Below are 54592 nucleotides of genomic sequence, written 5' to 3' on the forward strand. Positions count from 1 at the left end.
CGGCGTCTTCGACTCCGTCGCGCCGAAGTACGACCTGATGAACGACCTGATGTCGCTCGGCCTGCACCGGGCGTGGAAGGCGTACACGGTCGCGGTGGCCGACGTGCGCGAGGGTCAGCAGGTGCTCGACATCGCCGGCGGCACCGGCGACCTCGCGCGCGCGTTCGCGCGCAAGGTCGGCGCCAGCGGCTGCGTCGTGCACACCGACATCAACCTCGCGATGCTGACCACCGGGCGCGACCGCCTGCTCGACGAGGGCCTGGCGCTGCCCACCGTCGTCTGCGACGCCGAGCGGCTGCCGTTTCCCAGCGACCGCTTCGACGTCGTCAGCGTCGCGTTCGGGCTGCGCAACATGACGCACAAGGAGCTCGCGCTCGCGGAGATGGCGCGCGTGCTCAAGCCGGGCGGGCGGCTGCTGGTGCTCGAGTTCTCGAAGGTCGCCAAGCCGCTCGAGAAGGTCTACGACTGGTACTCGTTCAACGTGCTGCCGCGGCTCGGCCAGTGGATCGCCGGCGACGCCGACAGCTACCGCTACCTCGCCGAGTCGATCCGCATGCACCCCGACCAGGCGACGCTCAAGGCGATGATGAAGGCCGCCGGCTTCGGCCACGTCGACGTGCACAACCTCACCGGCGGCGTCGTCGCGCTGCACGTGGGCATCAAATGCTGACGCCGCGCGCGGTGGCCGCGCTGCTCGCGGCGGCCGCGCTGCTGGCCGCCTGCGGCGACCCGACGAAGAAGGAACGCGCCGCCCAGCCGGTGGCTGCGCGCGTCAACGGCGAGGCGATCACGGTGCCGCAGATCGACCTCGTGCTGCAGCAGCAGCCCGGCCTGCGGCCGCAGCAGACCGACGCCGCGGCGCGCGTCGTGCTCGAGCGGCTGATCCACCAGCAGCTCGCGGTGCAGCGCGCCGCCGAGCTCAAGCTCGAGCGCGACCCGCGCGTGCAGCTGCAGCTCGACGCCGCGCGGCGCGAGGTGCTCGCGCGCGCCTACGCCGAGCACGTCGGCGCGGCCGCCGCCAAGCCCACCGACGACGAGATCCGCCGCTACCACGACGAGCACCCGTGGCTGTTCGCGCAGCGGCGCATCTACCAGCTGCAGGAGTTCGCCGTCGAGGCGCGACCCGATCAGCTCGACGCGCTGCGCGCGCAGCTCGAGGCCACGCGTCAGACGGGCGAGTTCGTCGAGTGGCTGCGCGCCAACGGCTACCGCTTCGTCGCGACGCAGGCCGTGCGCCCGGCCGAGCAGCTGCCACCGGCGGTGGCGAAGGCGATCGCGGCGCTCGACGACGGGCAGGCCCTCTTCAACGTCGCACCCGGCGGCGTGCAGATCGTCGTGCGCGCCGGCTCGCGCGAGCAGCCCGTCGACTTCGACACGGCGCGCCCGGCGATCGAGCAGCGCATGCTCGCCGAGCGGCGCCGTGCGCTGGTGCGCGACGACCTGGTCGCGCAGCGGCAGAAAGCCCGGGTCGAGTACGTCGGTGCGTTCGCCGCGTCGCCGCCGCCGGCGGTCGACCCGGCGGCCAGCGACGTGCTGCCCGAGGCGTCGTCGCCGGCGCGCTGACCGCGCGTGCCCGGCGCCTCAGCGGCGGCCGTAGGTGTCTTCGAAGCGCACGATGTCGTCTTCGCCGAGGTAGCTGCCCGACTGCACCTCGACGATTTCGAGCGGCACCTTGCCCGGGTTGGCCAGGCGGTGCACCTCGCCGAGCGGGATGTAGGTGCTCTGGTTCTCGGTCAGCAGGATCTTCTTGTCGCCGACGGTGACCTCGGCGGTGCCCTTGACGACGATCCAATGCTCGGCGCGGTGGTGGTGCATCTGCAGGCTCAGGCTCGCGCCGGGCTTGACCATGATGCGCTTGACCTGGAAGCGCGGGCCGTCGTCGATGCTGTCGTACCAGCCCCACGGCCGGTGCACCTTGCGGTGCAGCGCCTGCTCGCCGCGCTGCTCGGCGCCCAGGCGCTCGACGACCTTCTTGACGTCCTGGCTGCGCGCGCGGCTGGCCACGAGCACGGCGTCGGCCGTTTCGACGACGACGACGTCGTCGACGCCGATCACGCTGACGAGCCGGCTGCTCGCGTGCACCAGCGTGTTGCGGCTGTCGGTGACGATCGCGTCGCCGACCGTCGCGTTGCCGGCCGCGTCCTTCGGCAGCACCTGCCACACCGCGTCCCACGCGCCGAGGTCGTTCCAGCCGGCGTCGAGCGTGACCATGCGGATCGCGGTGCCGCTGCCCGGGCAGCGCTCCATCACCGCGTAGTCGACCGACTCGGCCGGCACCGCGGCGAACTCGGCCGCACCCGGGCGCACGAAGCGGTCGTCGCGCCGGCGCGCGTCCCACGCGGCGCGTGTGGCCGCGGCGATGTCGGGGCGGAAGCGCTCGAGCGCGGCGAGCCACGCGCTCGCGCGCAGCACGAACATGCCGGCGTTCCAGAAGTAGCCGCCCTCGGCCAGGTAGCGGCGCGCGGTCTCGGCGTCGGGTTTCTCGACGAAGGCGGCGACGTCGAACGCGCCGCCGTCGCCGGCCGGCGCGCCGGCGCGGATGTAACCGTAGCCGGTCTCGGGGCGCGTCGGCGCGACGCCGAGGATCACGATGTCGCCCGCGGCCGCGCGCTGCGCCGCGGCGCGCAGCGCGCGCGTGAAGGCAGCGTCGTCGGTGACGGTCTGGTCGGCCGGTGTCACGACGAGCACCGGGTCGGCGCCGCCGTCGAGGGCGGCCAGCGCGGCCAGCGTGAGCGCCGGCGCCGTGTTGCGCCCGGCCGGCTCGAGCAGCACGGCGCCGGGCTCGAGCCGGCATTCGCGCAGCTGGTCGAGCACGAGGAAGCGGTGCTCCTCGTTGCCGACCACCAGCGGCGGCGCCACCGCGACGCCGTCGCCGGCCAGCGCGGCGAGGCGCCTGGCGGCCTGCTGGAACAGGCTGTCGTTGCCGGCGAGCACGAGGAACTGCTTCGGGTAACCGGCGCGCGACAGCGGCCACAGCCGCGTGCCGGAGCCGCCGGCCATCACGACGGGCTGGACGGGGATCGTGTTCATGGGGTCGAGGCGTAGCCGTTCGGGTTGCGCTGCTGCCAGCGCCAGCTGTCGGCGCACATGCGCGCGAGGTCGTGCCTGGCGCGCCAGCCGAGCAGTTCGGCGGCCAGCGTCGGGTCGGCCCAGCACGCGGCGACGTCGCCCGGGCGGCGCGCGACGATCTCGTACGGGATGGTGCGGCCGCTGGCGCGCTCGTAGGCGTGCACGACCTCGAGCACGCTGTGCCCGCGGCCGGTGCCGAGGTTGACGGTGAACGAGCCCGGCGCGTCGAGCAGGCGCTGCAGCGCCGCGACGTGGCCTGCGGCGAGGTCGACGACGTGGATGTAGTCGCGCACGCCGGTGCCGTCGGGCGTCGGGTAGTCGTTGCCGAAGACCTGCAGCTTTGCGCGCCGGCCCACCGCGACCTGCGCGACGTAGGGCATCAGGTTGTTCGGCGTGTCGCGCGGGTCCTCGCCGATCAGCCCCGACTCGTGCGCGCCGACCGGGTTGAAGTAGCGCAGGCACGCGGTCTGCCACGCCGGCTCGGCGCGGCCGAGGTCGCGCAGCACCTGCTCGCCGATCAGCTTGGTCTGGCCGTAGGGGTTGGTCACGGCGAGCGGGAAATCCTCGCGGATCGGCAGCGTGGCCGGCTCGCCGTAGACGGTGGCGCTCGAGCTGAACACGAAGCGCCGCACGCCGTGGCGCAGCATCGCCTGGCACGTCGTGACCAGCCCGCCGACGTTGTTCGCGTAGTAGTCCAGCGGCCGTGCCACCGACTCGCCCACCGCCTTGTGCGCGGCGAAGTGCACGACGGCGTCGATGCGGTGGCGGGCGAACACGCCGTCGAGCGCGGCGGCATCGCACACGCTGACCTGCTCGAACTCGCAGCGCGCGCCGGTCAGCCGCTGCAGCCGCGCGAGCACCTCGGGCGAGCTGTTGGCGAAGTTGTCGACGCCGACGACGGCAAAGCCCGCCGCGTGCAGCGCGAGCCAGGTGTGCGAGGCGATATAGCCGGTGGCACCGGTCAGCAGGATCGTCGTCATGGGGGAAGTGGTCGGCGCCGCGCTCGGTGGGCGCCGCCGCATTGTCCACAACGGGCGGCCCCGTCGAGACGACCGGATGCGGGGTGGGCGCTGCCTACAATCCGTGCATGCTTCACGCGCTCGCCTCGCTCGTCGCCCCGGCCATGATGGAGCGGCTGACGCTGGCCATCAACCACGTGCTCGCCGCCGAGCCGGCGGCCACGCAGCGGCTGGCCGCGCACCGCGGGCGCACGGTGCACGTCGACCTCGAGCGCTGGCCGTCGCTGCTGCCGCCACCGCCGCGTCTGGCGTTCGCCGTCACGCCCGCAGGGCTCGTCGAATGGCAGGCCGAGGGCCTCGCCGAGCCGGACCTGCACGTGCGCGTCGATGCGTCGAACCCGGCGCTGCTCGGCGCGCGCGTGCTGCTCGGCGACACGCCGGACGTCGAGATCGCCGGCGACGCGGCGCTCGCCGCCGACGTGCACTGGGTCATCGACAACGTGCGCTGGGACGCCGAGGCCGACCTCGAGCGCGTGTTCGGTGCGCGCGTCGCGCACGACCTGGCGCGTGCCGGCTCGGCACTGGCGCGCGCGCTGCGCACGGCCGTGCGCACCGGCGTCGACCTGGCCACGCGCCTGAAGCCCGGCGGCGCCGAGCGCGGCGGCCCATGAGGCAGTTCGCGCGACTGGTCTTCATCGTCTTCACCGTCCTGCGCTTCGGGCTGGACGACATCGCGCTGTCGGGGTTCCGCCAGCGCTGGGTGCGGCTGCTGGCGCGCGTGATCACGATCGGCCGCCGGCTCGACGAGCCGCGCGGCGTGCGGCTGCGGCGCGCGCTCGAGCGGCTGGGGCCGATCTTCGTCAAGTTCGGCCAGGTGCTGAGCACGCGCCGCGACCTGCTGCCGCCCGACATCGCCGACGAGCTCGCGCGGCTGCAGGACCGCGTGCCGCCGTTTCCGAGCGCGCAGTCGCGCGCGCTCGTCGAGCGCGCGTTCGGCCGCCCGATCGAGCAGGTGTTCGCTCGCTTCGACGCCGAGCCGGTGGCCAGCGCGTCGATCGCGCAGGTGCACTTCGCGCAGCTGCTCGACGGGCGCGAGGTCGCGGTCAAGGTGCTGCGCCCGGGCATGCTCGCCGTGATCGACGACGACCTCGCGCTGCTGCACCGGCTGGCGCGCTGGGTCGAGCGCGTCTCGGTCGACGGGCGGCGGCTGAAGCCGCGCGAGGTGGTGGCCGAGTTCGACGGCTACCTGCACGACGAGCTCGACCTCGTGCGCGAGGCGGCCAACGCCGCGCAGCTGCGGCGCAACATGCAGGGGCTGAACCTGGTGCTGATCCCCGAGATGATCTGGGAGCTGTGCACGCCGGGCGTGATCGTGATGGAGCGCATGAACGGCATCCCGATCAACCAGGTGCAGCGCCTGCGCGACGCCGGCGTCGACTTCAAGAAGCTCGCGCGCGACGGCGTGACGATCTTCTTCACCCAGGTGTTCCGCGACGGCTTCTTCCACGCCGACATGCACCCGGGCAACATCCAGGTCTCGGTCGCGCCGGCCACGTTCGGGCGCTACATCGCGCTGGACTTCGGCATCGTCGGCACGCTGACCGACTTCGACAAGGACTACCTGGCGCAGAACTTCATCGCGTTCTTCCGCCGCGACTACAAGCGCGTGGCCGAACTGCACGTCGAGTCGGGATGGGTGCCGCCGTCGACGCGCGTCGACGCGCTCGAGTCGGCGATCCGTGCCGTGTGCGAGCCGTACTTCGACCGCCCGCTCAAGGAGATCTCGCTGGGCAACGTGCTGATGCGGCTGTTCCAGACCTCGCGGCGCTTCAACGTCGAGATCCAGCCGCAGCTCGTGCTGCTGCAAAAGACGCTGCTCAACATCGAGGGCCTCGGGCGCGAGCTCGACCCGGACCTGGACCTGTGGAGCACGGCCAAACCGTTCCTCGAGCGCTGGATGGACGAGCAGGTCGGCTGGCGCGGCTTCCTCGCGCGCCTGGGCAACGAGGCGCCGCGCTACGCGCACCTGCTGCCCGAGCTGCCGCGGCTGGTGCACCAGTCGCTGCAGCAGCGCGCCGGCGACCCGGTGCCGCTGCTGCGCGAGCTGCTCGCCGAGCAGCGGCGCACACGCCGGCTGGTGCAATCGGTGGTGCTGGCCGTCGCCGGCTTCGTCACCGGCGCGGTGCTGACGCAGGCCTGGCTGCACTGGCTGCGCGGCTGAGCGCGGCCGCGCCGGCGCGGCGCGGGGCCGGGCAGGGGGGTTGAAACCGGCGGCGGGGCCTCGAAATGTAGAATTCAAGGTTTTTCAGCCGTGCCGCTGCCGCCCGCGGTGGCGGGCGCTGAACGGCCCGAGAGTCCCCCTCACCCCAACCCCGGTGCGCGAGCGCCGGCAGGAGTTGCATCATGCCCATCTACGCCTACCGCTGCTCGTCCTGCGGCCACGCGAAGGACGTGCTGCAGAAGATCTCCGACCCCGTGCTGACCACCTGCCCGTCCTGCGGCGCCGAGACCTTCGCCAAGCAGGTGACGGCCGCCGGCTTCCAGCTCAAGGGTTCGGGCTGGTACGTGACCGACTTTCGCGGTGGCAGTGGCGGCGCGTCGGCCAAGCCCGCCGACGGCGCGCCCGCCAGCGAATCCAAGCCGGCCACCGCCACGAGCGACGCCGGCGCGCCGTCCGGCGGCTGCGGCGCCTCGTGCGGCTGCGCCTGAACGCGGCGCGGCCCGGCACCGACGCGGCCTGCCGCACCGCCTGCCCGCACCCCCCGACCGCCCGCTGAAGGCCCGACGTGAAGCGGTTTCTCGTCGCCGGCGTGCTCGTGTGGCTGCCGCTGGCCATCACGGTGTACGTGCTGCTGTGGCTCGTCGGCCTGATGGACGGCGTGTTCGGCGCGCTGCTGTCGGCAGTGGCGGCCATCGCGCCGGCGAGCGCGCAGTCGGGCATCGAGCGGCTGCGCGACTGGCCTGGGCTCGGCGTCGTCGTCGTGTTCGTGCTGCTGCTGGCCACCGGCGTGTTCGCGACCAACTTCTTCGGCCAGTGGTGGTTGCGCCAGTGGGACCGGCTCGTCGGCAAGATTCCGATCGTCAAGTCGATCTACAGCTCGGTCAAGCAGGTCTCGGACACGCTGTTCTCGAGCAGCGGGCAGGCGTTTCGCGAGGCGGTGCTGGTGCAGTACCCGCGCGCCGGCGCGTGGACGATCGCCTTCGTGACCGGCAAGCCCGGCGGTGAGGTCGCCGAGCACCTGCAGGGCGACTACCTGAGCATCTACGTGCCGACGACGCCGAACCCGACGTCGGGCTTCTTCCTGATGCTGCCGCGCGCCGACGTGATCGAACTCGACATGAGCGTCGACGCGGCGCTGAAGTACATCATCTCGATGGGCGTCGTCGTGCCGGCCGCCGCGCCGGGCGCGCCGCCCAAGCTGCCACTGGCACGAAACCCCGCCGGCTGAGCGTGCGCCGCAGCGCCCGGCCCGTCGCGAAGCCGCGTGCCACGCCTGCCGTCACCGTCCCGACCCCCAGCACATCGCGACCCGGAGTCAAAACCCCATGAGAACCACTTACTGCGGCCTCGTCAGCGACGCCCTGATGGGCCAGACCGTGACCCTGATGGGCTGGGCGCACCGCCGGCGCGACCACGGCGGCGTGATCTTCATCGACCTGCGTGACCGCGAAGGCATCGTGCAGGTCGTCTGCGACCCTGACCGGCCGCAGACGTTCGCCACCGCCGAAGGCGTACGCAACGAGTTCTGCCTGAAGGTCGTCGGCGTCGTGCGCGCGCGGCCGGCCGGCACCGAGAACGCCAACCTCGTCAGCGGCAAGGTCGAGGTGCTCGCGCACGAGCTCGAGGTGCTCAACCCGAGCGTGACGCCGCCGTTCCAGCTCGACGACGACAACCTCAGCGAGACGGTGCGCCTGACGCACCGCGTGCTCGACCTGCGCCGCCCGCAGATGCAGAAGAACCTGATGCTGCGCTACCGCGTCGCGATGGAGGCGCGCAAGTTCCTCGACGAGCACGGCTTCATCGACATCGAGACGCCGATGCTGACCAAGAGCACGCCCGAGGGCGCGCGCGACTACCTCGTGCCCAGCCGCGTGCACGACGGCATGTTCTTCGCGCTGCCGCAGTCGCCGCAGCTGTTCAAGCAGCTGCTGATGGTTGCCGGCTTCGACCGCTACTACCAGATCACGAAGTGCTTCCGCGACGAGGACCTGCGCGCCGACCGCCAGCCCGAGTTCACGCAGATCGACATCGAGACCTCGTTCCTCGGTGAGGACGAGATCCGCGCGCTGTTCGAGGGCATGATCCGCCGCGTGTTCCAGCGCGCGCTCGGCGTCGAGCTGCCGGCGTACCCGGTGATGACCTACGCCGAGGCGATGCACCGCTTCGGCAGCGACAAGCCCGACCTGCGCGTGAAGCTCGAGTTCACCGAGCTGACCGACGTGATGGCCGACGTCGAGTTCAAGGTCTTCTCCGGGCCGGCCACGACCCCGGGTGGACGCGTGGCCGCGCTGCGCGTGCCCGGCGGCGGCGAGATGAGCCGCGGCGAGATCGACGGCTACACCGAGTTCGTCAAGATCTACGGCGCCAAGGGGCTGGCGTGGATCAAGGTCAACGACCTCGCGAAGGGCCGCGAGGGGCTGCAAAGCCCGATCGTCAAGAACCTGCACGACGCGGCGATCGCCGCGGTCCTGCAGCGCACCGGCGCGGCCAACGGCGACCTGATCTTCTTCGGCGCCGACAAGGCCAAGGTCGTCAACGACGCGCTCGGCGCGCTGCGCACGAAGATCGGCCACAGCGAGTTCGGCCGCGCGAAGGGCCTGTTCGAAGACCGCTGGGCGCCGCTGTGGGTCGTCGACTTCCCGATGTTCGAGTACGACGAGGACGAGGGCCGCTGGAACGCGATGCACCACCCCTTCACGTCGCCGAAGGACGGCCACGAGGACCTGATGGACAGCGACCCCGGCGCCTGCCTGGCCAAGGCCTACGACATGGTGCTCAACGGCTGGGAGCTCGGCGGCGGCTCGGTGCGCATCCACCGCGCCGACGTGCAGCGCAAGGTGTTCAAGGCACTGAACATCAGCGACGAGGAGGCGCGGGCGAAGTTCGGCTTCCTGCTCGACGCGCTGCAGTACGGCGCGCCGCCGCACGGCGGGCTCGCGTTCGGGCTGGACCGGCTCGTCACGCTGATGACGCGCGCCGAGTCGATCCGCGACGTGATCGCGTTCCCGAAGACGCAGCGCGCGCAGTGCCTGCTGACCGGCGCGCCGAGCCCGGTCGACGAGAAGCAGCTGCGCGAGCTGCACATCCGGCTGCGCAATCCGCGCACCTGAGCGCGGCACACGGCCGGTGGGGTCGCCGCCCGCGCGCTGGCGCGGCGGCGGTGTACGATCGATGGCCAGATTAGCTAACGGGCTGCCTGCCATGCCGACGAGCGTCACCGCCACCGAAGCCAAGAACCGTCTCGGGCAGGTGCTCGAACGTTCGCAGCGTGAGCCGGTGTTCATCGAGAAGGCCGGGCGGCCGTACAGCGTCGTGATCTCGAGCGAGCGCTACGCGCAGCTGCTGCGCGCCGAGCAGCGGCCGGCTGCCTCGGGCCACGACGCCGGTGCCGCGTTCTACGAGAAGTACAAGGACTGGGTCGACGAGCAGAACCGCCTGGTCGATCGCTTCGGCATCCCTGGCGAAGAATTCCGCCCTTGGTGACGGGCATGGCGCAATTCGACGTCTACGCCAATCCGTCGCCGGCTCAGCGCGAGGCGTTCCCGTATCTCGTCGTGATCCAGAGCGACCAACTCGACCGTTTCGCGACGCGGCTGGTGATGCCGCTCGCGCGCATGTCGGTGCCCGCGGGGGCGATGCCGCGGCGGCTCTCGCAGCCGGTCGACATTGGCGGTGAAAGGCTGTATCCGGCGGCGCAGCTGTGTGCACCGCTGCCGGCACGACTGCTGCGCGAGCCGGTGGCCTCGCTGCGGCATGCATCGGCGTCGCTGGTCGACGCCCTCGACGCGGTGGTCAGCGGTGTCTGAGTCCGCGGCCGGCCGCCGTCCCAAGATCCCCGAGTCGGTGCTGGTCGTGATCCACACGCCGCAGCGCGAGGTGCTGCTGATCGAGCGCGCCGACCGGCCCGGCTACTGGCAAAGCGTCACCGGCTCGAAGGACGACACCGACGAGCCGCTCGTGCGCACCTGCGTGCGCGAGGTCGCCGAGGAGACCGGCATCGCGATCGGCGACGGCGGCGACGTGCCGCTGTCGGCGCTGCGCGACTGGGGCCTGGCCAACGTCTACGAGATCTACCCGGTGTGGCGCCACCGCTACGCGAGCGGCGTGACGCACAACACCGAGCACGTGTTCGGCCTGACGGTGCCGCGCGGCATCGCGGTCACGCTGAACCCGCGCGAGCATCTGCGGTTCGAATGGCTGCCCTGGCGCGAGGCGGCCGACCGCTGCTTCTCGCCGAGCAACGCCGAGGCCATCCTGCAACTGCCGCACTTCCTGCCGGACCCGCCGCCCGAGGACCGCCGACCGTGATCCGCCAGCACCTGAGGCAACTCAACCCGCTGCAGTCGACGCTGCTGCCGCCGTTCGACGGCGCGGGGGAGGTGCTGCGCGTGGCCACTTACAACATCCACAAGGGCGTGCGCGGTGTCGGCCCGAGGAAGCGCCTGGAGATCCACAACCTCGGGCTGGGCATCGAGGCGCTCGACGCCGACCTCGTGTTCCTGCAGGAGGTGCGGCTGTTCCATGCGCGCGAGGCGCGCCAGTTCGAGCGCACCTGGTTCGGCTGGCCGCAGCAGGGGCAGGCCGAGTTCCTCGCGCCCGAGGGCTACGACGTCGCCTACCGCACCAACGCCGTCACGCGTCATGGCGAGCACGGCAACGCGCTGCTGTCGCGCTGGCCGATCGGCGAGCCCGGCCACTACGACGTGTCGGACCACCCGTTCGAGCAGCGCGGCCTGCTGCACGTGCCGGTGCAGTGGCAGGGGCTGACGGTCCACGCCGTCGTCGCGCACTTCGGGCTGATCCACGCCAGCCGTGTGCGCCAGGTGCAGCGGCTCGCGCAGTACCTCGACGCGAACGTGCCGCGCGGCGAGCCGCTGCTGGTGGCCGGCGACTTCAACGACTGGGGCGAGAAGCTCGATGGCCCGATGGCCGAGATTGGCCTCACGCGCGCGCGCGCCGAGCACCTGCCGGCGTCGCACCGGCTGACGTTCCCGTCGCGCGTGCCGGTGTTCGCGCTCGACCGCGTCTACATGCGCGGGCTCGTGTGCCGCTCGACCTTCGTGCCCCGCGGCGGCGCGTGGGCCCGCATGTCGGACCACCTGCCGCTGGTGGCCGAGCTCGAACTCGCGTGACCGAGGGTCCGTTGCCGCCGGCGCCGGCGGTGGCTCCAGCGCCCGCGGCGGCCCCGACGCTGCCGCCCGCCGAGGCCCCGCCGGACCCCGGCCACCACGACCTGCGCTGGTACCTGCACCCGCGGGCGCTGTTCACCGGCGGCAACCGCGTGCGCCTGCTGCGCGGCGGCGACGAGATGTTCCCGGCGATGTGCGACGCGATCGAGCGCTCGCGCGACGAGGTGTGGCTCGCCACCTACATCTTCCACCACGACGCCGCCGCCAAGCGCGTCGCCGATGCACTGGCCGCCGCGGCGCGGCGCGGCGTGCGCGTGCATGTCGTCGTCGACGGCTTCGGCTCGATGTCGGCGCTGCCGACGCTGCAGCGCTGGTGGGCCGGCAGCGGCGTGCGGCTGACGGTGTTCCGGCCGGTGACGAACTGGCGTGCGCTGCTGCAGCCCGAGCACCTGCGGCGGCTGCACCAGAAGCTGTGCGTCGTCGACGCCGAGGTCGCTTACGTCGGCGGCATCAACATCATCGACGACCGCCACGACCTGCGCCACGGTCCCACCGCCGAGCCGCGGCTGGACTTCGCCGTCGAGGTGCGCGGCCCCGTCGTCGCGCCGGTGCTGCAGACGACGCAGGCGATGTGGCACCGTGCGTCGTTCGGCGAGGACTGGCCCGACCAGATGCGCGCGCTCGCGCGCGCGGCCGACCCGCTGGCGCGCGTGCGCGCGCTGCTGCGCGAGGTGCGCATCGTCGCCGGCGACAGCGTGCTCGCCGAGACGGCCGACGCGCCGATGCTGGCCGCCTTCGTCGTGCGCGACAACCTGCGCCAGCGCCGCGCGATCGAGCGCGCCTACATCGATGCGTTCCGCCGCGCGCGCACGCGCATCGACCTCGCGAGCCCGTACTTCTACCCCGGGCGCCAGTTCCGCCGCACGCTGCGCGACGCCGTCCAGCGCGGCGTGCGCGTGCGCCTGCTGCTGCAGGGCAAGCTCGACTACCGCATCGCCGGCTTCGCGGCGCGCTCGCTGTACACCGAGCTGCTGTCGCGCGGCGTGCACATCCACGAATACCAGGCCGCGTTCCTGCACGCCAAGGTCGCGCTCGTCGACGACGACTGGGCCACGGTGGGCAGCTCCAACATCGACCCGATGTCGCTGCTGCTCAACCTCGAGGCCAACGTCGTCGTGCGCGACCCCGACTTCACGCGCGAGCTGGCCGCCGAGTTCGACCGCGCGATCGCGCAGTCGCGCGAGGTCACGCGCCCCGGCCTCGCGCAGGGCCCGTGGGCCGTGCTGCAGCGCGCCGTGATGGCGTGGCTCGCGCGGCTGTACCTGCGCGTGGCCGGCGTCGGCGGGCGGTACTGACGGCGGCGCGTCGCCGCGTCGCGCTCAGCCGGGCGGCGGCGCGCCGACGACACCGAACTCGACTTCGGTGCGCACGTAGAACAGGTTGGCCTGCTCGGCCTCGAGGCGGCGAAACAGCGCGTCGCACTGCTCGGGCGTCAGCGCGACGACGACCTCGACCGGCTGGTCGGCGAGCTCGAAGAAGTGCGCTGCGTGCAGCCTGCCGTTGCGCCCGATGCCCTCGGCCGCGACCACCGTCGTGACGCCCTGCACGCCGACCTCGCGGCACACGCCGAGCAGCCAGTCGTGCACCGTCTGGCGGCCGTGGCGGCGGCCCTGCGGCGTGATGAACGTGACCTGGTAGCCCTTCATGATTCAGCCTCCGAGCGACGAAGGTGCGCGCGCGAACGCGACGGTGGCGATGCCCAGCAGCGTCATCGCGACGCTGCCCAGCAGGTGTGCCGCCGCGGTGGCCAGCGCCCAGCCGGGGCGGCCGGCCTGCAGCTGGGCGACGACCTCGGCCGAGAAGGTCGAGAACGTCGTCAGCCCGCCGAGGAAGCCGGTGACGATGAACAGCCGCCATTCGGGCGCGAGGCCGGGATGGCTGCCGAACCAGGCCACCGCGACGCCGATCAGGTAGCCGCCGACGAGGTTGGCCACCAGCGTGCCCGGCGGCAGCATCGGAAACAGGGCATTGAGCTGGGTGCCCAGCACCCAGCGCAGCAGCGCGCCGAGCGAGGCGCCAGCGCTGATCGCGACAATCGAGGCGAGCACGCGGTCCGTCCTTGTTGCGGGTGGGCCGCCGCGGGCGGAAGCGATGCGGCGCTACGCGACCGCCCGGCGGGCCGGTTCGCAGGCGTCATCGGCCCCGCGCTGGCCGGGCGGTTCGAGGAGGCATGCCATCTCCTGGCGCGCATCGTAGCGCAAGCCGCGGCGCGCGGCGCTGCGCGAGTCAGCGCACGGCGAGCGGGTCGTCGCCGTAGCGGTTGGGGCCGGGCGTGCCGCGCAGGAAGCCGTTTTCGATCAGCAGCCACAGCCCGCCGATGACCGGGATCAGCCCGACGAGCACCCACCACGCCGACTTGTCGCGGTCGTGCCAGCGCTTGATCGAGATCGCCAGCGACGGCCACAGCAGCACCAGCGACGCGACGGCGGTGGCCGTGTCCTCGTCGGCGCCGGCGATGCGCAGCAGCGCCGTCAGCAGCAGCCCGAGGCCGAGGATCGCCGCAACGCCGTACAGCCACCACGTGCGCCGCGAGATGCGCCCGTGCGCGCTGAAGAAGATCTGCGCCGGCTCCATCGGCGCGGAGCGGCGGGTGGCGGCGTCGGGTGCGTTCACGGCGAGGCGGTGCGTGGCGAGGCCGCGAGCATACGCGGGCGCCGCGACGCCGTGCGCCTTGCGTCTACGATCGCGCGGTGGCCGTGACATCCGACACCGTGGCGCTGTGCGCCGCGGCCGACCTCGTCGTCGAGCGCCCCGAGGGGCTGTACTGCCCGCCGGGCGACTTCTTCATCGACCCGTGGCGGCCGGTCGGGCGCGCCGTCATCACGCACGCCCACGCCGACCACGCGCGCCGCGGTCACGCGCACTACCTCGCCTCGGCAGCGAGCGCCGGCGTGCTGCGCGCGCGGCTCGGCGACGACATCGCGCTGCAGACACTGGACTGGGGCGAGGCGGTCGAGCACCGCGGCGTGCGCGTGAGCCTGCACCCGGCCGGCCACGTGCTCGGCGCGGCGCAGGTGCGGCTCGAGCGCGCGGGGCGCGTGTGGGTCGTCTCGGGCGACTACTACCTCAGCGCGCACGACGAGACCCAGCCGACCTGCATGCCGTTCGAGCCGCTGCGCTGCGACGTCTTCGTCACCGAGAGCACGTTTGGGCTGCCGGTGTACCGCTGGCGGCCGCAGGCCGAGGTGTTCGCCGAGATCGACGCGTGGTGGGCCGCCAACGCCGCGGCCGGGCGCGCGAGCCTGCTGATGGGCTACAGCTTCGGCAAGGCGCAGCGGCTGCTGGCGGGTGTGGACGCGTCGATCGGACCGATCGTCGTGCACGGCGCCGTCGAGACCGTCAACGCCGCGTACCGTGCCGCCGGCATCGCGCTGCCGGCCACGCACCGCGCGCACGAACTGGGCCGCGACGACCTGAAGCGCGCGCTCGTCGTCGCGCCGCCGTCGGTGCAGGGCAGCGCGTGGCTCAAGCGCTTCGGCGACTGCAGCGACGCGTTCGCCAGCGGCTGGATGCAGCTGCGCGGCGCGCGCCGCCGCCGCGGCGTCGACCGCGGCTTCGTGCTGTCGGACCACGCCGACTGGCCCGGGCTGCAGCGCGCCATCCGCGCCACCGGGGCAGCGCGCGTCATCGTCACGCACGGCCACGAGGCCGTGATGGTGCGCTGGCTGCGCGAGCAGGGGCTCGACGCGGCGTCGTTTCGCACCGAGTATGGTGACGACGTGCTCGACGACGATGCGGCGCCGGCGGCGGGCGCCGATCAGCCTTGAGGCCGCCAGCGGCGCGCGCCCGCTGCGCCGCCCAGCGCCAGCGCCACGAGCACCCATGTCGCCGGTTCGGGCACGCGCTGGATCCAGATCAGCTGATCCTGCTTGCCCGGCTGTCCCACCGAGCGCAGCACGTACAGGTCCTGCGTGACGGGCGTCCCGACGGAGGCGGCCAGCAGCGAGTTGGCGTAGGCCGCATGGCTGCTCGCATCGTTGAACGTGCCGCCGGTGAGCGAGACGTCGGTGTCGTAGATCGTGTTCCAGATCGCCAGCTGCATCGACGTCGACTCCTGCGAGGTGTCGACCCAGGTCGGCGTGCCTTCGACCAGGCTGACCAGCCGCGCCAGCCGGTCGACGACGGCGGTGGAGAACAGGGCGCTGGCCGGCATCAGCGTGAAGACCGCCGTGCCAGGTTCGCCGGCCATCTTCACTGAATACGTGCGGCCGGGCGAGGTGTCGAGGCTCTCGGCCAGATCGACGCAGTACATCTCGACCAGGGCGTTGTTGAACCGCGTGTCGCTCAGCCCGCTCAATGTCCCCTTGAAGCCGCCGGCCAGGCCTCGGTACGTGGGAGCGGAGACATTCACGGTGTGGCCGCTGCCGAACAGCCAGCCGTTCATCGTCAGTGTGGCCGCATGGGTGCTGGCCACCCAGGGCAGCAGGGCCATCGTGGCCAGCAGGCGGTGCAGGGTTTTCATGGGCATCGGGTCGGTGGGCTGCAAGGTCGGCCGCTGGCCTCGAGATGAGCCACGACGCTATCGCCCGGTGGTCCGACGCGCATCCCGCGACCCCGGGGTGAAGGGCTGAACCGATGCGCACTGACCCGCATCTCGGGGGGTATGCTGGAGCGTCGTCGCCGAAGCGGGAGGACGTGTTGCACTGGCGTGTTGCTCGGCGGCGCTCGCCGTCGTCGCACCGGCGCTTCCTGGCGCCGCGGTTGGCGATGGCGCTCGCGGGCATGCTGACGGCCGGCTGCGCCGGCCTGGAAGGACTGGCCCAGTTGGGCGCAAGCACGCTGTGGGCCGCGACGGCGCCGGTGCCGGCGTATTCGCTGTCGGTGGCGGCCATGCGCCTGCGCCGACCGCGCCCTGGCGCGGCGACGAGGCGCTCGCTCGCGACGGCTTGTGCCTGCGGCGTGTCGACGGCCTCGACCGCCTGCAGCGCGTCGCCGGCGCCAGGCTGCGCGACGGGCACGCCGAGCACGTCGCGCAGGCCCTCGCGCAGGCGCTGCGCGAGGCCGGACTGCCGTGTCGCGACGCACCGACGTCCGGCTTCGCACTGCACGCCGAGCTGCGCGCCCATCCCATCACGGGCCGTTGGGGCCAGACGGTGACGCTCACGATCGCCTATCGCCTATCGGCTGCTGCGGCTGCAGGATGACGTCGTGGTGTTCGCGCACGACATCGAGACCCGCGGCCACGCCCCGTTCGGGCGCGACCAGTGGCGCTACGCGGACCTCGTCGGCCGGGCGACCGAAGACGCGGTGCGGTCGAACGTGGCCGCGTTGCTCGAGCTGCTGGCGACGGTGCGCGTGGGCTCGCCCGAAGCAGGATTTCCAAGCGTCTTTGGCAAGACCCGGTCACCGGGGACGACGCCGGGTCTGCGGCGGGATGCCTTCCGTCGAATTGGGTGTCTCCACGCGCGCGGCGCACGCCGCCATCGCGGCTCGCGTCTGCGGCCCCACGAGGGCGACCGCAGGTTCACACGTGGTTGCGCGAGGAATCTTCGTCGATGACTGGCCGCTTCAGGGTGGCGGCGATGAGCGCGGTCAGCAGATCCGTTCCAGGCAGATTACCTGGCGCGAGGCCCAGCGCAAGTCTTGTCCGTGGGGTGGCTGCTCATGCCATGCTGCATCGACCTTCAGCGGTCAGACCGCAACCGCAATGAGCCCCCGAAGCCGTCATTCGGGTTGCGTTGCGCTATGCGGCCTGAAGCAAGAACTCGACCCTGACGGCGTCGAATGGGAACTCGACCTTCCCTTCCGGTGTGCGACTCAATACCCCCGCATCGAGCAAAGCCGTGATGTCACTGTGAACCGCTTTGACATCGCGGCCCGCCTTGCGGGCTGCCTCGCGTATCGACATCGGTCCCGCTCGGCACATGACCTTGAGAAGTTCCCACCGCTTGGCGGTCAGGACTTGCCAGAGCAACTCTGGCGTCGCGAACGCGATGCGTGCCTCACGCTCGCCTCGGCCCGTTCTCATTGCGTGGGCGGCATCGGCCAGAGTCTGCGCCAGAGAGCGAACTTCAAGTACGACCGTGTTCACGATTCCACCTCTTCACTTCCGACTCGAAGTCGACCATGAGTTGTTCCGGCGTCGTGAAGGCATAGGCCGATTCCACGTTGCCGATATGACGGTGACCGCCCTTGCCCCTTTCGCTGTCGTACCGCAGGACGCACTGCCCGCGCACCACATAGGCCAGCCTGTACTTGAACGGGTGCGCTGCTGGTGGGACCGGCTTACGCACCCGCCAAACGACGACCTCGACAAACGCGTCTGCCGCCATCACGACCCGCCGACGGATCAATGGTGAGGCCATCATTGATAGAAATGATGCCAACACGCACAAGTGTTGGCAATCGATCCAACATTCGACGCCCTTCGAACCTGTGATGCCCAAGAGGCGCGTCCATGCCAGCCGCGCGAAGGCGCACGGCACGGCGGCACTGTCTCATATGACTGCAAAACCGTCTTTGTGCGGTCGCAGCCTGCATGCGCAGGGTCGCGGCCGGGCGCGCCGGAGCGTCCTCCTAAAATGACAACGAGGACTCTCCTCACTGTCGTTACCAGTCATACAAGTAAGCCGGGAGCGGCCTTGAACGCAGACCTGCAAAGGCTGGCGAGCCTGTATCGAACGATGGCGCGGATTCGCGCCTTCGAAAACGCCGCCGAGGCCGCGAGCCAGGGCGGCGTCAGCGCCTACGGCAAGGCGGCTGACGGCACTGCCAAGGTGCGCGGACCGCTGCACCTGTCGACCGGGCAGGAGGCTGTGGCCGCCGGCGTGTGTGCCCACCTGCGGCGCGACGACTACCTCACCTCCACGCACCGTGGCCATGGCCATACGCTTGCCAAGGGCGCCGACTTGGGCCGCATGATGGCCGAGCTGTTCGGCAAGGCCACGGGCTTCAACGGCGGCAAGGGTGGATCGATGCACATCGCCGATTTCTCGGTCGGAATGCTGGGCGCCAATGGCGTAGTGGCCGCAGGCCTGCCGATCGCGGTGGGCGCCGCGCATGCGCAGAAGCTGCAGCGGCGCGACGCCATCACGGCCTGCTTCTTCGGCGACGGAGCCATCAACCGCGGGCCCTTTCTCGAAGCGCTCAACTGGGCGCGCGTCTTCCAGCTGCCGGTGCTCTTCGTGTGTGAGGACAACCGCTGGAGCGCCACCACCGCCAGTGGCCCGATGACTGCCGGCGAGGGTGCCAGCGTGCGTGCCGCGGCGCTGGACATCGCCTCTGAGCGTGTGGACGGCAACGACGTGCTGGCCGTGTATGCCGCTGCCGGCCGGCTGGTGGACGCTGTACGCAGCGGGGCCGGGCCGCGTCTGCTGCACGCCGTCACCTACCGCGTCAAGGGTCATGTGTCGGTTGACCCGGCCGCCTACCGCGACCCAGCCGAGCTGGCTGCCGCGTTGAAGACCGACCCGATTGCCCGCGCCCGCGCCGCCTACCTGGCGCTGCCCGGCGCGCAGATGGCGACGTTGGACACCATAGACGCCGAGGTCGCCGCCGAGGTGCAGGCCGCGCTGGACGCCGCCGAGGCCGCGCCCTGGCCCGACCCGGCCGCTGCCTTCACCGACGTGCAAACCACCGGTGCGGGGGTGTGGGAGTGATGACTACCATGACCTACGCCGAGGCCGCTGTGGCCGCGGTGTCGCACGAGATGGAAGCCGACCCGAACGTGGTCGTGCTGGGCGAGGACGTCGGCCGTGGCGGCATCTTCGGCCAGTACAAGGGCTTGCTGCAACGCTTCGGGGCCGAGCGCGTCATCGATACGCCGATCAGCGAGGCCGCCATCCTGGGTGCTGGCGTCGGCATGGCACTGGCCGGGCTGCGGCCGGTGGTCGAGATGCGGGTGGTCGACTTTGCCCTCTGCGGCATGGACGAGCTGGTCAACCAGGCGGCCAAGAACCGCTACATGTTCGGCGGCCAGGGTCGCGTGCCGATGGTGGTGCGCATGCCGAACGGCATCTGGGACGCCTCGGCGGCGCAGCATTCGCAGAGCCTGGAGGCGTGGTTTGCGCACCTGCCCGGCGTCGTCGTCGTCGCACCTGCCACGCCGCAGGACAACTATTCGCTACTGCGCGCTGCGCTGGCCTGCGGCGACCCGGTGGTCTACCTCGAACACAAGACCCTGTGGGGCAGCGCTGGCGAGGTCGATGTCACGCAGACCGCCACGCTCGGGCGCGCGCGTGTGCTGCGGCCGGGCCGACACCTCACACTGGTGAGCTGGAGCCGCCAGCTCCAGGCCTGCGCTCAGGCTTGTGACGTCCTGGCTGCCGACGGGGTGGAGGTCGAGCTGATCGACCTGGCCACCATCTGGCCTTGGGACCGCGAGACGGTGCTTTCGTCGTGCGCCCGCAGCGGCCGCTTGCTGGTGGTGCACGAGGCGGTACAGGTCGCTGGCTTCGGTGCCGAGATCGCCGCCACCGCCGCCGAACACGTAGGCTGCAAGGTGCGCCGTCTGGGCGCGCCCCGCATCCCAGTGGGCTATTCGCCGGTGCTGGAGGCCCAGTCCCGCATCGGCGTACCCGACATCCTGGCCGCTGCGCGGTCCGCGCTGGCCTGATCGTTCCGCACCCGCTGCGACCATGCCAGTGCCCAAAGAACAACAGGAAGACCCCGCCAGCCCCGATGCACAGAGCCGCGTGCCGCTGGCGCTGGAGGATTGGCTTACCGTCATCGTGATGGCCGCGCTGGCGCTCATCACCTTCGCCAACGTCGTGGTGCGCTACCTCACGAACCAGTCGTTCGCGTGGACCGAGGAGATCTCTGTCTTTTTGATGATCGTGCTGGCGCTGGTGGCCGGCTCGGCAGCGGTGGCGCGCAACCGGCACATCCGCATCGAAGCTTTTGCCGACAGCGGCAGCGCCGTCCGGCGGCGCATGCTGGCGCGCTTCGGGGCGCTGATGGTGGCGCTCCTCTTCGGTGTCATGGCCCTGCTCAGCGCCAGGCTGGTGTGGGACCATATTAGGTGGGAGGAGACCTCGCCCGGGATCGGCGTGCCGCAGTGGTGGTATTCCGTCTGGCTGCCGGTGCTCAGCGTTGCCATCGCCGCACGCGCGCTCGGCCTGTTCGCGCGTGTCGGGCGCAAGCGAGCTGCCCGGCCGCACAAGGTGAACTCTGCTGACGGCTGGACGGAGCCGCCGCAGTGATCGGTGCCCTGCTGTTCGCAGTTTTCGTCGCGCTGATGGTGGCCGGCGTGCCCATTGGCGCCGCGCTGGGTCTGGCTGGTACCGCCGCCATCGCGCTAGCCAATGCCGGCACGCAATGGTTCGGCCTACTGGCCGTGCCACAGAACTTCTACGCCGGCTTGGGCAAATACCCGCTGCTGGCGATCCCGATGTTCGTGCTCGTGGGCACCATCTTCGAGCGCTCGGGCGTGGCGTTGCGCCTGGTCAATTTCGCCACCGCCATCGTCGGCCGAAGGCCCGGCATGCTGCCGCTGGTGGCCATTGCGGTGGCCATGTTCCTGGGCGGCATCTCGGGGTCGGGTCCGGCCACCGCGGCTGCCGTGGGCAGCGTGATGATCGCCGCGATGACGCGCGCCGGCTATCCGCCGTCTTATGCGGCCAGCGTGGTGGGTGCGGCGGCGGCCACCGACATCCTGATCCCGCCGTCGATCGCCTTCATCGTCTATTCGGTGCTGGTGCCCGGGGCCTCGGTGCCAGCACTGTTTGCCGCCGGCATGGTGCCCGGTGTGCTGGTGGGCCTGGCGCTGATCGTGCCCACGGTGTGGCTGGCTCGGCGCCATCGCATGGGCCAGCTCGAGGCGGAGCTGCCGAAGCCGCCGTTTTGGCGCAGCCTGCGCGAAGCCAGCTGGGGCCTGTTTGCGCCGGTGCTTATCCTGGGCGGCATGCGTGCCGGCTGGTTCACACCCACCGAGGCCGCGGTGGTGGCGGTGTTCTACGGCCTGTTCGTCGGCATGGTGATCCACCGCACGATCGGCGTGCGTGACCTCTTCGCGATCCTGCGCGACGCCGGTGAGTTGTCGGCGGTGATCCTGATCGTCGTGGCGCTGGCCGGCATCTTTGCCTACTCGCTGTCGACGCTGGGGCTGATCGACCCCGTCACCAAGGCCATCGTTCACAGTGGTCTGGGCGAATGGGGTGTGCTGGCACTGCTGGTGTTGCTGCTCGTCCTGGTGGGCATGGTGCTGGACGGGGTGTCGATCTTTCTCATCTTCATCCCGCTGCTCCTTCCGGTGGCCACGGCCTTCCAGTGGGACCTGGTGTGGCTGGGCGTGCTGCTGACGCTGATGGTGGCGGTGGGCCAGGTGACGCCGCCGATCGCTGTCAACCTGATGGTGGCCTGCCGCATCGCTGGTGTGCGCATCGAGGACACGCTGCGCTGGGTGCTTTGGCTGTTGGCGGCGCTGCTGGTGGTGCTGCTGCTGGTGATCCTCTTCCCCTCCCTGGCGCTGTGGCTGCCGCGTGCGCTGGGCTATTGACCGCCTACTTTTTCCAACGCGAGGAGACTGACGATGCACGTGCGTTCCTTCCTGAAGTTCACTCTGGCGGCCACTGCGCTGGCCGCCGCTGGGCTGGTCCAGGCTCAGGCCCAGGCCCCGCTGCCCGCGGGCTACAAACCCGAGTACAAGATGAGCCTCGTGGTGGGCACCGCCTTTCCCTGGGGCAAGGGCGGCGAGATCTGGGCCAACCTCGTGCGCGAGCGCACCCAGGGCCGCATCAACATCAAGCTCTACCCCGGCGTGTCGCTGGTGCAGGGCGACCAGACGCGCGAGTTCACCGCCATCCGCCAGGGCGTCATCGACCTGGCGATCGGCTCGACCATCAACTGGTCGCCGCAGATCAAGGAACTCAACCTGTTCTCGCTGCCCTTCCTGATGCCCGACTACAAGGCCATCGACGCCCTGACGCAGGGCGAGGTCGGCAAACAGATCTTCCAGATCGTCGACCGCGCCGGCGCTCTGCCGCTGGCCTGGGGCGAGAACGGCTACCGCGAGATCACCAACAGCAAGAAGCCGATCAAGTCGCCCGATGATCTGAAAGGCCTGAAGATCCGTGTGGTGGGCTCGCCGCTGTTCCTGGATACCTTCACCGCGCTCGGTGCCAACCCCACGCAGATGAGCTGGGCCGACGCGCAGCCTGCGCTGGCCAGCGGCGCGGTCGACGGGCAGGAAAACCCGATGTCGGTCTTCACCGCCGCCAAGCTGCACACCGTGGGTCAGAAGTACGTGACGATGTGGGGCTACGTGGCCGACCCGCTGATCTTCGTCGTCAACAAGGACGTCTGGGCCAGCTGGACGCCGGCCGACCAGGCGATCGTGCGCCAGGCCGCCATCGATGCCGGCAAGGAGCAGATCGCCATCGCGCGCAAGGGGCTGGCCGAGGCCGACAAGCCGCTGCTGAAGGAAATCGCCGCTCTTGGCGTGACCATCACGGAACTGACCCCGACCGAGCGCGAAGCGTTCGTCAAGGCTACGCGGCCCGTGTATGAGAAGTGGAAGGTGCAGATCGGCGCCGGTCTTGTCGACGCCGCCGAGAAGGCGATCGCGGCACGCAAATGAACGCCAGTGGCCGCTGAATGACGAGGGCCTCCCCGGGGGGCCCTTTCTTCTTGCACAAGCGCCCCGCGCGTCGCTACACGGGCGCGGCCAAAGCGCCCTTCACTGCCAGCCCCTCGAAGACGGGCGGGTGCGTGACGGTGGACTTCAGCTCCGGCCGCGGCCAGCTCAACGCGGCCGGGTCGGGCTGCGGCCGCGACATTGCCACATTGGCGGCCAACAGCTGCTCCAGCGCATGAGCATGGGTCAGCAGTTCGGCGCCGCCGCGCAGGCGGCCGATGAGCTGCAGGCCGAAGGGCATGCCCGTTTCGTCGCGCCCGCTGGGTAGCGCCAGCGCCGGGTGCGCGGACAGCGTGACGCCGTAGCACAGCGCCAGCCAGCGGTAATAGTTGGCCATCAGGGAACCGCTGATCAAGTCCCGCGCTTCGTAGTGGCCCGTCTTGTCGCCCTGGCGATGGGCGGCAACGATGGCGGTCATGGACCAGATGACCCTGGCAGCGGCGGCCGATGCGTCCGCGGGATTCGTGCGTTTCCGCAAACCCACGCGGCGCGACGCGTTCCTGGCCGAGATGCAGACACTGGTGCCGTGGGCGCGGCTGGTGGCGCTGATCGAGCCGCACTACCCCAAGCCCGGCAACGGCCGCCCTCCCGTGGGCCTGGAGCGCATTGCGCGGCCACCTGCTGCAGCACTGGTTCAACCTGGCCGACGCCGCGTGCGAGGAAGCGCTGTACGACTCGGCGGCGCTGCGCGCCTTCGCCGGCATCGACCTGGGCCGAGAGCCGGTGCCCGATGCGACCACGATTCTCAAGTTCCGCCACCTGCTGGAGCGTCACCATCTGGGTCAGGCCATCTTCGCCGAGGTGGGTCGCATCCTGCAGGAGTGCGGCCTGCGCCTGAGCGCGGGCATAATCGTGGACGCCACGATCATCGCCGCGCCGAGCTCGATCAAGAACGCCGAGCAGCAGCGCGACCCCGACATGAAGCAAACCCGCAAGGGCAACCAGTGGCACTTCGGGATGAAGGTGCACGTGGGCGCCGACAGCAAGACCGGGCTGGTGCACAGCGTCGTGGTCACCAGCGCGAACGTGCACGACAAGCACCCGCTGCCCGATCTGCTGCACGGTGCGGAACGGCGCGTGTACGGCGACCGGGGCTACCAGGGCTGTACGGACATCATCAAGGCCGCGGCGCCGCAGGCGTGTGACTTCACGAACCGGCGCGTGCGCAAACCCGGCGGCGAGGACGAGGCCGAGCGGCTGCGCAACCGCACCAAGAGTCGCAACCGCGCGCGCGTCGAGCACCCGCTCCACGTCCTCAAGCGCCTGTGGGGGTTCGCCAAGGTGCGCTATCGCGGTCTGGCCAAGAATGCCAATTGCGTCTTCACGGCGCTGGCGATGGTCAACCTGTACATGGCTGCGAGGCGCGTGCCGGCATTGGTGCGCCCGTAGTGGGCCCATCATGGCCCGGGTGGGCGCCGAAAGGCCCCCTGCAAGGCCCTCGGGGCTACAAACTGCGCGAAAACGCTCCGTTTCGCCCCGCGCAGGACGATCTCGCCGCGGCGCGGGGGGCTTGATCAGCGTTTCCCTAAATCATCAGCTCGCGAATGGTTGGCAGTTCCTTCCGACCCGCGCCTTGCGTGTGAGTCGCGCCGAGGCGGCTGTGGGGACATGAGCATCGGTGCGGCGCAGGCGTGATCGCAGCCGGCGTTGCCCCGCGATCTCAGCGTGCCGCCAGCGCGCAGCGCGCCACCTCGATCAGCGCGTCGTCGGCCGTGGCCGCGTGCACGACGCCGTCGACGCGTGGCGCGCCCTCGAGCCCGACGACGAGCTTGCCGAACTGGCGACCGAAGGCGACTTCGCTGAGCGTGCCGAAGTTGTCGCCGATCGCCACCAGGCACAGCGCCGCGCGCGCAATGACGGCGTTGCGCGCCTCGCCGATGCCGGTGGCGAGCACGACGCTGGCGTACGGGTTGGCCTCGGCGGGGTCGTCGCCGGGCAGTATGCCGATTGCGATGCCGCCGGCGTCGTGCGCGCCGCGGCACGCACCTTCCATCACGCCGGCGCGGCCGCCGCAGATCAGCGCCAGCCCCATGCGCGCGATGCCGCGGCCGACCGCCTCGGCGGCGGCGACCTGCGCCGGCGTGGCCTGCCGCGGACCGATGACGCCCACCGGCACGCGCAGGGGGCGCGTGCGCTGGCGCGCGGCGACTTCGGCGATCAGGGCCTGCAGGTGGGCGGGGGCGGATGCGGTCACAGGTGCTTCTCGTGGCGGCTGCCGATCCAGGCGCCCACCGTCATGATCGTCGAGCACGCGGCGGTGATCAACAGCGCCAGCGCCGCGGCGGCCGGGAAGTCGGAGCCGGTCTCCGAGATCAGGCTGTACAGCTGCAGCGGCAGGATCTCGAGCCGCGTGCCCACCAGCGCGAGCGCGGTGCCGTAGGCGCCGAAGACGACGGCGGCGATCAGGCAGCCGCTGGCGACGATCGGTGCGGCCAGCTGCGGCAGCATCACCTGCCGAAACGCCTGCGCCGGTGTGGCGCCGAGCGACTGCGCGACGTCGAGCTGCGCGCGGTCGAAGTTGACGAACACCGGCAGCACGCCCATCACGACGCGCGGGATCAGGTAGTACGACGACGCGAACGCGAGCCCCGTCGGCGTGAACAGCGCCTTGCCGACGACCGCCGCGTCGGCGCCGGCCAGCGCGAGCAGCTGCGTGACGAGCCCGGCGCGGCCGTAGGTCAGGATGAAGCCGTAGGCGACGATCAGCCCCGAGAACGTCAGCGGCAGCGCGATCACGAACGCCAGCAGCGTGCGCCGGCGCTCGTCCATGCGCGACAGGTGCAGCGCCACCGCAACGCCCACCCCCAGCGACAGCGTCGACGCGACGAGCGTCAGCACCGTACTGCCCACCAGCGACGGCCAGAACGTGGGCATCGCGACGACGCGTGCGAACGCCGCGAGCCCCTCGCGCAGCGCGTCGACGACGACGGCGGCCACCGGCAGCGCGAAGAACAGCGCCAGCAGCAGCACGGCCGGCGCCGCGAGCAGCGCGAAGGTGGCGCGCGTCATCGCCGGCTCAGCGCACGCCGGTGGCCGCGACGTAGCCCTGGTCGATTTCGGCCTTCTTCGCCGCCGCGGCGCGCACGTCGAGCGGGCGCACCTGCGGTGCGGCCGGCATCTTGTCGGCCACGCTGGCCGGCAGCGCGATGCCGGGCACGCTCGGGCGCACGAAGCCCTCGGCGAAGATGCCCTGGCCGAAGTCGCTCATGACGAAGTTCAGCCACAGCTTGCCGGCGTTCGGGTTCGGCCCGCGCTCGACGAGGCTGATCGCGTACGGCGCCGCAGCCGACGCTTCCTTCGGGATCACGACGGCCACCGCATCGCCCAGGCCGTCGGTGTACTTGGCTTTCAGGCCGTCGTTCTCGTACGAAATCCAGATCGGGATCTCGCCCTTGACGAACTGCGCGTACGGCGTCGTGCCGAGCACGCGCAGCACGTTGCCCGACTGGTGCAGCCGCCCGAGGTAGTCCAGCCCGGGCTTGACGTTGTTCATGTCGCCGCCGTTGCCGAAGTTGGCCGCGAACGTCATCACCTGGCCGACGCCGGTCGATCGCGGGTCGAGGTAGACGATGGTGTTGCGGTACTCGGGCTTGAGCAGGTCGGCCCACGACTGCGGCACGTTCCTGACCAGCTTGGTGTTGACGACGAAAGCGATCGTCAGCGAGTGGATCGTGAACCAGCGCCCCTCGGGGTGGCGGAACACCTCGGGCAGCTTGTCGAAGTTGACCGGCTTGAACGGCGCGACCAGCCCCTTGTCGGCGGCGTCGACCGCCGACGCCGCGAAGTAGTACGCCGTGTCGGCCTGCGGACGGTTGCGCGCCTTGTCGAGCGCGACGACGGTGGCCGCCGAGCCGAGGTCGTTGTAGACGATCTCGACGTCGGGGTAGCGGGCCTTGAAGGCGCGGAACTGCGCGGCCCAGTTGGCCCAGGTCGGTCCGGTGTCGAAGCTGACCACCATGCCTTCCTTGCGCGCGGCCTCGTACAGCGCGCGCTCGCCCGGGTACAGCTCGGGCGTGTTGGTCACGTTCTGCGCTTGCGCCCACAGCGCGGGCGGGATCAGCGCCGCCGTGCCGGCCACCAGGATCGTTCTGCGTGTGCTCATCGGGGACTCCTCTCGTCGGGGTGGGAAGGGACTACGGGTGGGCCAGGAACTGGATCGCCGCCACGGGCACGTGCACGCGGGCGAACGTCTCGCGCGACGTGGTCTCCAGCTTGAGCACCGCGTCGCCGACGCCGAGGTCGAGCTGTCGCGTCGCGCCGAAGAAGCGGTCGTTCAGCACGCGCGCATCGAACACGTTGTCGCCGCTGGCGTCGGCGGCTGCCGGCTCGAGCCGCTCGGGGCGGATCAGCAGCCGGAGCGCCGTGCCGGCGGCGCGCCCGTGCGGCATCGTGCGCAGGCGTCCGAGCGCGCAGTCGACGTGCTCGGCGTCGGCGGCGCGCGCATCGAGCACGTTGGCGCGGCCGACGAAGCCGGCGACGAAGCCGTCGACGGGGCGGTCGTAGATCGCCTGCGGCGTGTCGCACTGCACCAGCCGCCCGTCCTTGAGCACTGCGATGCGGTCGGCCAGCGACAGCGCCTCGTCCTGGTCGTGCGTGATCAGCAGCGCCGCGATGTGGTGCATCTTCTGGATGCGTCGCACCTCGTCGCGCATCGCGACGCGGGTGGCCGCGTCGAGCGCCGACAGCGGCTCGTCGAGCAGCAGCGCCTGGGGCTCGAACGCGAGCGCGCGTGCGAGCGCCACACGCTGCTGCTGCCCGCCCGACAGCTGCGCCGGCAGCCGTTCGGCGAGGCCGGTGAGGCCGACCATCTCGAGCATCGCGTCGGCCCTGCGCCGGCGCTCGGGCGCCGCGACGCCGCGCACGCGCAGCGGGTAGGCCACGTTCTCCCACACGCGCATGTGCGGGAACAGCGCGTACGACTGGAACACGATGCCGCAGCCGCGCGAGGCGACGCTGGCATCGGTGACGTCGCGCCCGCCGAGCCGCACGCGCCCCGACTCCGGGCGCAGGAAGCCCGCGATGAGCTTGAGCAGCGTCGTCTTGCCGCAGCCCGACGGCCCGATGCACACGAGCAGTTCGCCCTGCTGCAGCTGCAGCGACAGGTCGAAGATGCCGGCCTTGCCGCCGGCGTAGCGGAACGTGACCCGGTCGAGCTCGACGGCAGCGCCCATCGTCGCGTCTTTCGTGGCCCTCAGGGCGCGCGCAGGCCCAGGCGCGTCGCGCGCTGCGTCGACAGCGCCCCGCCCACCGACGCCGCGAGCGCGAGCACGAGCAGGATCACGGTGGCCGCACACGCGAAGCCGGTGGCGCCGTAGAACGCCTGCAGCAGCACGACGGGGTAGGTGCGGTTGAGGAAGCCCGCCACCAGGTTCGAGAACTGGAACTCGCCGACCGACAGCGCCGCGACGACGATCAGCCCCGACAGGATCGAGTGCCGCAGCGACGGCAGCACGATGTGGAAGAAGCGCTGCAGCCCCGAGCTGCCCAGGGACTCGGCCGCGTCCTCGAGCACGTGAAGGCCCAGGCGCTGCATGTCGGCCACCACCGCCTGCAGGAAATACGGCAGCGCGAGCACGATGTGGCCTGCCGTCAGCAGCCACACGCTGCCCAGCCACGGCAGCTGGTCCGACGAGAACACGAGGATGAAGCCGAACGCGAGCACCAGCGGCGGCAGCGCCACCGGCAACTGGTACAGCGCGCTGGCCAGCGCGCGGATGCGCGGGCTGCGCGCACGGTACACCGCGTAGGCCAGCGGCAGGCCGATCGCCAGACACGCCGCGCAGGTCAGCGCGCCGACGAGCAGGCTGGCCGTGAACGCGCGGCGAAAGCTCGGGTCGTGGGCGACCTCGAGATACCAGCGCAGCGTGAAGCCGGTCGGAAACAGCGTGTTGAGCCACAGGTCGCCGAACGAGCCGACGAACAGCAGCGCGATCGGCGTCACCAGGTACGCCAGGTACAGACCGGTCACGACACGCGGCAGCATCGGATCCCGATCATGATGCGTCGTCGCCATGTCGGCGTGATGACGTGGTGGACGTCGTGGGGGTCGCGCATCGATCGGCGACTGTGCCAGCCGGGCCGACGACGGACTTGACGGCCGTCAAATGGTCGCCGCGGCGCGCGGTCGGCTCAGCGTCGCACGTGGACGCGCTGGCCGTCGCGCATCGTGCTGCCGGGGTAGAGCACGACCTGCTCGCCGTCGCGCAGGCCGCTCTCGATCCACGCGGCGTCGGCGTGGCGGTCGCGCACCTCGACCGGCCGCGCGCGTGCGCGGCCGCCGTCGACGACGAACACGCGCCAGCGCGCGCCGTCGCGCACCAGCGCCGCGCTCGGCGCGAGCAGCGCACCGTCGTGCGCCGCGGTGACGATGCGCGCATCGACGCGGAAGCCGTCGCCGAGCGCGCGCCCCTGCGCCGCGGCGGCGTCGAAGTCGACGATGACGTTGACGCGCTGCTCGTCGATGCCCAGCGCCGAGACCTTCGTGAACGCCACCGGCTCGACGCGCGCGACGGTGCCGGGCAGCGTCGGCGCGCCGGGCCCCAGCGACAGCGTCACCGCCGCGCCCGGCGCGATGCGCAGCGCGTCGCTCGACAGCACGTCGACCACCGCCTCGAGCGCGCCGGTGTCGCCGATCTCGAGCAGCGGCTGGCCGACCGCGACCGGCGCGGCGCTGTCCAGGTGCAGCTTGACGACGCGGCCGTCGACGGGGCTCTTCAGCTCCCAGCGGCCCTCGACGCGCGCGCCGGGCGCCGGCTCGGCGCGCGCGAGCGCGGCGCGCGCCTCGGCCAGCGCGTAGTCGGCGGCGCGCTGCTCGGCGCGGCCGGCGTCGAGCGCGCGCTGCGCGGCCTGCTGCGCGAGCACGGCCTGGTCGCGCGCCGACGGCGCGATGAAGTGGTCGCGCGCGAGCTGCTGCGCGCGCTCGGCGTCGATGCGCGCCTGCGCCAGCGCCGTCTCGAGCCGCGCGACCTGCGCCGCGGCGGCCGCGCGCGCGGCCTCGGCGCTGCCCACGCGCTGCTGCAGTACGGCGCGCGTGCGCGCGTCGATCATCGACGGCGCCGACGGCGTCAGCACCGCGACGACGTCGCCGGCGGCGACGGCATCGCCGACCCTGAGCACCGGGCGCGCGAGCTGGCCCGAGGTCGGGGCGGCGATCACGTAGCGGTTCTTCAGCCGCAGCCGGCCATCTTCCTCGATGGCCTGCTCGAAGCGGCCGGTCGTGACGGCGGCCACGTCGACGACGATCGCCCGCGGCTGGAAGGCCCACGCGGCGAGCGCGACGACGGCAGCGACGGCGGCGGCTGCGCCGGCCCAGCGGCGCCACTTGCGGTTCGGACGGCGGTCGTTCATTCACGCACCTTGAGGACGGCCACGAGGTCGAGCCGGTCGACCTGCCGGCGCACGATGAGCGCGCTGGCCACACCGGCGGCCAGCACGATGAGCGCCGCCAGCGCGTAGGTCGACGGCTCGATCACGACCGGGAAGTCGATGTTCTCGTGCGACATCAGCTGCATCAGCAGGTGCGCCAGCGCCCAGCCGAGCAGTGCGCCCACGGGCAGCGCCAGCAGCAGCTCGGCGCCGAGCTCGGCCAGCAGCAGCACCGAGACCTCGCCGCGCGTCATGCCCAGCACGCGCAGGCTCGCCAGCTCCCACGCGCGCTCCGACAGCGCGATGCGCGCGGCGTTGTAGATGATGCCCACCGCCATCGCGACGGCGAACAGCGTCTGGATCCCGCTGAACACGCCGATGTTGCGCGACGTGCGCTCGTCGAACGTCGTCATCGACGCCTGCTTGTCGAACACGGCGCTGATGCCGGGCGCGGCCTTCACCGCGGCCCAGAAGGCGGGCAGCGCGTGCGGGTCGATCTGCAGCGCGGCGTCGCCGGCGCCGTCGCCGTCGCGTGCGAGGCGGTTCATCGCGCCGAGGCTCATGTACAGCTGCTTGCCGAACATCATGTGCACGACGTCGACGACCTCGACCTCGGCGCGCGTGCGGTGCCACAGCCGGAACTCGACGGTGACGCGGTCGCCCACGCGCGCGCCGATCGCGTCGGCCAGCAGCGCCGACATCACGACGCCGTCGGGCGGCAGCGCGACCGGGCCGCGCTGCTCGTCGACGAGACGCAGCAGCTGCGCGCCGGGCGTGAAGCCGGTCATCACCGTGTCCTCGCTGCGCCCGCGCAGGTGCACGCGCACCGGCTCGCTGCGGTAGACCTCGGCGTCGATCACGCCCGGCAGGCGCTGCAGCTCGCGCGTGACGGTCACCGGCACCGGGTTGTGGAAGTCCACGAGCACGTCGGCCTGCTGCACCTGGCGGTACTGCACGTCGACGATGTGCGCGATCGCATCGAGCCAGAACGCACCGGCGATCTGCAGCGCCACCGCCAGCGCGATGCCGGTGACGGTGAACGCCGCGCGCAGCGGCCGGCGCTCGAAGTTGCGGATCACCATCAGCGCGCCGGCGCCGACGTGGCGCCCGAAGCCCAGGCGCTCGATCAGCGTCGGCTTGTACGCCGGCGGTGCCGGCGGCAGCATCGCCTGCGCGGGCTTCAGGCGCACGACGGCGCGGATCGCGGCCCAGGCGCCGAGCGCCGCCGTCGACGACGCGATCAGCGCCGCGGCGCCGACCAGCCACGGCGCGGTGTGGTACGCGAGCCGGTTGAAGCGGAACACCTCGTCGTACAGGCCGAGCATCAGCCGGCCGATCCACACCGACAGCGCGAGCCCGACGGCCACGCCGAGCCCGGCGATCACGATCGCGAGCTTGATGTAGTGCCACGCGATCTCGCCGTCGCGGTAGCCCAGCGCCTTCAGCGACGCGATCTGGCTACGCTGTGTCGCGACCTGGCGCCCGAGCACGACGTTGAGGATGAACATCGCCACCGCGAGGAAGATCGACGGCAGCACGGTGCCCAGCACCTTCAGCTGCGACAGCTCGTCGCGCACGATGGTGGCCGACATCTGCTTGTCGCGCCCGACGGCACCGATCGCGCCGTACGGCTCGAGCAGCCGGTCGAGCGCGTCGAGCACCGGCGGCAGCGGCACGCCGGCGTGCAGCCGCAGCGCGAGCTGGTTGAACGCGCCTTGCATGTCGAACGCGTGCGCCATGCGCTCGTCGTCGATCCACCAGATGCCGAAGGTCTCGTCGTCGGGCGCGCCGCCGCGCGTGGCGAACACGTACTCGGGCGTCGCCGCGGTGCCGACCACGCGCACGCGCTCGCGCCGTCCGTTGAGGATCGCGTGCACCGTGTCGCCGGGCCTGAGGCCGCGCGCGACCGCGAAGCGGTCGCTGACCACCGCCTCGAGCGCGCCGTCGGCCTCGGGCCAGCGCCCGCTCTTGAGCGTCAGCGCGTTCAACCCCTGGCGGGCGGCGTGCACGCGCGCGAGGTCCAGCCCGATGAAGCGCCCGGTCACCGGTGCGTCGACGCCTTCGACGTCGACCTGCGCGTCGTAGACGACCTCGGTCTTGACCTCGGCGACGCCGTCGATCGCGGCGATGCGCGCGACGAGCGCCAGCGGCGCGCGCCGCACCGAGGCGAACACGTCGGCCAGGCGGTTGTCGCGGTAGAACGCGTCGCGCGCCTCGAGCAGCGACGCGTGCACCGAGAACAGCCCGACGAAGCCGGCCACGCCGATCGCGACGACCAGCGCGATCGTCAGCACCTGCGCGCGCAGCCGCTTCAGGTCGCGCCACAGCTTGATGTCGAGCGCCTTCAACGCGCCCTCACCACGACAGCGTGTCGGCCGCGACCTTGGCCGTGTTGACGTGCACGTCGACGATGCGCCCGTCGGCCAGCCGCAGCACGCGGTCGGCGATGCCGGCGATCGGCGCGTTGTGCGTGATCACGATCGTCGTCGTGCCGAGCTCGCGGTTGACGCGCTCGATGGCCTGCAGCACGACGATGCCGGTGGCGCAGTCGAGCGCGCCGGTGGGCTCGTCGCACAGCAGCACGTCGGGGCGCTTGGCGATCGCGCGCGCGATCGCGACGCGCTGCTGCTCGCCGCCCGACAGCTGCGAGACGAAGTGGTCGAGCCGCTCGCCGAGCCCGACCAGCCGCAGCGCGTCGGCCGGCTCCATCGGGTCGACGGCGAGGTCGGTGACGAGGGCGACGTTCTCGCGCGCGGTCAGGCTCGGGATCAGGTTGTAGAACTGGAACACGAAGCCCACGTGCTCGCGGCGGTAGCGCGTCAGTTCGGCGTCGTCGGCGTGCGTGAGGTCGTGGTCGCGCCAGCGCGCCACACCGCTGGTCGCGTTGTCCAGACCGCCGAGGATGTTCAGCAGCGTCGACTTGCCGCTGCCCGAGGCGCCGAGCAGCACGACGAACTCGCCGCGGTAGACGTCGAGGTCGACGCCGCGCAGTGCGTGCACCGCGGTCTGGCCCTCGCCGTAGACCTTGGTCAGGCCGCGGGCGACGAAGACGGGCTCGCGCGTCGGGGCGTCGGCCGCGGCCATCACAGCATCAGGTGGATCTCGCGCGTGCCCTCGCCGGGTGAGACGGGGCCGACGGTGAAGCCCAGCGAGCGCGCCAGATCGAGCATGCGCGTGTTCTCGGCGAGCACGGTGGCCACGAGGCGGCGCGTGCCCTGGCTGCGCAGGTAGGCGATCATCTTGTGCATCAGCCGCTCGCCGAGCCCGGCGCCCTTGAGGTCGGAGCGCACGACGATGCCGAACTCGGCGTCGATGTTGTCGGGGTCGGCGATCGCGCGCACGACGCCCAGCGTCTGCTCGCGCCCGTCGGGGCCGGGCGCGGTCGCGACGAAGGCCATCTCGCGCGCGTAGTCGATCTGCGTCAGCCGCGCGAGCTCGCTGCGCTCCATGTGGCGGCGCGTGTAGAACACGCGCATGCGGATGTCTTCGGGCGACAGCTGCTCGAGGAAGGCGCGGTGCTGCTCCTCGTCCTCGGGGCGGATCGGGCGCAGCGTCAGCGTGCCGCCGTTCCACGGCATGGTCTCGACGAGTTCGGCCGGGTAGGGCCGCACCGCGAAGCGCGCCGCGCCGCCGGGCGCGGCGGCGCTGACGCGGATGCGCGCGTCGAGCGCGATGACGCCGCGCTCGTCGGCCAGCAGCGGATTGACGTCGAGCTCGACGACTTCGGCGAGGTCGGCCACCAGCTGCGAGACGCCGACCAGCGCGCGGTGCAGCGCGTCGCGGTCGACCGCCGGCGTGTCGCGAAAGCCCTGCAGCAGCCTGGCCACGCGCGTGCGATCGACGAGGGCGCGCGCGAGCGGCACGTTCAGCGGCGGCAGCGCGATCGCGCGGTCGGCGAGCACCTCGACGGCGGTGCCGCCGGCGCCGAACAGGATCGTCGGGCCGAACACGTCGTCGATGCTGGCGCCCACGATCAGCTCGCGCGCGTGGCCGCGGCGCACCATCGCCTGCACCGTGACGCCGTCGATCGCCGCGTCGGGGCGCAGACGGCGCACGCGCTCGAGCATCGACGCGAGCGCGGCGCGCAGCTCGTCGGCGTTGGCGAGGTTCAGCGCGACGCCGCCGACGTCGCTCTTGTGCGAGATCTGCGCCGAGACGATCTTCAGCGCGACCGGCCAGCCGATCGCGTCGGCCGCGGCGACCACCGCATCGGGGTCGGCGGCCACCGCGCGCGTCTCGACGACGGGGATGCGGTACGCCGCGAGCACGGCCTTGGCCTCGGGTTCGCTCAGCATCTCGCGCCCGGCGGCCAGCGCCTGCGCGATCACGGCGCGCGCGGCGGCGGTGTCGGGCGGGGGTTCGTCGGCGGCGGCGATCGGCGGCGCCTCGATCAGCTGCGCCTGGTGGCGGCGGTACTGCACCAGCATCTGCCACGCGCGCACGGCCTCCTCGGGCGTGTCGTAGCTCGGGATCTGCGCGTCGCGGAAGCACTGCCGCGCCTGCGCCACCGCGGTGTCGCCGAGCCAGCAGCTCAGCAGCCGCGCCGGCTGCCGCTGCGCCAGCGGCAGCAGCGCCGCGGCGATGTCGGCAGCCGGCACGATCGCGGTGGGCGCGTGCAGGAACAGCACCGGGGCACCCGCCGGGTCGTCGAGCAGCGCCTGCAGCGCGTCGACGTAGCGCTGCACCGGTGCGTCGCCGATGATGTCCACCGGGTTGCCGTGCGACCAGTTGGCCGGCAGCGCGGCGTTCAGCCGCTCGAGCGTGGCCGGCGCCAGCGGTGCGAGGCCGAGGCCGAGCTGCGCCGCGGCGTCGGCGGCCATCACGCCGGCGCCGCCGCCGTTGGTCAGGATGTGCAGCCGCGCGAGGTGCTCGTCGGGGTCGGCGGCCAGCACGCGCCCGCGAAAGCGCGCCAGCGTCTCGGCGGCGAGGAACAGCTCGAGCAGCGTGTCCACGCGCAGCATGCCGGCGCGCGAGACGGCGGCGTCGAACACGAGGTCCGATCCGGCGAGCGCGCCGGTGTGCGAGCGCGCGGCGGCCTGCCCGGCGCTTGAGCGCCCGGCCTTGACGAGGATCACCGGCTTGTTGCGCGCCGCCGCGCGCGCGGCGCTCATGAACTTGCGCGGCGCCTGCACCGACTCGACGTACATCAGGATCGCGCGCGTCTTCGGGTCGGTGGCCAGGTAGTCGAGCATGTCGCCGAAGTCGACGTCGGCGCTCTCGCCGAGCGACGCGAAGTGCGAGAAGCCGATGCGCCGTGCGTGCGCCCAGTCGAGCAGCGCCGTCATCAGCGCGCCCGACTGCGAGACGAACGCGATCTCGCCCGGCGCCGCGCCCAGGTGCGCGAAGCTGGCGTTCAGCCCGAGGTGCGGCGACACGAGGCCGATGCAGTTGGGCCCGAGGATGCGCAGCAGGTGCGGGCGCGCGGCGTCGAGCATCGCCTGCTTCTGCGCGGCGTCGAGCCCGGCGGTGATGACGACGGCGGCGCGCGTGCCGCGCGCGCCGAGCTCGGCGATCAGGCCCGGCACGGTGGCCGGCGGCGTGCAGATCACGGCCAGCTCGGGACGGTGCGGCAGGTCGGCCACGCGCGCGGCCACCGGCACGCCGTCGAGCTCGGCGAGCTTCGGGTTGACCGGGTACAGCGTGCCGCGGAACTGGCCGTGCAGGTTGCGCCACACCGTCGCGCCGACGCTGCCGGGACGGTTGGAGGCGCCGATGACGGCCACCGAAGCGGGGTCGAACAGCGAGTCGAGGTTGCGGATGCTCATCGGGAAGGGTCGCGAAGCCAGGGCCGGGCGACGATGGTCGCCGGTGCGTCTTTCATCACCGTGTCGCGGCAGCGTGCCATGGTGCAGTGCATCGACGCGTTCGACTTGACCTCGGTCAAGCCGAGCGGCATTCGGCCTGTGCGGCGCTCGACGCGGGCGCGCGGATTGACGTGGAGCAATCCGCCGCCCGGTGCGCGACGTATGGTTCGCGGCGGTACGGCACCGTCGCGCGGCACCGTGCCGCGAACCGGGAGCCAGCGAAGAACCCGGCGGCGCGCGGGGCGCGCGCTGCGAACGGGCCGGGCATCGACCACGACGCCGACAGGAGACACGCATGAGCCTCGACCCGGGCCGTCTGGACTACCGCACGCGCGCCGCGTCGCCGCGCGACGACGTGCACGCGCACCTGGCGCAGCAGACCTTCGCCGTCGTGCTCGCCGGCGGGCGCGGTTCGCGGCTGATGCAGCTGACCGACTGGCGCGCGAAGCCGGCGGTGCCCTTCGGCGGCAAGCTCAAGATCATCGACTTCGCGCTGTCGAACTGCGTCAACTCGGGCATCCGCCGCGTCGCGGTGCTGACGCAGTACCGTGCGCAGAGCCTGATCCGCCACATCCAGCGCGGCTGGGGCTTCCTCGAGATCAGCCTCGGCGAGTTCGTCGACGTCGTGCCGGCGCAGCAGCAGTCGGGCGAGGGCTGGTACCGCGGCACCGCCGACGCCGTGTTCCAGAACCTCGACCAGATCGCCGAGTCGCGTGCGCGCCACGTGCTCGTGCTCGCCGGCGACCACGTCTACAAGATGGACTACGCGCTGATGGTCGCCGAGCACGTCGCGCGCGGCGCGTCCGTGAGCGTGGCCTGCATCGAGGTGCCGTGCGCCGAGGCCAGCAGCTACGGTGTGATGAGCGTCGACGCCGACGGGCGCGTCACCGCGTTCGCCGAGAAGCCGAAGCAGCCGCAGCCGCTGCCGCAGCGGCCGACGCACGCACTGGCGAGCATGGGCATCTACCTGTTCGACGCCGAGCTGCTCGCGCGCGAGCTCGCGCGCGATGCGCGCGACGCGGCCTCGAGCCACGATTTCGGCCACGACGTGATCCCGCGGCTGGTCGAGCGCGGCCTCGTGCACGCGCACCGCTTCGAGCGCAGCTGCGTCAACATGGTCGGCGGGCGGCCGTACTGGCGCGACGTCGGCACCGTCGACGCCTACTACGAGGCCAACATGGACCTCACGCACGTCGTGCCCGAGCTGAACCTGTACGACGACGCGTGGCCGATCCTCAGCCGCCAGTCGCAGCTGCCGGCGGCCAAGTTCGTGTTCGACGACGACGGGCGCCGCGGCGTGGCGATCGACTCGCTCGTCGACAGCGGCTGCATCGTCAGCGGCGCGACGGTGCGCCGCTCGATCCTGTTCTCGAAGGTGCGCGTCGGCGAGCACAGCGTGATCGAGGACTCGCTGCTGCTGCCCAACGCCGTCGTCGGCCGCGGCGTGCGGCTCGCGCGCTGCATCGTCGACAAGCACTGCCGTCTGCCCGACGGCTTCGCGGCCGGCTTCGACGCCGACGCCGACCGGGAGCGGTTCCACGTCACGCCGCGCGGTGTCACACTGGTCACCCCCGAGATGCTCGGCCAGACCGTCCACTCGCGGTTCTGACCGCGCCGCCCCCCGTTCCCGAGGAGACCCGCTGCGATGAAGATCCTGCTGCCCGTCGACGGCACCCCCACCGCGCTCGAGGCGGTGCACCACGCGTTGAGCCTGGTGCGCGCCGGCCTGAAGGCGAGCTTCGTGCTGGCCAACGTGCAGGACACGCCGACGCTGTACGAGATCGTCACCGCGCACGACCCCGAGGTCATCGACGAGGTGCGCCGCGGCGCCGCGGCCGACCTCGTCGCGCCGGCGGCGGCGCTGCTCGACGGCGCCGGCGTCGACTACGAGGTCGAGGTCGCCACCGGCGAGCCCGCGCCGATGCTGATCGAGATCGCCGAGCGGCTGGCGTGCGATGCGATCGTGATCGGCGCCGAGCGGCGCAGCGGCCTGGCCAGCGTGCTGATCGGCTCGGTGTCGCAGTCGCTGATCCACGACAGCCCGGTGCCGGTGACCGTCGTGCACCGGCGCGAGGAAGGCGAGGAAGGCGAGGCCGAGGAGGGCGGCGAGCCCGACCAAGGCGCCGACTGACCGCCGCGTGCGGCGAGGCAGGCAAGACGCGGTGACGCGGTGAAGCGGTGATGGCGGCGGCGTGGCACCCGGCGCCGGTGTTCGACCCGCTGGCGGCGTCGCGCGCCGCGTTCGACGTGCTGGCCGACGGCGCCGGCTCGCGCGAGGCGCTGGCGCGGCGCCAGCACGAGCGGCTGCGTGCGCTGCTGGCCGCGGCGCGGCGCGACTCGCGGCTGTACGCCGAGCTGCACCGCGGCGCCGGCGACGACACGCCGCTGGCCGACCTGCCGGTGGTCACCAAGCCCGCGCTGATGGCGCGCTTCGACGACTGGGTCACCGACCCCGCGCTCGCGCTGCCGGCGCTGCGCGCGTTCCTCGCCGACCCGGCGTGCATCGCCGACGCCTTCGCGGGGCGCTACACGGTGTGGGAGAGCTCGGGCAGCAGCGGCGAGCCGGGCGTGTTCGTGCAGGACGCTGGCGCGATGGCCGTCTACGACGCGCTCGAGGCGCTGCGCCGCGCGGTGCGCGCGCAAGGCGGCGCGCTCGACCCGTGGCGCCTCGCGCAGCGCCAGGCGCTCGTCGTGGCCACCGGCGGTCACTTCGCGAGCCAGGTCTCGCTGCAGCGGCTGCGGCGGCTGAACCCGTGGCTCGCGCAGACGCTGCGCAGCTTCTCGATCCTGCAGCCGCTGCCGGCGCTCGTCGCCGAGCTCGAGGCGTGGCAGCCGGCGGTGCTCGCGACCTACCCGACCGCCGCGGCGATGCTCGGCGACGCGGCCGAGCGCGGCGACCTGCGGCTCGCGCTGCACGAGGTCCACACCGGCGGCGAGACGCTCGACGACGCGGCGCGCGCGCGGCTGGCACGCCAGTTCGGCTGCCCGGTGCGCAACCACTACGGCGCCAGCGAGTTCCTCGCGATCGGCTGGGAATGCGCGCACGGCCGCATGCACGTCAACGCCGACTGGGTGATCCTCGAGCCGGTCGACGCGCGCGGGCGCGCGGTGCCGCCGGGGCACCTGTCGCACACGACGCTGCTGACGAATCTCGCCAACCGCGTGCAGCCGCTGATCCGCTACGACCTCGGCGACCAGATCGCGTGGGGGGCCGACGACTGCCCCTGCGGCTCGCCGCTGCCCACGGTGCGCGTGCTCGGGCGCCGCGACGACCCGCTGCAGCTGCGCGCCGACGACGGCAGCCGCGTGACGCTGCTGCCGCTGGCGCTGACGACGGTGCTCGAGGACGACGCCGGCGTGTTCGACTTCCAGCTGCGCCAGCGCGACGCGCGCACGCTGTGCCTGCGCCTGGGCCCCGAAGCCGACCGCGAGCCCGGCGCGCGCGAGCGCTGCCACCGTGCGCTGCGCGCCTACGCGAAGACGCTGGGCCTGTCGCGGCTCGTCATCGTCGACGAGCCGGGCGCGCCGCTCGCGCACGGGCGCAGCGGCAAGGTGCGGCGGGTGGTCGCGGCGAGGTGAGGCCACACGCGATGCGGCGGAGCCGGTACGGTCGGCCGCCGGGGCGCTGGCGGTCGTGCCTTGGCCGCTACCCGTCGGGATCGGGCGGCTCGCGGTAGGCGGCGAACAGGTCGCGCAGCGTCGCGCCGCTGCGGGCCACCGCAGCAGCGGGGCGGGTGAGCGAGCGCTCGAGCTCGAGCAGGTGGCGGCGCATCTCGGCGCCGGCCGCGGGGCCGTCGCGCGCGAGCGCATCGACCATCTCGGCATGACGGTGCGCGACGCACACCGGCCCGCCGCCGACCTTGAAGCGCGCCATCAGCAGCGACGTCGTCGGGATCAGCGCGTCGAGCAGGCGCACGAACACGGGGTTGCCGTGCATGCGCGCCATCGCGCGGTGGAACTCGCCCGACGCGCGCACCGCCTCGGCGGTGTCGCCGCGCGCGTCGGCGTTCGCTTCGGCCTGCACCAGCGCGCGCAGTTCGGCCAGCTGCGCCGGCGTCAGGCGACCGCCCAGGCGTTTGGCGATCTCGCACTCGACGACGCGGCGCGCCTCGAACACGTGCGCCGCCTCGGCGAGCGTCGGCTCGGCCACGCGTGCGCCGCGGTGGTGCTGCAGCGCGACGACCTGGTCCTGCGCCAGGCGCTGCAGCGCCTGGCGCACGACGGTGCGCGAGACGCCGAACGCCGCGGCGAGCTCCTCCTCGCGCAGCCACTCGCCGGGCGCCAGCCGGCGCTCGACGACGGCGTGGTAGATGCCCCGGTAGACGCGCTCGGTGGCCGTATCGACAGGCGCGGCCGCGGCCGCCTTGGGCCGCGTCCTCATCGTTGCAGAATCCCTGCAACCGCGGCCGCACGCGCCGCTGCCCCATCGATTCGGCGAGCACGTTCATGGACCTTTCGATGCCCATCCCTTCCGCCGCGCCGAGCGCGTCGCTGGCGATCGACGGCCAACGCCTGTGGCAGCGGCTGATGGCGCTCGCACGCATCGGCGCCACGCCCAAGGGCGGTGTGTGCCGGCTGGCGCTGACCGACCTCGACCGTCAGGGCCGCGAGCTGTTCATGCGCTGGGCGTGCGAGCTCGGCTGCACCGTGCGCGTCGACGCGATCGGCAACCTGTTCGCGCGCCGTGCCGGCGTCGACGACACGCTGCCGGCGGTGGCCACCGGCAGCCACATCGACACGCAGCCCACCGGTGGCAAGTTCGACGGCAACTACGGCGTGCTCGCCGGCCTCGAGGTGCTCGCGACGCTGAACGACGCGGGCATCCGCACGCGCGCGCCGCTCGAGGTGTGCGTGTGGACCAACGAGGAAGGCTCGCGCTTCGTGCCGGTGATGATGGGCTCGGGCGTCTACGCCGGCGCGTTCAGCCTCGAGCACGCGCTCGCGGCCACCGACCGCGACGGCGTCAGCGTGCGCGACGCGCTGCGTGCGATCGGCCACGCCGGCGACGCGCCGGCCGCAGTGGCCGACGGCGCGCCGCGCTTTGGCGCCTACTTCGAGGCGCACATCGAGCAGGGCCCGGTGCTCGAGAACGCCGGCGTGACGATCGGCGCCGTCACCGGCGCGCTCGGCCAGCGCTGGTACGACGTGACCGTGACCGGCATGGAAGCGCACGCCGGGCCGACGCCGATGCCGCTGCGGCGCGACGCGCTGCTCGTGGCCGCCGGGCTCGTGCAGCGCGTCCACGCGATCGCGCTGGCCGAGCAGCCGCACGGGCGCGGCACCGTCGGCTGCCTCGACGTGTTCCCGAACTCGCGCAACGTGATTCCCGGCCGCGTGCGGCTGACGGTGGACTTCCGCCACGCCGACGACGCCGGCCTCGCGCGGATGGACGCGGCACTGCGCGACGCGGCACGTGAAGCAGCGCGGGGCGGCATCACGGTCGACGTGAACCCCGTGGTCGATTTCCCGCCGCAGCCGTTCGACGCCGAACTCGTCGAGTGGGTGCGCCAGGGCGCGCGGCGCGCCGGCCTGTCGTGCATCGACGTCGTCAGCGGTGCGGGGCATGACGCGGTCTACGTCGCGCGCACGGCGCCCACGGCGATGATCTTCGTGCCGTGCAAGGACGGCATCTCGCACAACGAGATCGAGGACGCCAAGCCCGAGCACCTGGCCGCCGGCGCGAACGTGCTGCTGCACGCGATGCTCGCGCGCGCCGGCGTCGCGTGAGCCCGACGACGCTGCGCGCGAGGCCGATCGCGGCCGACGCGTTCGCGCCCTACGGCTGGGTCGTCGACCCGACGGCGCAGGCGCCCGGCGCGCCGATCAACGCGGGCACCAGCGAGCGCCTCGACGGCTTCGGCGCGCTCGCGCTGACGGCCGACGGCGGCGCGCCGTGCCTGGCGGTGTTCCGCGCGCGGGCGCAGCCGGCGCAGGGGCCGTGGCAGGTGCTCGAACGCCACCGCCTCGGCACACAGACCTTCGTGCCGCTGGGCGGGGCACGGTGCCTCGTCGTCGTCGCGCTCGGTGCCGACGCGCCCGACCCGGCGACGCTGGCGGCGTTCGTCGTCGGCGGCCGCCAGGCGTTCAAGCTGCACGCGGGGACCTGGCATCACGGCCTGATCGCGCTCGACGACGGCGACTTCGTCGTCGTCGAACGCCGCGCGGCGACCGAGGACTGCGAGGTCGTCCACCTGCCGGCCCCGGTGCGCGTGCAGTGGCCCTGACGCCGCGCGCTCAGGTCGCCGCGGCGATGCGCTCGGCCAGCCGCACGAGGCTGCGGTCGCTGCCGGCCGGGCCGAGCAGCGACAGCCCCAGCGGCGCGCCCAGCCGCGTGGCCAGCGGCAGCGACAGCTGCGGCAAGCCGGCGAGCCCCGAGATGCACAGCATGCGGATCGCGCGGTTGCGGTAGTCCTCGAGCGCCGACTCCGGCTCGCTCGCCAGCGGCGCGACGTCGGGCATCGTGGGCAGCAGCAGCACGCCGTCGCGGCCGAGCAGGTCGTCCAGGTGCGCGCGCAGGCGGCGGCGGAACGCGACCGCGGCGGCGTACTGCGCGTCGGTGACCGTCTTGGACCACGCGAAGCGCTGCGCCACACCCGGCCCGAGCGGCGGCTGGTGGCGCTCGATGAAGCCGCCGTCGACGGCCCACGCCTCGTGTCCCTGCAGGTGGCGGAAGTGCCAGTACATCGCGTCGAAGCTCTCGACGACGACCGACGCCGGCGCGGCGGCACCGAGCACGGCCTCGACGCGGGCGCGCGCCGGCGTGAAGGCCTCGCGCACCTCGGGTGCCAGCAGGTCGTCCCAGACCTCACGTACGGCAAACAGGCGCACGCGCTCGGGCAGCGGCGACGCGTCGTCGCCGAGCAGCACGTCGGCCACGCGCGCGAACGTGGGGACGTCGCGCGTGAACCAGCCGCAGGTGTCGAGGCTCGGCGCGAGGTCCAGGCAACCGTCGAGACTGACGCGGCCGTGCGTCGGGCGCAGGCCCACGAGGCCGCAGTGGCTCGCCGGTGCGCGCACCGAGCCGCCGGTGTCGGTGCCGAGCGCGAAGTCGCACAGCCGGTTCGACACCGCCGCGGCCGACCCCGACGACGAGCCGCCGCTGATGCGCTCGGGCGCGGCGCCGTTGACCGGCGAGCCGAAGTGCGCGTTCTGCCCGTTCATCGAGAACGCGAGTTCGTCGGTGACCGTCTTGCCGACGAACCGCGCGCCGGCGTCGAGCAGGCGCTGCACCGTCGGCGCGGTGCGCGTCTTGAGGCCCGACAGCGCGAGCATCAAGGGCTGCCCGCCGCTGGTGGGGTAGCCCGCGACGTCGAACAGGTCCTTGACCCCGAACGAGAGTCCGGCGAGCGGACCCGTGCCGGCGTGCGGCACCGGCGCGTCGGGGTAGGGCATGAAGGCGCGGGCGGTGTCGTGGACGATGGGCATCGGCTCAGGCAGTGAGGGTGGAGTTGGCGGTGTCGGCGGTGCGCAGGCAGCGCGCGAGGTGGTCGGGCGCGAGGCGCACGACGTCGGGCCGCACGGTGCGGCAGCGCTCGTCGGCCAGCGCGCAGCGTTCGGCGAAGGCGCAGCCCGGCGGCAGCGCCGACAGGTCCGGCGGCGCGCCGGGAATCGTCGCCAGCCGCCCGCCCTTGGCCATCGTGCCGTGCGCGCGGCTCTTGAGCAGCGCGACGGTGTACGGGTGGCGCGGCGCACGGATCAGCACGCGCGCCGGCCCCTCCTCGACGATGCGCCCGGCGTACATCACGGCGATGCGGTCGGCCACTTCGACGGCGGCGCCGATGTCGTGCGTGACGAAGATCACCGCGAGCCCGAGCTCGCGCTGCAGCTCGCGCAGCAGCAGCAGCACCTGGATCTGCACGGTCGCATCGAGCGCGGTCGTCGGCTCGTCGGCGAGCAGCAGCTGCGGCCGGCAGGCGAGCGCGAGCGCGATCATCGCGCGCTGGCGCATGCCGCCGCTCATCTCGTGCGGGTAGGCGTCGAGCCGCCGCGCGGGGCTCGGGATCTGCACCCGTTCGAACAGCTCGAGCGCCCGCGCGCGCGCCTGCGACGCGCTCACCGGCTCATGGCGGCGGATCGCCTCGACGATCTGTGCGCCCACCGTGTAGACGGGGTCGAGCGCGAGCAGCGGCTCCTGGAAGATCATCGACGCGACCTTGCCGCGGTAGTCGGCGAGCGCGCCGTTCGACAGCTTCAGCACGTCGTGCCCGCCCACGAGGATCTGCCCGCCCATCTGCGTGCGCCGCGGCGGGTGCAGCCGCAGCAGCGAGCGCAGCGTGACGCTCTTGCCCGAGCCGGACTCGCCGATCAGCGCGACGACTTCGCCGCGGCGCACCTGCAGGTCGACGCCGCCCACCGCCTGCACCGGCTTGCGCCCGCCGGTGAACGTCACGGTGAGGTTGCGGATGTCGACGAACGGCGCGTCGGCCGTGGCGGTGGACGTGTTCATGCGGCGACCTTGTGCGGCGGTGCCGCCTCGGGGTGGCCGCTGCCGGGCTCGTGCATCAGGCAGGCCACGGTGTGCGCGCCGCCGCCGAGCGTCGGTTCGCGCTGCGCGCACACGGCGTGGGCGTTGGGGCAGCGGGTGTGGAAGCGGCAGCCGGGCGGCGGGTTGATCGGGTTCGGCGGATCGCCCGCGAGCGGCGGGCGCTCGGTGCGGCGGTCGGGGTCCATCGACGGGATCGAACTGAGCAGCGCGCGCGTGTACGGATGCTTCGGCGCCTTGAACAGCACCTCGCTGGCGCCGATCTCGGCCACGCGGCCGAGGTACATCACCATCACGCGGTCGCTCATGTACTCGACGACGTTGAGGTCGTGGCTGATGAAGACGTAGGTCAGCCCGAACTCGTCCTTCAGGTCGAGCAGCAGGTTCAGCACCTGCGCCTCGACCGACTTGTCCAGCGCCGACACCGCCTCGTCGAGCAGGATCAGCCGCGGCTCGAGCGCGAGCGCGCGCGCGATGTTGACGCGCTGGCGCTGCCCGCCCGAGAGCTCGTGCGGGTAGCGCTCGGCGAAGCGCCGCGGCTCGAGGCCCACGCGCGCGAGCAGGCTGCGCGCACGCTCGACGGCCTCGCGCTGCGGCACGCCGTGCACCTGCGGCGCGAAGGCGATCGAGTCCTCGATCGTCAGCCGCGGGTTCAGCGACGCGTAGCTGTCCTGGAACACCATCTGCGCCTGGCGGCGGAACTGCTTGAGGCTCAGGTCGCGGCTGCCGACGGTGGCGCCGTCGAACACGATCTCGCCGCGGTCGGGCTCGATCAGGTGCATCAGCAGCCGCGCCGTCGTGCTCTTGCCGCAGCCCGATTCGCCGACGACGCCGAGCGTCTCGCCCTTGCGCACGGTGAAGCTCACGCCGTCGACGGCGCGCACGACGCCGCCGCCGCGGCCGAACACGTCCTTCTTCAGCGGGAAGTGCTTGACGAGGTCGCGCACTTCGAGCAGCGGCTGCGCCGGGCCGCCCAGATCGTCGTGCCGCGTCGTCACTGCTTGATCTCCATCGCCGAGCGCAGCCCGTCGGACAGCAGGTTGAACGCGATCGAGGTCACGAAGATCATCACGCCGGGCAGCGCGGCGATCCACGGCTGCACGTAGATCGCGGTGCGCAGCGTGTTGAGCATCAGCCCCCACTCGGGCTCGGGCGGCTTGACCCCGAGGCCGAGGAAGCTCAGCCCCGAGGCCAGGATCATCGACACCGCGATCAGGCTCGTCGCGTAGACGAAGATCGGCCCGAGCACGTTGCCGAGCACGTGCACGCGCACGATCGTGAACGCGCCCGCGCCCGACGCGCGCGCAGCCTCGACGAAGTCGCGGCTGCGGATCTGCGTTGTCACGCTTTCGGCCACGCGTGCGATCGGCGGGATGAAGACGATCGTCAGCGAAATGAGCGAATTCGTGATGCCTGCGCCGAGCGCGCCCGACAGCGCGATCGCGAGCAGCACCGACGGGAAGGCATAGAACACGTCGACGGTGCGCATGATCAGCGTGTTCGTCGCCCCGCCGGCGTAGCCGGCGACGATGCCGATGACCGAGCCGAGCACGAAGGCGCACACGACGGGCGTGATGCCCATGAACAGGCTCAGCCGCGCGCCCACCATCAGGCGCGACAGCATGTCGCGCCCGAGCTCGTCGGTGCCCAGCGGATGGCCCTCGAAGCCGATCGGCTTCAGGCGCTTGAGCATCGACGACTGGTACGGATCGGCCGGCGCGAGCCACGGCCCGAAGATCGCCAGGCCGAGCAGCAGCAGGATGACGAGCGCCGCGCCGACGGCGACCGGGTCGCGCAGGAAGCGCCTGCCCACCGTCTGCCAGTACCCCGGCGAGCGCTCGAAGGCGACGGCAGGCACCTTGCGGGTGTCGACGGCGACGTTGAGCATGGGGCGGTCCGTTCAGGCGCGCGCGATGCGCGGGTCGAGCAGCGTCTGCACGACGTCGACGACGAGGTTGAGGACGACGAAGAACGTCGCGAGCACGAGGATCGTGCCCTGCAGCAGCGGCAGGTCGCGCTGGAAGATCGCGCTGTTGAGCAGGAAGCCGGTGCCGGGCCACGAGAACACGGTCTCGATCAGGATCGAGCCACCGAGCAGGTAGCCCAGCTGCAGGCCCATCACGGCGAGCGCGGTCGGCGCCGCGTTCTTGACGACGTGCCAGAAGATGCCGAAGTCGGTCAGCCCCTTGGCGCGCAGGCCGACGATGAACTCCTGCGCGAGGATCTCGGCCACCAGCGCGCGCACGGTGCGCGCGACGATGCCCATCGGGATCACGCTCATCGTCACCGCCGGCAGGATCATGTGCCGCAGGTGCTCCCAGTCCCAGACCCAGTCGGCCGAGCTGCCGGGCCCCGCGCCGCTGGGCGGCAGCCAGTTCAGCTGCACCGCGAACACGATCACGAGCACCATGCCGAGCCAGTAGTGCGGCACGCTGACGCCGAGCACCGAGGTCAGCGACGCCGCCTTGTCGACCCAAGAGTTCTGGAAGTAGCCCGCGACGAAGCCGAACACGCTGCCCAGCGCGAAGCCGATCAGCGTCGCGAGCACCGCCAGCCGCAGCGTGTTGCCCACCGCCTTGGTCACCTCCTCGGTCACGGGGCGGCCGGTGGCGATCGAGGTGCCGAGGTCGCCGTGCAGCGCGCGCCAGACCCAGCTCGCGAACTGCTCGGGGTACGAGCGGTCGAAGCCGTAGAGCGTGCGCAGCTGGTTCTGCAGCTCGGCCGAGGCGTCGGGCGGCAGGATCGACACCAGCGGGTCGCCGGGCGACAGGTGCACGAGCGCGAAGCACACCAGCGCCACGCCGAGCATGATCGGCAGCGTGTAGAGCAGGCGGCGCAGCAGGAACGCGATCATCGGCGCTCAACCGGGCTTGCGGGGGCGGTGCGCCAGGCGGCGCACCGCGTGGCGGCCTTCACTCGATCGTCATCGGTGCGATGTCGATGAACCAGCTGCGCGGCTGCACGACGTTCCTGACCTTCGGGCTCATCGCGCGCGGGCCGACGTCGTGCGCGATCCACACGAACGGCGCCTCCTCGACGATGCGCGCGTGCAGCTTGGCGAGCGCTGCGTCGCGCTGCTTGTCGTCGAACGCGGTGCGGGCGTCGGCGATCAGCTTGTCGAACTCGGCGTTGCCGAAATACCCCCAGTTGTTCGACACCGGCGGGAAGGTCTTCGTGCTCACGAAGCGCACCATCGCGAAGAACGGGTCCATCGCCGCGAAACTGACGTTGATCGCGTTGGCGCCGTTGGCCGACGGGTCCTTCGCGCCCTTGCGCCAGTTCGTGAACAGCGTGTTCCACTCGATGACGTCGAACTCGACGTCGAAGTAGCACTGCTTGAGCGACTGCTGCACGAACTCGTTCATCGGCAGCGGCTGCATCTGCCCCGAGCCCGACGCGGAGATCTGCACCTTGACCTTCAGCGGCTTGGCCGCCGAGAAGCCGGCCTCCTGCATCAGCTTCTGCGCCGCGGGCACGTCGTAGCGGATGTCGAACTTCGGGTTGCCCCACCACGGGTGACCGGGCGGCACCGTGCCCTTGGGCACCGCCATCATGCCGCCGAGCAGCTTGAGCAGCCCGGTGCGGTCGACGCACAGGTTGGCCGCGTGGCGCACGCGCTTGTCGAGCCACGGCGAGCCCTCGACGAAAGAGAGCTGCCATGGCCACACGTGCGGCTGCTGGTTGAAATACAGCTTGAAGCCGCGGCTCTGGATCTGCGCGAGCGCATCGGGCGCGGGCGCCTCGATCCAGTCGACCTGGCCCGACAGCAGCGCGGCGGTGCGCGCATTCGCCTCGGGCATCGGCAGCAGCACGACGCGGTCGATCTTGGGCGTGCGCTTGGGGTCCCAGTAGGCCTTGTTCGCGACGAGTTCGAGCCGCTCGCGCGGCACGAAGCGCGCCATGCGAAACGGCCCGGTGCCGCTGGCGTCGGCGGCGAAGGCGGTCCATGCCGCCTTGGCCTTGTCGGCCGGCGTCGCGCCCGGTGCGGCGTCGAACTTCTTCTGCCAGTGCGCGGGGCTGGCCATGAAGAGGTTCGTCAGGTTCAGCGGCAGGAACGAGTCGGGCTCGCTCGTCGTCAGTTCGACCGTCAGGTCGTCGATCTTGCGGGCACTGCGCAGCGTCGGCATGCGCGACGCCGTGACGCCGACCTGGCTGGCGTCGAAGTGCACGGCGTCCTTGTCGAGCACCTTGCGCACGTTCCAGACCACGGCGTCGGCGTTGAAGTCGGAGCCGTCGTGGAATTTCACGCCCGGGCGCAGCTTGAACACCCACTTCGTCTTGTCCTTGGGGTCGACCTGCCACGACAGCGCCAGCCCGGGGATCAGCACGCTCGGCGCGTCGGCCTTCGACAGGTCCCAGTGCGTCAGCGCGTCGTACATCGGGATGCCGGTGAAGCGGTTGCCCTCGAAGCCCTGGTCGGGCTGGCCGAGCGTGCGCGGGATGTCGGCGGCGGTCATCGCGATGCGCAGGACTTTCTCCTGCGCGGCGGCGGGCGCGGCGGCGGCGAGGGCGAGCGCGGCCGCGACGCACAGCGCCGCAAAGGCGCCGCGCTGCGGCAGGGGGGCGAAACGTGTCATCTCGACTCCTGTGGTGGAAGGAACGAAGCTTGCGACCCCGGGCGTGGGCGTCGCGGCGAACCGATGCTGCGGCCACCCGGGCGGCACGCGGCGTGCTTGAACACTTGTATGCAATCGATGTGCCATCGCTGGGGACTCGAGCTGCACCGTTGCAGGGCAGGCGGCCGCCGCCCGCCTGTGCTTTTGTATGCAAAATGCACCACGAGGATGCCATAGCGCCCCATGAAGATCCTGCTCGTGAACCCGAATACCTCGGCGCCGATGACGGCCTCGATCGCCACCGCGGCGCGCGAGGTGGCGGCGGCGGGCACCGAGATCGTGCCGGTGCAGCCGAGCTTCGGGCCGCTGTCGATCGAGGGTCACTACGACGAGGCGTTCGCCGCTGCCGGCGTCGCCGAGCAGGTGCGGCTTGCGGCGGCGTGGCGGCCGGACGCGGTCGTCGTCGCGTGTTTCGGCGACCCGGGCCTCGACGCCGCGCGTGAGGTCGTCGAGGCGCCCGTGCTGGGCATCGCCGAGGCGGCGTTCCACGCCGCGTCGTTCCTCGCCACCGGCTTCTCGGTCGTGACGACGATGACGCGCACCTGCGTCATCGCCGAGCGGCTCGTGCAGCGCTACGGCTTCGAGCGCCAGTGCCGCGGCATCCACGGCACCGACATCCCGGTGCTCGAGCTCGAGCACTGCGCGCCGGCCACCGTCGATGCGATCGAGCGCGCCGCGGCGGCGGCGCTCGAGCGCGACGGCAGCGGTGCGGTCGTGCTGGGCTGCGCCGGCATGGCGCCCCTGTGCCGCGCGCTCGAGACGCGCCTCGGCGTGCCGGTGGTCGACGGCGTCGCTGCGGCGGTCAAGTTCGCCGAGGGGCTTGCCGCGCTCGGGTTGCGCACCTCCAAGCGCGGCGACTACGCCGCGCCGCTGCCGAAGCGCTACACCGGCTGGGCGGCTGCGCTGGGCGACTCGCCGTCATCTGGCAGCGAGTGAGCACGCGGGCGGCAAGCGCCAGCGTCGCAGGCGCGTCGACGCACCGCCCGTGCGCCACGACGCGACGATGAGCGCCGTGCCGGCGCGCGTGGCAGGGCAGGACTGAGGACAACCTGCGGCGTCGCGCGCGGCAGCCCCGGTTGCGATGCCGCGCAGGGCCGTGTGCCGGCCCCGTTGCAAAGGCGGCGGCGCGCAGCCGGCTAAACGTCAAATCTGCAACGGACTCTGCCGCAGTCTCGCCTCGTGCAGCGCGTGCAGCGTGATCTTGCGCACCTCGGCCTTGCTTTGCTCGATGTGGCTCTTCAAGAGCAGTTGCGCCTGGTCGGTCTTGCGCTGCATCACCGCGCGCAGGATCTTCGCGTGTTCCTGGTACGTCGCGTCGATGCGATCGGCTCGCGTGAAGTCGAGCCGGCGCACGATGCGGATGCGCTCGGTCACATCGTGGTGCACGCGCGCGATCTCGGTGTTGCCGGCCGCCTCCACCAGCGTGGCGTGGAAGCGCTCGTCGAGCTCGCCCACGGCACGCGCGTCGGCCAGACGCTCGCTCGCCGGCACGAGCCAAACCGCCTTCAGCGCATCGAGCGCGGGCGGGTCGTCCTCGCGGTGCGCGAGCTTGGCCAGCGAAGCGCTCTCGAGCACGATGCGCAAGTCGTACAACATGTCCAATCGCGCGAAGTCGATCGGCTTGACGAACCAGCCGCTCTTGGCCTCGACGTCGAAGAACCCCTCGTTGCGCAGCCGGAACAGCGCCTCGCGCACCGGCGTGCGGCTGACGCCGAGGCGCTCGCTGAGTTCGGCTTCGTGCACCCGGTCACCGGGCACGAGGCGGAAATCGTGCAGTTCCGCCTTCAGCGCGGCATAGACCTGGTCTGCCAGGTTCGCGCGCGGGGCGGCTGCTCGGTGCAAGGAGGAGCGGGGCGCGGACATCAGTGGCCCATGATGCCTCACGGACGACCTCACGCCGCGAAATGGCAGGCGACGAGCCGCTGCCGCGCGCCCGCAGGCGCGGCGAGGGGCAACAGCCGCGGCATCTCCCGCCGGCAGCGGTCTTGCGCCTGCGGACAGCGGCTCGCGAAGCGGCACACCTGCGGTGGCGGGTCGATCGGGCTGCTCACCTCGCCGGCCAGCCGGATGCGAGGTCCCTGGCCCGGGATCGCGCTGACCAGGGCGCGCGTGTAGGGGTGCCGGGGCGCGCGAAAGATCGCCTCCGACGGCCCCTGCTCGACGATGCGGCCGAGGTACATCACGGCCACGCGCTCGGTCAGCAGGCGCACGACGTTCAGGTCGTGCGACACGAACAGGTACGACAGCCCCAGCTCGCGTCGCAGCCGCTCGAGCAGCTGCAGCACGACGGCCTGCACCGAGACGTCGAGCGCCGCCGTCGGCTCGTCGAGGATCAGCAGGCGAGGCCGCACCGCGAGCGCGCGAGCGATGCCCACGCGCGCCTTCTGTCCACCCGACAACTGGTGCGCAAAGCGATCGAGCAGCTCCGTGGGCAATCCGACCTGGGCAGCGACCTCGTCGACGCGCGCGTCGACGTCCCTGCGGCGCAGGCCGGCCAGCAGCCGAAGCGGCTCGGCGATCGTCTCGCGCGCGGTGTAGCGGGGGTTCAGGCTGTCGGTCGGGTCCTGGAACACCATCTGGATGGCGGGTCGCTTCGGGTGCCTGGCGAAGCGCGCGGCGGGGATCGCTGCGAGGTCTTCGCCGTCGAACACGATGCGCCCTTCGCTCGGGTCGAGCAGTCGCGCCAGCAGGCGCACGAGCGTGCTCTTGCCGCAGCCCGACTCGCCGACGAGGCCGACACTCTCGCCGGCGCCGACCTCGAGGTCGACGTCGTCGACGGCGAGGAGTTGCGCGCCGCGCCGTGCGTCCACCTTGAAGCGCTTGCCCAGGCGCTCGGCGCGCAGCAGCGGTGCGCCGGCCGGGGCCGCGGCATCGAGCGGCGCAGCGGCGAGCGTCTCAGTCATCGAGCACCTCGGCATCGGCAGGGGTCGTTGCCGCGACGGCCGCCATCGACGGTGCGTGCGGCGGCAGCGGGTGCCAGCAGGCCACGGCGTGGACAGCGCCGGTGCCGGGGCAGGGATCGGCCAGCGGCGGGCGTTCGCTGTGACAGCGCGCGTCGGCGCGTTCGCAGCGTTCGGCGAAGCGGCACGCCGGCAGGTCGCGGCGCCGCAGGTCGGGGAGGTTGCCGGGCACGGGCGCCAGCGTGGCGATCGTGCTGCGCTGCCCGGGCGTGCTGCCGATCAGCCGCGCGGTGTAAGGGTGCCGGGCAGCGGTGAACAGCGAGCGCGTCGGTGCGCTCTCGACGGCTTGACCGGCGTGCATCACGACGATGCGGTCGCAGTGGTCGGCCGCCAGCGCCAGGTCGTGCGTGATGAAGAGGGTGGCCATCTGCCGTTCGCGCGCGAGCTCGGTGATCAGGTCCATCACCGCGGCCTGCGTCGTCACGTCCAGACCGGTGGTCGGCTCGTCGGCGATCAGCAGGCTGGGCCGGCACGCCAGCGCGAGGGCGATCATCACGCGTTGGCACATGCCGCCCGACAGCTCGAAGGGGTAGGCGTGCCAGCGCCGCTGCGGGTCGGCGATCGCCACCTCGCGCAGCGCCTGCACCGAGCGTTCGCGCAGGCTCGTGGTCAGGTCTGGCCCGCGCGCGGCGGCGTGCCGGCGCAGCACGTCCTCGATCTGCAGGCCCACGGGCCGGATCGGGTTGAGCGCCGTGCGCGGGCTCTGGAAGATCATCGAGATCTCGCGTCCGCGCAGGTCGGCCAGCGTGCGCTCGTCGGCGCGCAGCAGGTCCAGCCCGCCGAAGGTCGCGGTGCCGCCGGTGACACGTGCCGCACGGTCGCTGATGCCCAGCATCGCGTAGCACAGCACGCTTTTGCCCGACCCGCTCTCGCCGACGAGGCCGACGACCTCACCCCGGCGCACCTGGAGGTCGACGCCCTCGAGCGCGCGCACGGTGCCGCTGCGGGTGCGGAACTCGAGGCCCAGGCCGCGCACGTCGAGCAGGGGGGGCTGAATGGCGTCCATCGTCAGGTCCTTCTGCGCGGGTCGAAGATGTCGCGCAGCGCGTCGCCGAGCAGGTTGAAGGTGAACACCGCCAGCATCAGCACGAGGCCCGGGAAGAGGCTGACCCACCACTCGCCGCTGACGATGAACTGCGCGCCCTCGGCGACCAGGATGCCCCACTCGGGCTCGGGCGGGCGCACACCCAGGCCGATGAAGCTCAGGCCGGCGGCATTCAGGATCGCCCAGCCCATGTTCAGGCTGACCTGCACCATCGCCGGCGGCAGCGTGTTCGGGAACACGTGGCGCACGAGGATGCGCGCCTCGCGGTTGCCGGCCAGCCGCGCTGCCTCGACCCAGCCGGCGCTGCGGCGCACGTTGGCCTCGGCGCGCGCGACGCGGATGTAAAAAGGCAGGTTGATGACGGCGGTGGCGAGGATGATGTTGCCCACCGTGTTGCCCAGCGCAGCGACGATGCCCATCGCGAGCACGAACAGCGGGAAGGCCATGATCGTGTCGGCGAGGCGCGAGACGATGCGGTCCCACCAGCCGCCGAAGAAGCCGGCCGCCAGGCCCAACGGCATGCCGATCGCGAAGCTCATCAGCACGGCGGTGAAGGCGATGCCGAGGTCCAGCCGCGTGGCGACGACGACGCGCGAGAAGATGTCGCGCCCGAGCGCGTCGGTGCCGAACCAGTGCTGCGCCGACGGCGGCTGCAGCGCGCTGCCGGCGTTGCTCGCCAGCGGGTCGTGCGGCACGACGTAGGGCCCGACGAGCGCGACGAGCACGAAGGCGCAGAACATGGCCGCCGCGATCAGCGTCACCGGGTTGTCCGACAGCACGTGGCGCACGTGGCCGATGCTGCCGCCGGTGGCGCGGGGGTCCGCGGCGGTGGTGACGCCAGCAGCAGGGGTGGCGTTCATCGTCAGGCCTCGATCGTCACGCGCGGGTCGATCAGCACGTACAGCAGGTCGATCGCCAGGTTCAGCAGCACGAACAGCAGCCCCATCGTGAGCACGAAGCCCTGCACCGGTGCGTAGTCGCTGGCGGTCAGCGCGTCGATCACGTAGCTGCCCACGCCAGGCCAGCCGAACACCTTCTCGATGACGACCGACGAGCTGATCATGAAGCCGAACACCATCCCCAGCGTCGTCACCACCGGCAGCAGCGCGTTGCGCAGCGCGTAGCGCACGAGCACGGTGTGGCGCGACAGTCCGCTGGCGCGCGCGGTGCGCACGAAGTCCGACGACAGCACGGCGAGCATCGAGGCGCGCGTCATGCGCGCGATCGGCGCGGTCACGAAGATCGCCATCGTCACGACCGGCAGGATCAGCTGCCGGAAGGCGGCCCACCACAGCGTAGCGTCGCCGGCA

General features: G+C 72.2%; 57 protein-coding genes and 1 riboswitch (2 of these 58 only partly in view). Of the genes, 27 read left to right on the top strand and 30 right to left on the bottom strand.

The annotated features are described in order from the left end of the window. Positions 1–670, top strand: partial view of a bifunctional demethylmenaquinone methyltransferase/2-methoxy-6-polyprenyl-1,4-benzoquinol methylase UbiE gene (gene ubiE, locus MOJ79_RS05250; protein ID WP_241923175.1) — the 3' portion only. The gene continues 62 nt to the left of window position 1, outside the view; 670 of the gene's 732 nt are visible here — the last part of the coding sequence; the start codon falls outside the window, past its left edge; the stop codon is at positions 668–670. Continuing rightward, complete coding sequence (locus MOJ79_RS05255; protein ID WP_241923176.1) at positions 664–1563, top strand: EpsD family peptidyl-prolyl cis-trans isomerase; 900 nt, start codon at positions 664–666, stop codon at positions 1561–1563. Before ubiE ends, MOJ79_RS05255 begins: the two co-directional genes overlap by 7 nt. An 18-nt stretch (positions 1564–1581) precedes the next feature. Here the strand turns inward: MOJ79_RS05255 and MOJ79_RS05260 are convergent, their stop codons facing one another. Then, positions 1582–3030 (bottom strand): mannose-1-phosphate guanylyltransferase/mannose-6-phosphate isomerase, encoded by a 1449-nt coding sequence (locus MOJ79_RS05260; RefSeq protein WP_119355056.1) that lies wholly within the window; start codon positions 3028–3030, stop codon positions 1582–1584. Then, positions 3027–4049 (bottom strand): UDP-glucose 4-epimerase GalE, encoded by a 1023-nt coding sequence (gene galE / locus MOJ79_RS05265; RefSeq protein ID WP_241923177.1) that lies wholly within the window; start codon positions 4047–4049, stop codon positions 3027–3029. The genes MOJ79_RS05260 and galE overlap by 4 nt, the downstream gene beginning before the upstream one ends. A gap of 107 nt (positions 4050–4156) precedes the next feature. Here galE and MOJ79_RS05270 point away from each other — a divergent pair, with 107 nt between their 5' ends. From MOJ79_RS05270 to clsB, 10 genes are all read left to right on the top strand, one after another. Continuing rightward, the gene (locus tag MOJ79_RS05270; RefSeq protein ID WP_241923178.1) at positions 4157–4699 is read left to right on the top strand and encodes a hypothetical protein; all 543 of its coding nucleotides are present in this window, start codon (positions 4157–4159) and stop codon (positions 4697–4699) included. Continuing rightward, positions 4696–6249, top strand: coding sequence for a ubiquinone biosynthesis regulatory protein kinase UbiB (ubiB, locus tag MOJ79_RS05275; RefSeq protein WP_241923179.1), 1554 nt, complete (start codon positions 4696–4698; stop codon positions 6247–6249). The genes MOJ79_RS05270 and ubiB overlap by 4 nt, the downstream gene beginning before the upstream one ends. Before the next feature lie 182 nt (positions 6250–6431). Next, positions 6432–6737: an FmdB family zinc ribbon protein gene (locus MOJ79_RS05280; RefSeq protein ID WP_241923180.1), complete on the top strand. Its 306-nt coding sequence runs from the start codon at positions 6432–6434 to the stop codon at positions 6735–6737. A gap of 77 nt (positions 6738–6814) precedes the next feature. Next, positions 6815–7477 (top strand): DUF502 domain-containing protein, encoded by a 663-nt coding sequence (locus MOJ79_RS05285; protein WP_241923181.1) that lies wholly within the window; start codon positions 6815–6817, stop codon positions 7475–7477. A 97-nt stretch (positions 7478–7574) separates the two neighbouring features. Beyond that, the gene (gene aspS / locus MOJ79_RS05290) at positions 7575–9359 is read left to right on the top strand and encodes an aspartate--tRNA ligase (protein WP_241923182.1); all 1785 of its coding nucleotides are present in this window, start codon (positions 7575–7577) and stop codon (positions 9357–9359) included. A gap of 91 nt (positions 9360–9450) precedes the next feature. Then, the gene (locus tag MOJ79_RS05295; RefSeq protein ID WP_241923183.1) at positions 9451–9732 is read left to right on the top strand and encodes a type II toxin-antitoxin system prevent-host-death family antitoxin; all 282 of its coding nucleotides are present in this window, start codon (positions 9451–9453) and stop codon (positions 9730–9732) included. Positions 9733–9737: 5 nt separating this feature from the next. Beyond that, positions 9738–10055: a CcdB family protein gene (locus MOJ79_RS05300; protein ID WP_241923184.1), complete on the top strand. Its 318-nt coding sequence runs from the start codon at positions 9738–9740 to the stop codon at positions 10053–10055. Next, a complete protein-coding gene (gene nudB, locus MOJ79_RS05305) occupies positions 10048–10557 on the top strand; it encodes a dihydroneopterin triphosphate diphosphatase (RefSeq protein WP_241923185.1) in 510 nt (169 codons plus the stop codon). Before MOJ79_RS05300 ends, nudB begins: the two co-directional genes overlap by 8 nt. A gap of 11 nt (positions 10558–10568) precedes the next feature. Next, on the top strand, positions 10569–11381 hold the full coding sequence (locus MOJ79_RS05310; RefSeq protein WP_241923232.1) for an endonuclease/exonuclease/phosphatase family protein: 813 nt from the start codon (positions 10569–10571) through the stop codon (positions 11379–11381). After that, on the top strand, positions 11378–12733 hold the full coding sequence (gene clsB, locus MOJ79_RS05315) for a cardiolipin synthase ClsB (RefSeq protein ID WP_241923186.1): 1356 nt from the start codon (positions 11378–11380) through the stop codon (positions 12731–12733). The genes MOJ79_RS05310 and clsB overlap by 4 nt, the downstream gene beginning before the upstream one ends. Before the next feature lie 24 nt (positions 12734–12757). Here the strand turns inward: clsB and MOJ79_RS05320 are convergent, their stop codons facing one another. From MOJ79_RS05320 to MOJ79_RS05330, 3 genes are all read right to left on the bottom strand, one after another. Further along, on the bottom strand, positions 12758–13084 hold the full coding sequence (locus MOJ79_RS05320) for a DUF190 domain-containing protein (RefSeq protein ID WP_119288093.1): 327 nt from the start codon (positions 13082–13084) through the stop codon (positions 12758–12760). Between the two features lie 3 nt (positions 13085–13087). Continuing rightward, positions 13088–13486 (bottom strand): fluoride efflux transporter CrcB, encoded by a 399-nt coding sequence (gene crcB, locus MOJ79_RS05325; RefSeq protein ID WP_241923187.1) that lies wholly within the window; start codon positions 13484–13486, stop codon positions 13088–13090. Positions 13487–13558: 72 nt separating this feature from the next. Continuing rightward, a riboswitch (Fluoride riboswitch) is annotated at positions 13559–13628 on the bottom strand. Between the two features lie 36 nt (positions 13629–13664). After that, complete coding sequence (locus MOJ79_RS05330; protein ID WP_241923188.1) at positions 13665–14051, bottom strand: DUF805 domain-containing protein; 387 nt, start codon at positions 14049–14051, stop codon at positions 13665–13667. Positions 14052–14128: 77 nt separating this feature from the next. Here MOJ79_RS05330 and MOJ79_RS05335 point away from each other — a divergent pair, with 77 nt between their 5' ends. Continuing rightward, positions 14129–15205 carry a ligase-associated DNA damage response exonuclease gene (locus tag MOJ79_RS05335; RefSeq protein WP_241923189.1) on the top strand — a complete coding sequence of 359 codons (1077 nt, stop codon included), beginning with the start codon at positions 14129–14131 and terminating at the stop codon, positions 15203–15205. Here MOJ79_RS05335 and MOJ79_RS05340 read toward each other — a convergent pair. Continuing rightward, positions 15196–15900: a PEP-CTERM sorting domain-containing protein gene (locus MOJ79_RS05340; protein WP_241923190.1), complete on the bottom strand. Its 705-nt coding sequence runs from the start codon at positions 15898–15900 to the stop codon at positions 15196–15198. The genes MOJ79_RS05335 and MOJ79_RS05340 overlap by 10 nt on opposite strands. 319 nt (positions 15901–16219) lie before the next feature. Here MOJ79_RS05340 and MOJ79_RS05345 point away from each other — a divergent pair, with 319 nt between their 5' ends. Further along, the gene (locus tag MOJ79_RS05345; protein ID WP_241923191.1) at positions 16220–16582 is read left to right on the top strand and encodes a hypothetical protein; all 363 of its coding nucleotides are present in this window, start codon (positions 16220–16222) and stop codon (positions 16580–16582) included. Positions 16583–16586: 4 nt separating this feature from the next. Further along, entirely contained in the window at positions 16587–16937 is a 351-nt protein-coding gene (locus MOJ79_RS05350) for a hypothetical protein (RefSeq protein WP_241923192.1), read from the top strand. 184 nt (positions 16938–17121) lie between these two features. On the opposite strand, the gene MOJ79_RS05355 is transcribed toward MOJ79_RS05350, so the two are convergent. Continuing rightward, on the bottom strand, positions 17122–17469 hold the full coding sequence (locus tag MOJ79_RS05355; protein WP_241923193.1) for an HVO_A0114 family putative DNA-binding protein: 348 nt from the start codon (positions 17467–17469) through the stop codon (positions 17122–17124). Then, the gene (locus tag MOJ79_RS05360; protein ID WP_241923194.1) at positions 17450–17824 is read right to left on the bottom strand and encodes a toxin-antitoxin system TumE family protein; all 375 of its coding nucleotides are present in this window, start codon (positions 17822–17824) and stop codon (positions 17450–17452) included. The genes MOJ79_RS05355 and MOJ79_RS05360 overlap by 20 nt, the downstream gene beginning before the upstream one ends. A gap of 237 nt (positions 17825–18061) precedes the next feature. On the opposite strand from MOJ79_RS05360, the gene MOJ79_RS05365 reads away from it, so the two are divergent. From MOJ79_RS05365 to MOJ79_RS05385, 5 genes are read left to right on the top strand one after another with little or no spacing between them, the layout of a single operon-like run. Then, positions 18062–19036, top strand: coding sequence for a thiamine pyrophosphate-dependent dehydrogenase E1 component subunit alpha (locus MOJ79_RS05365; protein WP_241923233.1), 975 nt, complete (start codon positions 18062–18064; stop codon positions 19034–19036). Beyond that, the gene (locus MOJ79_RS05370) at positions 19036–19992 is read left to right on the top strand and encodes an alpha-ketoacid dehydrogenase subunit beta (protein ID WP_241923195.1); all 957 of its coding nucleotides are present in this window, start codon (positions 19036–19038) and stop codon (positions 19990–19992) included. Before MOJ79_RS05365 ends, MOJ79_RS05370 begins: the two co-directional genes overlap by 1 nt. Positions 19993–20014: 22 nt before the next feature. Continuing rightward, entirely contained in the window at positions 20015–20578 is a 564-nt protein-coding gene (locus MOJ79_RS05375) for a TRAP transporter small permease (RefSeq protein WP_241923196.1), read from the top strand. Then, positions 20575–21873, top strand: a complete 1299-nt coding sequence (locus MOJ79_RS05380) for a TRAP transporter large permease (RefSeq protein WP_241923197.1) — start codon at positions 20575–20577, stop codon at positions 21871–21873. Before MOJ79_RS05375 ends, MOJ79_RS05380 begins: the two co-directional genes overlap by 4 nt. A 33-nt stretch (positions 21874–21906) precedes the next feature. Further along, positions 21907–22953 (top strand): DctP family TRAP transporter solute-binding subunit, encoded by a 1047-nt coding sequence (locus MOJ79_RS05385; protein ID WP_241923198.1) that lies wholly within the window; start codon positions 21907–21909, stop codon positions 22951–22953. Positions 22954–23026: 73 nt separating this feature from the next. Here the strand turns inward: MOJ79_RS05385 and MOJ79_RS05390 are convergent, their stop codons facing one another. Further along, entirely contained in the window at positions 23027–23428 is a 402-nt protein-coding gene (locus tag MOJ79_RS05390) for an amidase family protein (RefSeq protein WP_241923199.1), read from the bottom strand. Between MOJ79_RS05390 and MOJ79_RS05395 the strand changes: the two genes are divergently transcribed. Beyond that, positions 23427–24399 (top strand): IS5 family transposase gene (locus tag MOJ79_RS05395; RefSeq protein WP_241923200.1). Its coding sequence is split into 2 segments (ribosomal slippage): positions 23427–23617 and positions 23616–24399, totalling 975 coding nucleotides; the frame shifts between segments, so codons are not numbered across the junction. The genes MOJ79_RS05390 and MOJ79_RS05395 overlap by 2 nt on opposite strands. 271 nt (positions 24400–24670) lie before the next feature. Here the strand turns inward: MOJ79_RS05395 and MOJ79_RS05400 are convergent. The 9 genes from MOJ79_RS05400 to MOJ79_RS05440 form a co-directional block, all read right to left on the bottom strand. Continuing rightward, a complete protein-coding gene (locus MOJ79_RS05400; protein WP_241923201.1) occupies positions 24671–25204 on the bottom strand; it encodes a lysine decarboxylase in 534 nt (177 codons plus the stop codon). Next, on the bottom strand, positions 25201–26019 hold the full coding sequence (locus MOJ79_RS05405) for an ABC transporter permease (RefSeq protein WP_241923202.1): 819 nt from the start codon (positions 26017–26019) through the stop codon (positions 25201–25203). The genes MOJ79_RS05400 and MOJ79_RS05405 overlap by 4 nt, the downstream gene beginning before the upstream one ends. A gap of 7 nt (positions 26020–26026) precedes the next feature. After that, positions 26027–27112, bottom strand: a complete 1086-nt coding sequence (locus tag MOJ79_RS05410) for an extracellular solute-binding protein (protein WP_241923203.1) — start codon at positions 27110–27112, stop codon at positions 26027–26029. 31 nt (positions 27113–27143) lie between these two features. Beyond that, the gene (locus MOJ79_RS05415) at positions 27144–28181 is read right to left on the bottom strand and encodes an ABC transporter ATP-binding protein (protein WP_241923204.1); all 1038 of its coding nucleotides are present in this window, start codon (positions 28179–28181) and stop codon (positions 27144–27146) included. Positions 28182–28201: 20 nt separating this feature from the next. Continuing rightward, complete coding sequence (locus tag MOJ79_RS05420) at positions 28202–28993, bottom strand: ABC transporter permease (protein WP_241923205.1); 792 nt, start codon at positions 28991–28993, stop codon at positions 28202–28204. A gap of 146 nt (positions 28994–29139) precedes the next feature. Next, a complete protein-coding gene (locus MOJ79_RS05425) occupies positions 29140–30357 on the bottom strand; it encodes an efflux RND transporter periplasmic adaptor subunit (RefSeq protein ID WP_241923206.1) in 1218 nt (405 codons plus the stop codon). Further along, the gene (locus tag MOJ79_RS05430) at positions 30354–32723 is read right to left on the bottom strand and encodes an ABC transporter permease (RefSeq protein ID WP_241923207.1); all 2370 of its coding nucleotides are present in this window, start codon (positions 32721–32723) and stop codon (positions 30354–30356) included. The genes MOJ79_RS05425 and MOJ79_RS05430 overlap by 4 nt, the downstream gene beginning before the upstream one ends. Positions 32724–32730: 7 nt before the next feature. Continuing rightward, positions 32731–33459 carry an ABC transporter ATP-binding protein gene (locus MOJ79_RS05435; RefSeq protein ID WP_241923208.1) on the bottom strand — a complete coding sequence of 243 codons (729 nt, stop codon included), beginning with the start codon at positions 33457–33459 and terminating at the stop codon, positions 32731–32733. Beyond that, positions 33459–36140 (bottom strand): bifunctional acetate--CoA ligase family protein/GNAT family N-acetyltransferase, encoded by a 2682-nt coding sequence (locus MOJ79_RS05440; RefSeq protein ID WP_241923209.1) that lies wholly within the window; start codon positions 36138–36140, stop codon positions 33459–33461. The genes MOJ79_RS05435 and MOJ79_RS05440 overlap by 1 nt, the downstream gene beginning before the upstream one ends. Before the next feature lie 334 nt (positions 36141–36474). Between MOJ79_RS05440 and glgC the strand changes: the two genes are divergently transcribed. The 3 genes from glgC to MOJ79_RS05455 are packed head-to-tail and all read left to right on the top strand — an operon-like array spanning position 36475 to position 39758. Then, positions 36475–37788: a glucose-1-phosphate adenylyltransferase gene (gene glgC, locus MOJ79_RS05445; RefSeq protein ID WP_241923210.1), complete on the top strand. Its 1314-nt coding sequence runs from the start codon at positions 36475–36477 to the stop codon at positions 37786–37788. A 36-nt stretch (positions 37789–37824) separates the two neighbouring features. Then, positions 37825–38310 (top strand): universal stress protein, encoded by a 486-nt coding sequence (locus MOJ79_RS05450; protein WP_241923211.1) that lies wholly within the window; start codon positions 37825–37827, stop codon positions 38308–38310. Between the two features lie 50 nt (positions 38311–38360). Then, entirely contained in the window at positions 38361–39758 is a 1398-nt protein-coding gene (locus MOJ79_RS05455; RefSeq protein ID WP_241923212.1) for a phenylacetate--CoA ligase family protein, read from the top strand. A 67-nt stretch (positions 39759–39825) separates the two neighbouring features. Here the strand turns inward: MOJ79_RS05455 and MOJ79_RS05460 are convergent, their stop codons facing one another. Continuing rightward, positions 39826–40560, bottom strand: a complete 735-nt coding sequence (locus MOJ79_RS05460) for a GntR family transcriptional regulator (RefSeq protein ID WP_241923213.1) — start codon at positions 40558–40560, stop codon at positions 39826–39828. A gap of 65 nt (positions 40561–40625) precedes the next feature. Here MOJ79_RS05460 and MOJ79_RS05465 point away from each other — a divergent pair, with 65 nt between their 5' ends. Together MOJ79_RS05465 and MOJ79_RS05470 are read left to right on the top strand one after the other, a co-directional pair. Continuing rightward, positions 40626–41906 (top strand): Zn-dependent hydrolase, encoded by a 1281-nt coding sequence (locus tag MOJ79_RS05465; protein ID WP_336606312.1) that lies wholly within the window; start codon positions 40626–40628, stop codon positions 41904–41906. After that, positions 41903–42403: an ureidoglycolate lyase gene (locus MOJ79_RS05470; protein ID WP_241923215.1), complete on the top strand. Its 501-nt coding sequence runs from the start codon at positions 41903–41905 to the stop codon at positions 42401–42403. The genes MOJ79_RS05465 and MOJ79_RS05470 overlap by 4 nt, the downstream gene beginning before the upstream one ends. 10 nt (positions 42404–42413) lie before the next feature. Here MOJ79_RS05470 and MOJ79_RS05475 read toward each other — a convergent pair whose 3' ends face one another. Genes MOJ79_RS05475 through MOJ79_RS05500 form a run of 6 tightly spaced genes read right to left on the bottom strand, consistent with a single transcriptional unit; the run spans position 42414 to position 49238 of the window. Beyond that, positions 42414–43604 carry an amidase gene (locus MOJ79_RS05475; protein WP_241923216.1) on the bottom strand — a complete coding sequence of 397 codons (1191 nt, stop codon included), beginning with the start codon at positions 43602–43604 and terminating at the stop codon, positions 42414–42416. 4 nt (positions 43605–43608) lie between these two features. Further along, entirely contained in the window at positions 43609–44625 is a 1017-nt protein-coding gene (locus MOJ79_RS05480) for an ABC transporter ATP-binding protein (RefSeq protein WP_241923217.1), read from the bottom strand. Next, on the bottom strand, positions 44622–45659 hold the full coding sequence (locus tag MOJ79_RS05485) for an ABC transporter ATP-binding protein (RefSeq protein WP_241923218.1): 1038 nt from the start codon (positions 45657–45659) through the stop codon (positions 44622–44624). The genes MOJ79_RS05480 and MOJ79_RS05485 overlap by 4 nt, the downstream gene beginning before the upstream one ends. Beyond that, positions 45656–46549 (bottom strand): ABC transporter permease, encoded by an 894-nt coding sequence (locus MOJ79_RS05490; protein WP_241923219.1) that lies wholly within the window; start codon positions 46547–46549, stop codon positions 45656–45658. The genes MOJ79_RS05485 and MOJ79_RS05490 overlap by 4 nt, the downstream gene beginning before the upstream one ends. 12 nt (positions 46550–46561) lie before the next feature. Continuing rightward, a complete protein-coding gene (locus tag MOJ79_RS05495) occupies positions 46562–47515 on the bottom strand; it encodes an ABC transporter permease (RefSeq protein ID WP_241923220.1) in 954 nt (317 codons plus the stop codon). A 58-nt stretch (positions 47516–47573) separates the two neighbouring features. Further along, entirely contained in the window at positions 47574–49238 is a 1665-nt protein-coding gene (locus MOJ79_RS05500; RefSeq protein ID WP_442863098.1) for an ABC transporter substrate-binding protein, read from the bottom strand. 222 nt (positions 49239–49460) lie between these two features. On the opposite strand from MOJ79_RS05500, the gene MOJ79_RS05505 reads away from it, so the two are divergent. Further along, the gene (locus MOJ79_RS05505; RefSeq protein WP_241923221.1) at positions 49461–50213 is read left to right on the top strand and encodes an aspartate/glutamate racemase family protein; all 753 of its coding nucleotides are present in this window, start codon (positions 49461–49463) and stop codon (positions 50211–50213) included. 207 nt (positions 50214–50420) lie between these two features. Here MOJ79_RS05505 and MOJ79_RS05510 read toward each other — a convergent pair whose 3' ends face one another. The 5 genes in view from MOJ79_RS05510 to MOJ79_RS05530 are tightly spaced (at most 29 nt apart) and all read right to left on the bottom strand, a layout consistent with a single transcriptional unit that may run on beyond the window. Then, positions 50421–51140 (bottom strand): GntR family transcriptional regulator, encoded by a 720-nt coding sequence (locus MOJ79_RS05510; protein WP_241923222.1) that lies wholly within the window; start codon positions 51138–51140, stop codon positions 50421–50423. A 29-nt stretch (positions 51141–51169) separates the two neighbouring features. Continuing rightward, positions 51170–52180, bottom strand: coding sequence for an oligopeptide/dipeptide ABC transporter ATP-binding protein (locus MOJ79_RS05515; protein WP_241923223.1), 1011 nt, complete (start codon positions 52178–52180; stop codon positions 51170–51172). Beyond that, on the bottom strand, positions 52173–53243 hold the full coding sequence (locus MOJ79_RS05520) for an ABC transporter ATP-binding protein (protein ID WP_241923224.1): 1071 nt from the start codon (positions 53241–53243) through the stop codon (positions 52173–52175). Before MOJ79_RS05520 ends, MOJ79_RS05515 begins: the two co-directional genes overlap by 8 nt. 2 nt (positions 53244–53245) lie before the next feature. Then, positions 53246–54142: an ABC transporter permease gene (locus MOJ79_RS05525; RefSeq protein ID WP_241923225.1), complete on the bottom strand. Its 897-nt coding sequence runs from the start codon at positions 54140–54142 to the stop codon at positions 53246–53248. A gap of 2 nt (positions 54143–54144) precedes the next feature. Then, positions 54145–54592, bottom strand: partial view of an ABC transporter permease gene (locus MOJ79_RS05530; RefSeq protein ID WP_241923226.1) — the 3' end only. Its footprint extends 566 nt past the window's final position; the window shows 448 of its 1014 coding nt (coding positions 567–1014); its start codon lies off the right edge, out of view; it ends in the stop codon at positions 54145–54147.

Origin of the sequence: Calidifontimicrobium sp. SYSU G02091, assembly GCF_022631395.1 — a bacterium.
GTDB classification, from domain to species: Bacteria; Pseudomonadota; Gammaproteobacteria; order Burkholderiales; family Burkholderiaceae_C; genus Calidifontimicrobium; species Calidifontimicrobium sediminis.

What these genes read in the sequence shown, in the direction of transcription:
- MOJ79_RS05255 (WP_241923176.1), top strand. Translation starts at nt 664, where the DNA reads ATGCTGACGCCGCGCGCGGTGGCCGCGCTGCTCGCGGCGGCCGCGCTG.
- MOJ79_RS05260 (WP_119355056.1), bottom strand. Translation starts at nt 3,030, where the DNA reads ATGAACACGATCCCCGTCCAGCCCGTCGTGATGGCCGGCGGCTCCGGC.
- galE (WP_241923177.1), bottom strand. Translation starts at nt 4,049, where the DNA reads ATGACGACGATCCTGCTGACCGGTGCCACCGGCTATATCGCCTCGCAC.
- MOJ79_RS05270 (WP_241923178.1), top strand. Translation starts at nt 4,157, where the DNA reads ATGCTTCACGCGCTCGCCTCGCTCGTCGCCCCGGCCATGATGGAGCGG.
- ubiB (WP_241923179.1), top strand. Translation starts at nt 4,696, where the DNA reads ATGAGGCAGTTCGCGCGACTGGTCTTCATCGTCTTCACCGTCCTGCGC.
- MOJ79_RS05280 (WP_241923180.1), top strand. Translation starts at nt 6,432, where the DNA reads ATGCCCATCTACGCCTACCGCTGCTCGTCCTGCGGCCACGCGAAGGAC.
- aspS (WP_241923182.1), top strand. Translation starts at nt 7,575, where the DNA reads ATGAGAACCACTTACTGCGGCCTCGTCAGCGACGCCCTGATGGGCCAG.
- MOJ79_RS05295 (WP_241923183.1), top strand. Translation starts at nt 9,451, where the DNA reads ATGCCGACGAGCGTCACCGCCACCGAAGCCAAGAACCGTCTCGGGCAG.
- MOJ79_RS05300 (WP_241923184.1), top strand. Translation starts at nt 9,738, where the DNA reads ATGGCGCAATTCGACGTCTACGCCAATCCGTCGCCGGCTCAGCGCGAG.
- MOJ79_RS05320 (WP_119288093.1), bottom strand. Translation starts at nt 13,084, where the DNA reads ATGAAGGGCTACCAGGTCACGTTCATCACGCCGCAGGGCCGCCGCCAC.
- MOJ79_RS05340 (WP_241923190.1), bottom strand. Translation starts at nt 15,900, where the DNA reads ATGAAAACCCTGCACCGCCTGCTGGCCACGATGGCCCTGCTGCCCTGG.
- MOJ79_RS05365 (WP_241923233.1), top strand. Translation starts at nt 18,062, where the DNA reads ATGGCGCGGATTCGCGCCTTCGAAAACGCCGCCGAGGCCGCGAGCCAG.
- MOJ79_RS05370 (WP_241923195.1), top strand. Translation starts at nt 19,036, where the DNA reads ATGACTACCATGACCTACGCCGAGGCCGCTGTGGCCGCGGTGTCGCAC.
- MOJ79_RS05375 (WP_241923196.1), top strand. Translation starts at nt 20,015, where the DNA reads ATGCCAGTGCCCAAAGAACAACAGGAAGACCCCGCCAGCCCCGATGCA.
- MOJ79_RS05385 (WP_241923198.1), top strand. Translation starts at nt 21,907, where the DNA reads ATGCACGTGCGTTCCTTCCTGAAGTTCACTCTGGCGGCCACTGCGCTG.
- MOJ79_RS05390 (WP_241923199.1), bottom strand. Translation starts at nt 23,428, where the DNA reads ATGACCGCCATCGTTGCCGCCCATCGCCAGGGCGACAAGACGGGCCAC.
- MOJ79_RS05405 (WP_241923202.1), bottom strand. Translation starts at nt 26,019, where the DNA reads ATGACGCGCGCCACCTTCGCGCTGCTCGCGGCGCCGGCCGTGCTGCTG.
- MOJ79_RS05410 (WP_241923203.1), bottom strand. Translation starts at nt 27,112, where the DNA reads ATGAGCACACGCAGAACGATCCTGGTGGCCGGCACGGCGGCGCTGATC.
- MOJ79_RS05415 (WP_241923204.1), bottom strand. Translation starts at nt 28,181, where the DNA reads ATGGGCGCTGCCGTCGAGCTCGACCGGGTCACGTTCCGCTACGCCGGC.
- MOJ79_RS05420 (WP_241923205.1), bottom strand. Translation starts at nt 28,993, where the DNA reads ATGCTGCCGCGTGTCGTGACCGGTCTGTACCTGGCGTACCTGGTGACG.
- MOJ79_RS05425 (WP_241923206.1), bottom strand. Translation starts at nt 30,357, where the DNA reads ATGAACGACCGCCGTCCGAACCGCAAGTGGCGCCGCTGGGCCGGCGCA.
- MOJ79_RS05435 (WP_241923208.1), bottom strand. Translation starts at nt 33,459, where the DNA reads ATGGCCGCGGCCGACGCCCCGACGCGCGAGCCCGTCTTCGTCGCCCGC.
- MOJ79_RS05440 (WP_241923209.1), bottom strand. Translation starts at nt 36,140, where the DNA reads ATGAGCATCCGCAACCTCGACTCGCTGTTCGACCCCGCTTCGGTGGCC.
- glgC (WP_241923210.1), top strand. Translation starts at nt 36,475, where the DNA reads ATGAGCCTCGACCCGGGCCGTCTGGACTACCGCACGCGCGCCGCGTCG.
- MOJ79_RS05450 (WP_241923211.1), top strand. Translation starts at nt 37,825, where the DNA reads ATGAAGATCCTGCTGCCCGTCGACGGCACCCCCACCGCGCTCGAGGCG.
- MOJ79_RS05455 (WP_241923212.1), top strand. Translation starts at nt 38,361, where the DNA reads ATGGCGGCGGCGTGGCACCCGGCGCCGGTGTTCGACCCGCTGGCGGCG.
- MOJ79_RS05460 (WP_241923213.1), bottom strand. Translation starts at nt 40,560, where the DNA reads ATGAGGACGCGGCCCAAGGCGGCCGCGGCCGCGCCTGTCGATACGGCC.
- MOJ79_RS05465 (WP_336606312.1), top strand. Translation starts at nt 40,626, where the DNA reads ATGGACCTTTCGATGCCCATCCCTTCCGCCGCGCCGAGCGCGTCGCTG.
- MOJ79_RS05475 (WP_241923216.1), bottom strand. Translation starts at nt 43,604, where the DNA reads ATGCCCATCGTCCACGACACCGCCCGCGCCTTCATGCCCTACCCCGAC.
- MOJ79_RS05480 (WP_241923217.1), bottom strand. Translation starts at nt 44,625, where the DNA reads ATGAACACGTCCACCGCCACGGCCGACGCGCCGTTCGTCGACATCCGC.
- MOJ79_RS05490 (WP_241923219.1), bottom strand. Translation starts at nt 46,549, where the DNA reads ATGCTCAACGTCGCCGTCGACACCCGCAAGGTGCCTGCCGTCGCCTTC.
- MOJ79_RS05495 (WP_241923220.1), bottom strand. Translation starts at nt 47,515, where the DNA reads ATGATCGCGTTCCTGCTGCGCCGCCTGCTCTACACGCTGCCGATCATG.
- MOJ79_RS05500 (WP_442863098.1), bottom strand. Translation starts at nt 49,238, where the DNA reads ATGACACGTTTCGCCCCCCTGCCGCAGCGCGGCGCCTTTGCGGCGCTG.
- MOJ79_RS05505 (WP_241923221.1), top strand. Translation starts at nt 49,461, where the DNA reads ATGAAGATCCTGCTCGTGAACCCGAATACCTCGGCGCCGATGACGGCC.
- MOJ79_RS05510 (WP_241923222.1), bottom strand. Translation starts at nt 51,140, where the DNA reads ATGTCCGCGCCCCGCTCCTCCTTGCACCGAGCAGCCGCCCCGCGCGCG.
- MOJ79_RS05515 (WP_241923223.1), bottom strand. Translation starts at nt 52,180, where the DNA reads ATGACTGAGACGCTCGCCGCTGCGCCGCTCGATGCCGCGGCCCCGGCC.
- MOJ79_RS05520 (WP_241923224.1), bottom strand. Translation starts at nt 53,243, where the DNA reads ATGGACGCCATTCAGCCCCCCCTGCTCGACGTGCGCGGCCTGGGCCTC.
- MOJ79_RS05525 (WP_241923225.1), bottom strand. Translation starts at nt 54,142, where the DNA reads ATGAACGCCACCCCTGCTGCTGGCGTCACCACCGCCGCGGACCCCCGC.